Source organism: Inquilinus sp. NPDC058860, assembly GCF_042743185.1.
Classification (GTDB): Bacteria; Pseudomonadota; Alphaproteobacteria; order DSM-16000; family Inquilinaceae; genus Inquilinus.
In genome coordinates, this window is sequence record NZ_JBHYMS010000048.1 from 1 (window position 1) to 54,417 (window position 54,417).

Consider the following 54,417-nt stretch of genomic DNA (forward strand, 5'->3'; position numbering starts at 1 on the left):
CGGCCGGGGGCTCCGCGGCAGCTGGCACGGCAGCGGCGGTCCGCTCCGGCCGGGTGGCGGCAGGCGGCGGGGACGCCGAAGCCTGAGCGGCCGGTCCGGCCGTCTGCTCCGCCGTCTCGTTCGCGGCCGGCGCGGCCGGCGGCTCGGGGCGGCGGCCCGGCACCGGGGTGGCGGGAGCCGCCGCAGCCTCCGTTGCCGCCGTGGTGCCGGCCGGCTGGGCCGTGATCGGGGCGGGGGCCTCGGGCGCGGGCGCCGTATCGGCCCGGGTCGTCGGTGCCGCGGCCGGCTCGGTCGCTGGAGCGGCGTCGGCCGCGACCGTCGCCGGCTCCGCCGGCGGCGTCGGGCGCTGGCTGGGGATCGGGGGCTGGATCGGGGCCTTGGCGGCGGCCTCCGGCGGCTCCTCCGGCGGCGCGGCCGGGGCGGCCGGTTCCGGCGGTGTCAGCTGGGACGCCAGCGCCCCCAGGGCCTGCTCGGCGCTGGCATCGGCGGGAGAGGGGGGCGCCGGCGCGGCCGGGGCGGTCGCATCGGGGGCCAGGGTGACGAAGCCGCTGCGCGGGGTGTCGTCCTGCAACCGGGCCAGCGCCGTCTTGGCGTCGGGGTTGCCGGCATCGGCCGCGACGCGGTACCAGCCGGCGGCGGCCCGCGGATCGGGGGCGCCGACTGCGCCGGTCTCGTACAGCCGGCCCATGTTGAAGGCGCCGCGGGGGTTGCCGTTGGCGCTGGCCTGGCGGAACCATTTCAGCGCCTCGGCCGGGTCGCGGCCGATGCCGGCGCCGTTGAGATAGGCCAGGCCGAGCGCGTTCTGCGCGTCGGGATGGCCGGCCTCGGCCGCCTTGCGGAAATAGGTCGTCGCCGTCGCCGAATCCCGCGCCACGCCGAGGCCGCGCTCCAGCAGCACGCCGAGATTGTAGGCGGCGTTGGTGACGCCGTGGTCGGCGGCCTTGCGGTACCAGTGGGCGGCCCGCTCGAAGCTGCGCGGCACCTGCAGGCCGAGGGCATAGAAGGTGCCCAGATCGTGCTCGGCATCGGGCGCGCCGGCGATCGCGCGGCGGGCCAGGGTGCGCAGCTCGGCCGAGGCGTCCGCCGGCAGCGGCGCCTGCGCCGCCGGATCGTCCGAGGCGGCCGCCTGGTCGGAAGGGGGTGCCGCCGGAGCCTGAGCCGCCGGCTGATCGTCGGCGGGCGGCGTCGCAGCGGCTTCCGGTGCCGACACCGCCGGGGTCTCGGCGGTCGGTTCGGTGGCCGGCGGCGCCGCAGCGGCCTCCGCCGTCCGGACCGGGGCAGGCACGGCATCGGCGGAGGAGGGCGGTGCAGCTGGGGCGGCCGCGCTCCCGGGCACGGGCTGCGGGACCGGGGTGGCGGTGGCCTCGGGGGGCGCCACCGGCTGCGGGACAGCGGACGGCCGGACAGCGGGCGCCGGTGCTTCGGCCGGTGCGGCTGCGCGCGGCTCCGGCCGGCTCTCGGCGACCGCGGTCGTCGCGGCAGCCGGTATGACGGCGGGGGCCGGCTCGGCCGATGGCGGAACCGGGATGGCGGTCGCCGCCGCCGGCGTCTCCGTCGGGGCTGCGGGCGGCGCGGACCCCCGCTCGCGCGAGCCGAAGCCGACCAGGGCGATCCCGCCGATGCCGAGGATGGCGATCAGCGCCGCCGCGATCCACCCGACCAGCCCGCCGCGGCGCGGCGTCGTCGTCGCCGTCTCCGCCAGGCGGTCGTTGAGTGCGTCGATCTCGCCGCGGGCGCTGCGCAGTTCCTGCTGCAGCTGCAGCACGCTGTCGTTCAGCGATTTGAGCCGCGCTTCCTCCGTCGTCTCGGGCGCGTTCTGCGCCGGGAAGTGCAGGGAATCCTCAAGGGGCTGCTCGCCGCTCATACCGTGACCTGCCTCGACCGTTGCCTGACCCGCGCTGCCCGCATACGCGCCTAATCTTCTATTATGCCGGAACCGGGCCGGCAACGCGCGGTTGCGATGCGGCACCGGCTGGGCTATCTATCCCGCCCGGCCGATTGGGGCGTAGCCAAGCGGTAAGGCAGCGGGTTTTGGTCCCGCCATTCCTAGGTTCGAATCCTAGCGCCCCAGCCATTTCCCGGTATCGCGCGGGACTGCCGGGTTGGCCTCTCCGTCCCGGGACGGTATAGCTGGTCGACCCCCAGGACGATCCGGCGAGGCCGAGCATGCGAACGGCAGTGGTTATCTTCGCGGCGGCGATTGCGGCCCGCATGGCCCTGACCCCCGTCTACTATCTCACGGTCGACGCAGACGGCGACGCGACCGCGCAGACGCCCGTCCTGGCGGGCAGCCGGGAGAACTGCGAAGCGGCGCTCGCGGCCTCTTCGCCCAGCACCCGTTGCGAGGCTGTCCTGGGGATCTGGCATCTGCTGGGCGCGGCCGGCACGGCGGTCTGGTCGCTGGAGAGATCCGTCGGCGACGTCCTGCGCCCCGTGGAGGACGCGCAGGATGCCGCCATGGAAGCGGTGCAGGACGCCGTGCAGGATGCGGCGATCGATGCGGTCCAGGATGCCGTCGGCGGCGATGGCGACGGTCCGCTGGACCAGATCGCGAACTGATCCGTCGCCGCGGCCGGAGGGGGCGGCGGGAACCTGCGGGGCAGCTCCGTCGTTTCCTGGGACAGGAGGTACGGATGATGCTCGTGGCTCTCATCGCTCTCATCGGCGGTTTCGCGCTCGCCCTCATCTACGGCCTCGCCCTGTGCCGCGCCGCCCGGCAGGATGACGATCTGGAGCGGCCGAGGCAGATCTCGTATCGCTGGGTCGCCCGGCCGCCGCGCTGGACGGTGTGGGCGCCGACCCGCCAGACGGTCGCGATCCGCCTGCCGCGCCGTCGCTGATCCCTCAATCGATCGCGATCAGGTCGTCCGTCGCGCCGTCGGCCAGGCGTCGGGCGTGCAGCCGCGCCAGCGGGTCTTCCGGGTGCTCGATCGTCAGCGCTGCGAAGGGCATGGCCGCCCCGGCCCCGCCCCGGCGCAGCGCCGCGTACGCCGCGGCATAGGCCTCGGCGGGGGCGGGGCAGAGCTCGTCGGGCATCATCGCCTCGACCGGGGCGCCGATGCCGCGCAGCAGCAGCCGCCCGACCGGCCGGAACCTCCGGCCCGGGCAGGCCCTGGCCGCGGCGGCGGAGACGCAGATCGCCGTTCCCAGCGCCTTGTTGGCGTGCTCCAGCCTCGCCGCCAGGTTCACCGCCTCGCTGTAGGCGGTGTAGTCGAAATGATGCCGGCTGCCGAAATTCCCGACCACAGCGCTGCCGGTCGTGACCCCGATCCGGGTCTCGCCGAAGGGCATGCCCTCGGCCCGCCGGGCGGCGGCGAAGCCGGTGGCGAAGCGGTGGATCGCCAGGGCGCAGGCGACGGCGCGCTCGGCATGGTCGGGCTGGTCCACCGGCGCGCCGAACATCGCGTGCAGCGCGTCGCCCACCATCTTGTCGATGGTGCCGCCGGCATCCAGGACGCAGCCGCAGATGCCGTCGAAATAGGCGTTCAGCGTGGCCACCAGCCGGTCGGGCGGCACCGTCTCGCTCAGGCTGGTGAAACCGGCGATGTCGGTGAAGACGAAGGACATCTCGCGCCACTCGCCGCCCAGCCGCAGCCGCTCCGGATGCTCCGCCAGCCGGGCCACCAGGGCGGGGGCCAGATAGCGGGCGAAGGCGGCGCGGATGGTCCGGCGGTCGCGCTCGACCCGCCATTGCGCCGTCGCCGCCACGACGCCATGGGTCAGCAGCAGGCCGAGCGCCGGCAGCGTCGGGTCGAGCAGCAGCCCGGCCTGCCGATAGGCCAGGAAGGCGCCGGCGGCGATGGCTGCGGCGGCCAGCACCGCCAGGCCGCCCGAGATGATCGCCGGCAGTCTGCGCCATGATGCGACGAGGGCGAGGCCGAGCACCAGCAACAGCCCGATCTCCGCGGCCATGGCCCAGGCCGGCCGGGTGAGCTGGCGGCCGAGCAGGATCTGCTCCAGCGCTTCGGCATGGGCGGTCACGCCGGCGATGCGGTCGTGCAGCGGCGTCAGCACGGTGTCGCCGAAGCCGGCGGCGGTGACGCCGATCAGCGCGATCCGCCCGCGCAGCGCGGTCGCGAGCTCGGCATCCGGCACGGCGGGGTCGAGCACCCGCCAGGCCGGGACCCGGCGGGCCGGCGCGTCCGGCGTGAACTGCAGCCAGAACTGGCCATCGGGCGCCACCGGCAGGACCACCTCGCCGACCCGGACCGCATCCAGCCCCGATCCGTCTGCAGCGGCCCGCAGCGTCACCGTGCCGGCGCCCTGGGCGACCCGCAGCGCCTCGACCGCGAGCGACGGGATCGGGATGTCGCCGAGCAGGGCGACCGCTGGAAGCCGCCGCAGCACCTCGTCCCGCCCGGCGGCGGCGCCGATGCTGCCGTTGCCCGCCGCCGCGGCCTCGAATTCCGGCAGGCTCGGCACCGCCCCGGCGAAGCGGTCCAGCCGCTGCCGCGCCGGCCCGATCTCGGCGAAGCTGGCGGCGATGCGCGGCATCCGGCCCGGCTCCTCGGCCAGGGCGAAGGCGACGACGCTCGGGGCTCGGCCGAGCGCCGCAGCGAGGTCGCGGTCGGGATCCGGCAGCTCCTTGGTCAGCGCCGCCAGCATGGCCGGGTCGGCGCGGCCGGCCAGCAGCTCCGCGATCCGGGCCGGGGCGGTGCGGTCCGGCTCGGCGAGGATGAGGTCGAGCACGACCGCCGCGGCGCCGGCCCGGGCCAGCCGCTCGACCAGCCGGGCCAGACGGTCGCGCGGCCAGGGCCATTGTCCGACCCGGTGCAGCGACTCGTCGTCGATCGCGATCACGCGGACCGGCACGCCGGGGTCGTAGGCGGGCGGCGCCAGGCGCTGGAACAGGTCGAAGCCCTGCAGCCGCAGCGCCGCCACCGGCGTCGGATCGGCCAGGCGCAGCGCCAGCAGCCCGGCCAGGATCAGAAGCCCGGGCAGAGTCGGGCCGAAGCGGCGCCACAGGCCGTGCATGGGGATCAGGGCACTCCGGCGTCGGCGATGTCGGCGAGCACGTCGGTGTCGCAGATCACCAGCGCCCCGTCCTGCCGCCGCAGCAGCCCCTCGGCGGACCAGCGGCCGAGCTGCAGGTTGACCTTCTCCCGGCTGGCCCCGATCAGCTGGCCGAGGTCGCGCTGCGACAGGTCCAGCGGTAGCAGAACCTCGCCCCCCGCGCCACGGGCCCCGCGGGCTTCGCTCAGCGTCAGCAGCAAACGCGCCAGCCGCGACGGCAGGGTCAGGAGGGCCACGCCCTCGAGCTGGTCGCTGGTGCGCCGCAGCCGGGTCGACAGCAGCTCCAGGAGCCGGATGCAGGCCTCGGGCGAGTCCTGCAGCACCGGCAGCACCTCGCGACGCTCCAGGCTCAGCAGCCGGCAGGGGCCGAAGGCGACGGCGTCGGCGCTGCGGCCGCGTCCGTCCAGCAGCGACATCTCGCCGAAGATCTCGCCCGGCTCAAGGATGGCGAGGAGGATCTCGCGTCCCTGCGGCGAGGTCAGGCGCAACGCCACCCGGCCGGAGGCCACGATCATCAGGCTGGTGCTCTCGTCGCCGCGCAGGAAGATGGTGTCGCCGTCCTCGTGCCCGCGCTCGGTCAGCCGGGCGGCCAGGGCGTCGCGCTGGGACGAAGGGAAGGCGGCGAAGAACGGGGTCTCGGACAGAAGATGGCGCTTCTCCGCCGGCGGAACGCTGGCCACTGACTCTCTCCTGTCTCGGTTGCGCTAGGATAGGGGCTGTCTTCCATGACGGGAAGGCCCGGTTGCGCTGCGCAATGACCCAGGTAACACCGGACGGCGCCGTTCCGAACCATGATCTCTCGGAAAGGGAGATTGCGATGTCACGACTTTCACGCTCCATCGGGTTCGCCCTCGCCTGCCTGCTGCTGCCGGCGGCCGCCCTGGCCGAGGACCGTCCGCAGATCGGCCAGGTCGACCGGCTCGAGCCGGCGGCCGGCGCCTACTATCAGGGCCAGGACCGGCTGCTCGACCCGGCCTCGCCGGTGTTCCTCGACGACACGCTGTGGACCGGTCCGCAGTCGCGGCTGCAGGTCAAGCTCGACGACGGCACCGAGTTGGCGCTCGGCTCGGCGGCGCGGCTGCTGGTCGACCGCTTCGCCTATGGCGGGGCCGATGGCGGCGCCACGCTGGCGCTGCGCCGGCTGCAGGGCGCCTTCATGTTCGTCGGCGGCGGCGTCGAGCAGGCGCCCGGCCACAGCGTCACCATCGAGACCGGCGTCGCCACGCTCGGGGTGCGCGGCACCCGCTTCTTCGCCGGCCCGATCGACGGCGCCTTCGGCGTCCTGGTCCTCGACGGCGCGGTCGATGTCGCGACCGATGCCGGTTCGGTCACGCTCGGCCCCGGCGAGGGCACGGCCGTCACCAGCCGCAGGGAACCGCCGGGCGAGGTCAGGCGCTGGCCGGCCGAGAAGGTCCAGCGGGCGCTGGCGATGGTCGGCTTCCGCTGAGGGAAGCCGCGGCCCCTACAGCCCCAGGTCGCGCTTGATCTCGGCCAGGACGGCGCAGGCCTTGTTCGGGTCCTGGGCGCTGATCGAGGGCAGCGACTGGATCTTCTTCGAGATCTCGGACAGCTTGTCCTCGGGCAGCGATCCGTCGCGCACCTTGGAGCCCCAGGCGGCGACCACGGCCGCGGATTCGGCGTTCACGTCGCAGGATTCGGCGGCCGAGGCGGGCCCGGCGACGAAGGCGAGAAGGCCGGCGGTCAGGACAAGGGCGCGCATTCCACTCTCTGGTCTCAGCGCAGCCGGCAGGGCTGCAGGCGGAGAATCGCGGGCAAGCATGGCGAGATCAAGGCCAGGCCTCCTCTTCCGGTGCCCGTCCGGTTGCGCTATGAAGCGCCAATTCCCCAGGGGTGTTGGAGAACCGACCATGGCCGATCACGCGACGTTCCGGAAGGACTTTCCGGTCTCCTGGGAGGAGCTGCACCGCAACGCCCGCGCCCTGGCCTGGCGCCTGGCCGAGCTGGGTCCGTGGAAGGGCATCGTCGCCATCACCCGCGGCGGGCTGGTGCCGGCGGCGATCCTGGCGCGCGAGCTCGACGTCCGGCTGATCGACACGGTCTGCGTCTCGACCTACGACCACCAGGACATGCGCGAGTCCAAGATCCTCAAGGCGCCGGTGGAGGGCGACGGCGAGGGTTGGCTGATCGTCGACGACCTGGTCGACACCGGGCGGACCGCCCGGGTGGTGCGCGACCTGCTGCCGAAGGCGCATTTCGCCACCGTCTACGCCAAGCCGGCCGGCCGGCCGCTGGTCGACACCTTCATCACCGAGGTCAGCCAGGACACCTGGATCTTCTTCCCCTGGGACATCGAATACCGCTACGCCGAGCCGATCGCCGAGATCCGCCAGAAGCGCTGAGGCCGCCATGCCGATCCATTTCGAAGCGTCGGAGCTGGCGGAGCGCCGCCGCCGCGTCTGCACCGAGATCGCCGCCCGCGGCCTCGATGGCCTCTTGGTGTTCCGCCAGGAGTCGCTGTACTGGCTGACCGGCTACGACACCTTCGGCTACGTCTATTTCCAGTGCCTGTGGCTCGGCGCCGACGGCCGGATGGCGCTGCTGACCCGCTCGGCCGACGAGCGCCAGGCGCGCTTCACCTCGGTGATCGAGGACGTCCGGGTCTGGGTCGACCGGGCGGGCTCCGAGCCGGCGGACGACCTGCTGGCGATCCTCGACGAGCACAAGGTCCGCGGCGGCAAGGTCGGGGTCGAATGGGACGCCTACGGCCTGACCGCGGCGCTCGGCTTCCGGCTCAAGGCCAAGCTCGACGGCTATGCGCAGCACGAGGACGCCTCCGACCTCGTCTCCCGCTTTCGGCTGATCAAGAGCCCGGCCGAGCTCGCCTATGTGCGCGAGGCGGCGAAGCTGGCCGACGCCGCCTATGACGAGGCGGTGAAGCTGACCGGGCCCGGCGCCTTCGAGGGCGACATCCTGGCGGCGATGCAGGGCGCGGTCTGGCGCGGCGGCGGCGACGACCCGGCCAACGAGTTCATCATCGGCTCCGGCCCCGGCGCCTTGATGTGCCGCTACTTCACCGGCCGGCGCCACCTCTCGGCCGAGGACCAGCTGACGCTGGAATTCGCCGGCACCTACCGCCACTACCACGCCTGCCTGATGCGCACGCTGCTGGTCGGCAAGGCCTCGCCGGAGCACCGGGCGATGCATCAGGCGGCGGTCGAGGCGCTCGAGGCGGCGAAGGCGGCGCTGAAGCCCGGCCGGCCGCTCGGCGACGTGTTCGACGCCCATGCCCGGGTGGCCGACGCCGCCGGGCTGCGCCACGCCCGGCTGAACGCCTGCGGCTACTCGCTCGGCACCACATTCGCGCCGAACTGGATGGACGCGCCCGGGCTGTCGATGTTCTTCCACGGCAACCCGACTCTGGCGGCGCCCGGGATGGTGTTCTTCATCCACATCATCCTCTACGACAGCGACCGCGGCCTGGCCATGACCTCGGGCCAGACCGTGCTGGTCACCGACACCGGCTGCGAACCGCTGACCCTGGCGCCGACCGACCTCGTCGTCGCTTCGTAGGTTGGGTTCGCGTCAGCGAACCCAACAATGGCTCAGGCGGTGCGATGTTGGGTTCGCAAGGGCGAACCCAACCTACGTCGTCAGTCGTGGGTCTCTCCTGACAGCGGCGTCGCCCGCATCGACGGGCGGCGGCTGAAGGCGTCGAACCAGGTGGAGAGGCGCGGCCGGCCGGGGCGGAACGACGGCAGGTCGCGGAACTCCAGCCAGCTCAGCGCCGTGGCCAGGGCGATCCGGCCGAGATCGACCGGGCCATGCAGGTCGACCTCGCGCTCGACAAAATCATAGGCCGCGACCAGCTTCGCCGCTTGGCCCTCGGCCAAAGGCGGATAGCGCAGCGTCTCCGGCCGGCGCGCAGTCTCCCAGCGCAGGGCGATGCCGGCATCGGCCAGCCCCTGGGCCAGGGCCTGCAGCCGCAGGGTCAGGGCCCGCGCCCGGCCGGCAGGCGGGATCAGCCTCGGCCCGTCATGCAGCTGGTCCAGGTGGTCGCAGATCGCGACGCTGTCGAACAGCGCCAGCCCGTCCTCGCAGATCAGCACCGGCACCTTGCCCAGCGGGTTGGCGGCGAACACCGCCTCGTTGCGCCGGGTCGGGCTGGTCTCGTGATGGATCACCTCGATCCGGCCGGCCAGCCCGGCCTCGTGCGCCATCACCAGCACCTTGCGGGCATAAGGGGAATGGGTCTGGTACAAGAGCTTCATGGTCTGTTCCGGCTTGGATAGGGTCTCATGACCCTATCCGCCGGCTCGCGGGAGGTGCGCGCGATGATTGTGGTCACGCGCAAGTTTTTTGCGCGAAGGACTACCCGATCCGCCCGACCTTCATCCTTGGATCCAGCAGGTCGCGCAGCCCGTCGCCGATCAGGTTGAGGCCCAGCACGGCGACGGCGATGGCCAGGCCCGGGAACACCGCCTGCAGCGGCGCCTGGGCCAGCAGGGTCTGGGCGTCCAGCAGCATCTTGCCCCAGCTCGCCTGCGGCGGCTGGGTGCCAAGGCCGAGATAGCCCAGCGCCGCCTCGGCCAGGATGGCGATGGCGAACTGGACCGTGGCCTGCACGATCAGGGCGTTGGCCATGTTCGGCAGCACGTGGCGCAGCGCGATGTCCAGCCGCGACCGGCCCAGCGACTGGGCGGCGCGGACGAAGTCGCGGCCATAGACCACCAGGGCGGCGCCGCGCGCCACCCGGGCGAAGACGGCGATGTTGAAGATGCCGATCGCCAGGATGGCGTTGACCGCGCCGGGGCCCATGAGGGCGGTGATCAGGATGGCGCTGAGGATCGCCGGGAAGGCGAAGGTCAGGTCGACGGCGCGGCCCAGGACCTCGTCGGTCCAGCCGCGACGGGCCGCCGCCCACAGGCCCAGCGGCACGCCGATGACCAGGCCGATCACGACCGCGACCACCCCGACCGCGACCGAGGTGCGGGCGCCGACCATGATGCGCGACAGCGTGTCCCGCCCCAGCTGGTCGGTGCCCAGCCAATGCAGCGCGCCCGGCGCCTGCAGCTTCTGGGGGATCGAAATGGCGTTCGGCGGAAAGGGCGTCCAGGCCAGGCTGACCAGCGCCATGCCGATGAAGACGACACAGAGCGCGAGGCCGAGGGCGAAGCCGCGATGGGCGAGCAGCCGGATCATCGTCACCCCGCCTGCTTCGGCCGCGGGTCGATCACGGCGTAGATCACGTCGACCAGGAAATTGACCGTGACGACGATGGCGGCCAGCAGCACCACCACGTCCTTGACCACGATCAGGTCGCGCTGGGCGATCGCCTGGAAGGCCAGGCGGCCCAGGCCGGGCAGGGTGAACACGTTCTCCACCACCACCGCCCCCGCCATCAGGAAGCCGAACTGCAGCCCGACGATGGTGGCGACCGGGATCAGGGCGTTGCGCAGCACGTGGCGGCGCAGCACCGCGCCCTTCGACAGCCCCTTGGCCCGGGCGGTGCGGACATAGTCCTCGCGCATCGTCTCCAGCATCGCGGAGCGGACGATGCGGGCCAGGATCGCCGCCTCGGTCAGGGCCAGGGCCGCGGCCGGCAGAACCAGCGCCTGCAGGGCCGGGCCCCAGCCGGCGGACCAGCCGGGAAAGCCGCCGGCGCCGAACCAGCCGAGCTGCAGCGCGAACAGCCAGATCAGCATGATGCCGACCCAGAAGCTGGGCACGGCGAGGCCGAGCTGGCTGAACCCCATCACCCCCCAGTCGCCGAACCGGTTGTGCTTCACCGCCGCCAGCATGCCGAGCGGGATGGCCAGCGCGGTCGACAGCAGCAGGGCGAACAGCGCCAGCGGCGCGGTCACCGCCAGCCGGTCGCCGATCAGCTTCGCCACCGGCATCTTGTAGGTGTAGCTGGTGCCGAAATCGCCGGTCAGGGCGCCGCCGACCCAGTCGAGGTAGCGGACCGGCGCCGGCCGGTCGAGGCCCATCTGCGTGCGCAGCGCCGCCAGCGTGTCCTCGCGCGCCTCGGTGCCCAGCATCAGGAGCGCCGGGTCGCCGGGCAGCACCTCGAGCACGGTGAACACCACGACCGAGGCGGCGAACAGCGTGAACAGCAGCGTCAGCACCCGCCGCCCCAGAAAGCCGAGCATCGGTCAGAGACGGACGTAGGTTGGGTTCGCCAATGGCGAACCCAACACCGTGAGGCCGTGACAATGTTGGGTTCGCGGACCGCGAACCCAACCTACGAGGGAATAGGCCCCCCTCATTCCGCCCAATGGGCCTTGGTCATGTCGTTGGCGGCGATCGGGCTGTTCTTCCACATTCCCAGCAGCTTGGCGTTGCGCACCCCGGTCTTGGCCAGCTGGAACAGGAACACCGCGGCCTCGTCGTCGGACAGGATCGCTTGAGCCTGCTGGTACAGCGCCTTCCGCTGTTCCGGATCGACCGTGCCGTTCAGCTGCTGGATCACCTGGTCGAAGGCCGGGTTGTCGTAGCCGAAATAGTACTTGTCCTTGCCGCGGGCGTAGATGTCGATGTCCAGCGCCTCGGTGTGCGCGACGATGGTCATGTCGTAGTCGAAGCCCTTGAACACCTGCTCCAGCCACTGCGCCCATTCCACCGGCACCAGCTCGACCTGGACGCCGATCTCGGCCAGCTGCGCCTGGATGATCTCGCCGCCGCGGCGGGCATAGCCGGGCGGCGGCAGCTTCAGGGTCGCCTTGAAGCCGTCCGGATAGCCGGCCTCGACGAGCAGCGCCTTGGCCTTGGCCGGATCGTAGGGGTAGGCGCCGGTCAGGTCCTTGTAGGCCGGGTCGTAGGGCGCGAAATGGCTGCCGATCGGGGTGCCGTAGCCGAACATGGCGCCGTCGACCAGCGCCTGGCGGTCGATCGCCATGGCCAGCGCCCGCCGCACCTTGACGTCGCCGAACGGCTTGCGGCGCTGGTTCACCGCCATCACGGTCTCGCCGGCGGTGGTGCCGATCTCGACCGCGAAGCGCGGATCGGCCTTGAACTGGTCCAGCGTCTCCGGCGCCGGCATGTTCGGGAAGGCGTCGATGTCGCCCGACATCACCGCGGCCGAGGCCGCCGCAGGGTCGGCGACGAAGCGGAAGACCAGCCGGTTCAGCTTCGGCTTCTCGCCGGCATAGGCGTCGGTGCGCTCGAGCGTGACATGGTCGCCCGGCGCCCATTCGACGAATTTGAACGGACCGGTGCCGATCGGGTGGGTGCCGTTGTCGGCGGCGGAGTTCGGCGCCACGATCAGCGCCGCCGCCTGGCCGAGATGGAACAGGAACAGCCCGTCCGGATGCGACAGGGTGATCACGACCTGGTCCGCGGCCGGGGTGTCGACCGACTGGATCGGCTCGAAGAAGACCTTCTGCGGGTTGGTCGAATCGGCGGCGCGGGCGCGGTCCAGCGAGAACTTCACCGCCTCGCTGTCGAACTTGGTGCCGTCGTGGAAGGTGGTGCCGCGGCGCAGGGTGAAGGTGTAGGTCAGCCCGTCGTCCGACACGGTCCATTCCGTGGCGAGGCCCGGCTGCACCTGGCCGTTCTCGTCGATCCGGGTCAGCCCCTCGAAGACATTGGCGTAGACCACCTCGGCGATGGCCGCGGCGGCGCCGCCGGTCGGGTCCAGATTCGGCGGCTCCAGCACCATGCCGATCACGGCCTGGTCCTTGGCGGCCAGTGCCGGCGTCGCGATCAGCCCGGCCGCCAGCACGGCGGCGGCGAGCATGCCCCTCATCCCCATCGTCGTCTCCCTGTGCCGGTGAGACCGAATCCCCCGGCCCTTCGCGTTCGCCGCGGATGATGGCAGCGCCGCCGGGGCGGGTTCAAGGCTTGCCGTATTTCTCCCGCCAGGCGGTGTGCGGCCCCAGCGTTTCGGCGTGCCAGACGCCGCAGGCGATGGCGCGGGCGACGCAGTCGGCGGCGATGGCGCCGATCCGGGCCAGCGCCACGGACCGCGGCTCCGGCAGCTTCACGGCGCCGGTGGCCAGGGCGAAGATCGTGTCGCCATCCATCGGCGTGTGCACCGGGCGGATGGCGCGGGCCAGCCCGTCCTGCGCCATGATCGCCAGCCGCTGCGCCTCGGCCTTGGTCAGCGCGGCGTCGACCGCGACGATGCCGATCGTGGTGTTGCCGCCGGGTTCCGGCTGGGGCGAAGCGGGGTGGCGGAACAGCACCGGCTCCGGCTCTGCCGGCCCGGTCGGGCGGTGCGGGCCGCCGAACTCGCGCTCTTGCTCCCAGGGCCAAGCCCAGAAGGTGCCGTCCGGCATGGTCACGGCGCCGACCGGGTTGGCCGCCACCAGCGCGCCGATGGTGACGCCGGTCTCGGGATCGAAGGCCGAGGCGGTGCCCAGCCCGCCCTTGCAGGTCGCGGTCTTGGCCCCGGTGCCGGCGCCGGCATTGCCCTGGCGCACCTCTGTGCCGGCGGCGTCGCAGGCGGCCAGGGCCAAAGCGCGGTAGGGCGGGGTGTCGCCCCAGCCCTTGTCGCCGCCATTGGTCAGGTCGAACAGGATCGCGGCCGGCACGATCGGCACCCGGACGCTGCCCACGGGATGGCCACGGCCGTGCGCGGCAAGCCAGGCGACGACGCCCGACGCCGCCTCCAGCCCGTGCACCGAGCCGCCGGACAGCACCACCGCATCGATCGCCTCGACCAGGCAGGTCGGGTCCAGCGCGTCGGTGTCGCGCGTGCCGGGGGCGCCGCCGCGGACATCCACGGCAGCGGCGCAGCGCATCTCCGGCAGCAGCACGGTGACGCCGCTGCGCACGGCCAGGTCTTCAGCCTGGCCGACCAGAATGCCGGCGATGTCGGTGATGGAATTGCGCGGGCCCGGGCGGATGGTCATGACGGTCTCTTCGGCGGCGTCATGGCCAGCAGACAGGACGCGGCGCCTCGCCGTCAATCGGGCGACGCAGACTGTTCGCAGGGCTGCCGACTGCCTATGCTCCGCCGCCATGACCGACCTGCCGCTCATCCGCCTGCAGCCCGGCCGCGACAAGCGCGTCGCCGCCGGCCACCCCTGGATCTTCTCGAACGAGATCGCCATGACGCCGGAGCTGCGCGAGGTGCCGCTCGGCGCCCCGGTGCGGGTCGAGGCGGCGAACGGCAAGTCCCTCGGGGTCGGCGGCTTCAACCGGCACGCGCTGATCGCCGTGCGCATGCTCGACCGCAGCCCGGATGCGGCGATCGACACCGCCTTCCTGCGCCGGCGCCTGGCCGCGGCGCTGGCGCTGCGCGACACACTGTTCGACCGGCCGTTCTACCGTTTGGTCCATGCCGAGGCCGACGGGCTGCCGGGGCTGATCATCGACCGCTACGGCGACGTGCTGGTGATGCAGAGCAACACCGCGCTGATGGACCGGCTGGAGGGCCCGCTCTGCGAGGCGCTGGAGGATCTGCTGCAGCCCCGCGCCATCGTGCTGCGCAACGACAGCGCTATGCGCGGCCTGGAAGGGCTGGCGGGGGAGGTGCGGGTCGCCCGCGGCGCCCTCGACGGCCCCGTCGCGGTGGAGGAGAACGGCGCCCGCTTCGAGGCCGACCCGCTCGGCGGCCAGAAGACCGGCTGGTTCTTCGACCAGCGCGACAACCGTGCCTTCGTGGCGAAGCTGGCCAGCGGCCGCCGGCTGCTCGACGTCTACACCCACACCGGCGGCTTCGGCATCCAGGCGGCGCTGGCCGGCGCCGAAGCGGTGACGCTGGTCGACCGCTCGGCCCCGTCGCTGGAGCTGGCGGCCAAGGCGGCGGCCGCCAACGGCGTCACCGACCGGGTGTCGACCGCCCGCGGCGAGGCCTTCGCCGAGCTGGAGCGCCGCGGGGCGGAGGGCGAGCGCTGGCCGGTGGTGGTGGTCGACCCGCCGGCCTTCGTCAAGTCGAAGAAGGACCTCGCCGCCGGCGCCCGCGGCTACGCCAAGCTGGCCCGGCTGGCGGCGCGGGTGACCGAGCGCGGCGGCTTCCTCTGCGCCTTCTCCTGCAGCCACCATGTCGACCCGGCGCTGTTCGCCGAGCAGGTGGCGCGCGGCCTGGTCGATGCCGGGCGGAGCGGCCGGATCCTGCGCCAGTCCGGCGCCGGGCCGGACCATCCGGTGCATCCGCTGCTGCCGGAGAGCGCCTATCTGAAAGGAATCGTGCTGCAGCTCGACTGACGCGCGGCGGGCTTGACAAGCCGGGCCGCTCCCGCTGGTCTAGACCAGCCAAAAGGGGAGGCCCGAGACAATGAACACCATCCTATCCCGCGTCCTGATGACGGGCGCGGCGCTCGCCGGCTTGGCCGGCGCCGCCCAGGCCGCGGACGTCACCCTGACGATCGAGAGCTGGCGCAACGACGACCTCAAGATCTGGCAGGACAAGATCATCCCGGCCTTCGAGTCGACGCATCCGGGGATCAAGCTGAACTTCGCGCCCTCGGCGCCGACCGAGTACAACGCCGCGCTGAACGCCAAGATGGAGGGCGGGGTCGCCGGCGACATCGTCGCCTGCCGTGCCTTCGACGCCTCGCTGGCGCTGTTCCAGAAGGGCCATCTGGCGTCGGTCAACGACCTCAAGGGCATCGACGCCTTCCCGGAGGCGTCGCGGACGGCCTGGAGCACCGATGACGGCAAGACCACCTATTGCGTGCCGGTCGGCTCGGTGATCGGCGGCTTCATCTACAACAAGAGCATCTTCGACAAGCTCGGCCTGACCCCGCCGCAGACCGAGGCCGAGTTCTTCGCCCTGCTCGACAAGATCAAGGCCGCTGGCGAAATCCCGCTCTCGATCGGCAGCGCCGACCAGTGGGAGGCCGCGACCATGGGCTTCCAGAACATCGGCCCGAACCACTGGCAGGGCGACCCCGGCCGCAAGGCGCTGATCGCCGGCACCGCCAAGTTCACCGACCCGCCCTATGTCGCCGCCTGGGCCGAGCTGGCCAAGTGGAAGCCCTATCTGGCCGACGGCTACGAGGCGCAATCCTACCCGGACAGCCAGAACCTGTTCACCCTCGGCCGCGCCGCGATCTACCCGGCCGGGTCGTGGGAGATCCCGCTGTTCGAGGCCCAGGCCGAGTTCCCGCTCGGCGCCTTCCCGCCGCCGGTGGCGAAGGCGGGCGACCCCTGCTTCATCTCGAACCACACCGATCTCGGCTTCGGCATGAACGCCCACAGCAAGCATCCGGAGGCGGCGCGCGCCTTCCTGGAATGGGTGGCCTCGGCCGAGTTCGCGACGCTCTACACCAACGCCCTGCCGGGCTTCTTCACACTGTCGACCCACAAGGTCGAGCTGAAGGATCCGCTGGCGGCGGAGTTCCAGAGCTGGAAGGACAAATGCGGCGGCAACATCCGCCTGGCGCACCAGATCCTGTCGCGCGGCAAGCCCAATGTCGACCAGGCGATCTGGAACGTCTCGGCCCAGGTGCTGAACGGCTCGATGACTGCCGAGCAGGCCGCTGCCAAAGTGCAGGAGACTCTCGACGCCTGGTACAAGCCGCTGGGGAAATAAGAGGAACACGGGGGCTGAGCACGATCAAGGCGATTGGCATAATATGCCAATCGCCTTATCTTATTCAGGTGCAGACGTGTTCAAGGACAGCCCGTGATGCCGACCCGCAACGTCGTCGTGACCGATCATCAGGCCGAGCTGATCGAGGGGCTGGTCAAATCCGGCCGCTATCAGAATGCCAGCGAGGTCCTGCGCGAAGGGCTCCGTCTGGTCGAGCAGCGCGAGCAGGAAGATGCCGCCAAGCTCGAGCGCCTGCGGGCCGCGGTCCAGGTCGGAATCGATGCGATAGAGCGCGGGGAGTATACGGAGTTCGATTCCGTGGAGGATCTGCGCCGGCATATGAGAGCGATAGCGGACTCGGCTCTGTCCGGCCTGCCGGATTGACGCGTGCCCGGGCGCCGCTGGCGGGTCAACCTGAGCGCCGCAGCTGAGCGCGACCTTTTCTCCATCCTACAATGGACCGGCCAGAGCTTCGGGACGAAACAGGCGCTCGTCTATGAGGAGACGATCGCGCATGCGGTCATGGCTCTCGCGGCAGGGCCGGAGCTTCCGGACAGCAGGAAGCGAGAGGACATCCTTCCGGGCATGCGGGTGTTGCACCTCGGACGGCACGTGCTGCGAGGCGATGAGCCGTAGGTCGGGTTCGCCCAAGCGAACCCGACACTCCGTCATCGCACCTTTCGCGACAGCGCCTATCCCGCCATGGCTGCCGCATCGGGCCGGTGGAGATAGCTGGTGAAGGTGTCGCGGAACACGCTCTCGCGCCGCAGCGCGATCGGCATCTGCGACAGGATCTGGCCCGCCTGGCCGCGATGATAACCGCCATGGGCGATGACATGGGCCAGCATCTCCTCGCGGGACATCCGGCCTGGCGCGCCGTCGGTGAAGGTGAAGGCGATCACCTCCGCGAGCTCGTCCGGGCTCAGCCGCGCGGCGTAGTCGATGTACCAGCGGTCAGTGTCCCGGACCGAGGCGGACAGCTCCTCCAGCGCCGGAGCATCGTCGGGTTCGTTCGTGGCGTACCCGTGTCCAATCTTCTGCAAGTTGGCGGCGAAGATGCGGTCGACGATGTGGGCGTGATTGAGGATCAGGAGGGCCGAGCGCCGTTCCGCCTGGAGGGCTTCTCCGTCCAGGGCGGCCATGGCGGCCAGCAGCCGGTCGTTCGCCCAGGCCTTGTATTGGAACAATGATGTCAGGAGCGATTGCGTCGTCATGAGTCCCGTCCGTGACTTGCGTGGAAGATCTGCAGCCATGCCGACTCGGTCGGACGCCACCCGTCGCCAGTCTCGCGCCGATCCCGCCGGAGGTCAAAGCGGGAGCGTTGGGTTGCCCTCGGCAATGACAGGGTAGGAGAGGGGCATGGCGCTCCTCACGGTCCCACCCGGGCCAGCAGCAGCAGGCGGCGGAAGGGGAACAGGGTGCTGCCGTCCGGCTGCGGCGGATAGGCCTGGGCCAGCCGCGCCGCGTAGCTGGCGATGAAGGCGTCGAGCTCCGGTCCCGACAGCGCCGCCATCACCGGCAAGAGCGCGGTGCCGCGCACCCAGTGCAGCACCGGGTTGTCGCCCTTCAGCACGTGCAGGTACTCGGTCTCCCAGATGTCGAGCGCTTCGGTGCGCGGCGCCAGCAGGTCGTAATAGGCGGCCGGGGTGCCGACCGGCGGGCGGCGCAGCGGGATCCGGCCGGCCCAGGGCGGCTCGGACGCCAGCGCCCGCATCAGCACATGGCTCGGCGCGTCGTGGTTGCGCGGCATCTGCACCGCCAGCACGCCGCCGGGGGCGAGGAAGGACAGCAGGCGCGGCACCAGCGCCTCGTGCCCCTCCAGCCATTGCAGCGCGGCGTTGGAGAAGATCAGATCCACCGGTTCCGCCGGTGTCCAGTCGGCGATGTCGCCCTCGACCCAGTCCAGGTCCGGATGGGTCGCCCGGGCCTCGCGCAGGGCGTTGCGGTCGCGGTCGAGGCCGGTGACCGCGGCGCGCGGCCAGCGTTCGGCCAGCTGGGCGGCCAGGGCGCCGGTGCCGCAGCCGAGATCGACGATCCGCCGCGCCTCGATGTCCGGCAGCCGGGTGATGAGGTCGAGCCCGGGCTGCAGCCGCGGGCCGGCGAATTTCAGCGTGTGGGTGGGATTCCATGCCATGGCGCCCAATCTACCGGAAGACCTGCCTCCGGCGCATCCCCGCACCGATCCGTGGGCGGATCGATTGACTCGGGCGCCGGTCGTGCCTATAACCCGCGACCGTTTTGCGTCCGGCGAGGGCGCGAGTAGAGCCATCCGGAGTTCCGACCGTGAAGAGAACCTTTCAGCCCAGCAAGCTGGTGCGCGCGCGCCGCCATGGCTTCCGCGCCCGCATGGCGACCGTCGGCGGCCGCCGCGTGCTGTCCAATCGTCGCGCCAAGGGTCGGAAGCGCCTCTCCGCGTAATCCGGCTCTCGCGGCCGGGGTGACCGGATGCGCGTCCGTCTTGACGATCCTGGATTGATCCGCCTCGGCCGGCTGAAGAAGCGCGCCGAGTTTCTGGCTGTGGCCGGAACCCGCCGCAAATGGGCGCAGCCGGGCGTGATCGTCCAGCTGCGCCGCTGGGACGGCGCCGAAGGCGGGGCGGAGGCCACGGCCGGCTGCGACCTGCGCGTCGGCTACACCGCCAGCCGCAAGGTGGGGAATTCGGTCGCCCGCAACCGGGCGCGCCGCCGTCTGCGCGCCGCCGCCGCCGAGGTGCTGGGCCGCCGGGCGGCGCCGGGCCTCGACCTGGTGCTGATCGCCCGCGGCGAGACCGTCCGCCGGCCCTTCGCCGACCTGGTCGCCGATCTCGACCGGGCGCTGGAGAAGCTGGGCGCCGTGCGTCCGGCGCCAGGAGTCGGAGGGGCGGAGGCCGGAGGGGCCGCGGCATGAGCCCGCTGGCCCATCTGATGCGCGCCCTGGTGATCGGCTACCGCTACAGCCTGTCGGCGCTGATCGGACGCCAGTGCCGGTTCGCGCCCACTTGCTCCGCATACGCGATCGAGGCTATTGAGCGGCACGGTGCGATCGCCGGGGGCTGGCTGGCCCTGCGGCGCATCGCGCGTTGCCACCCCTGGGGTGGGTCGGGGTATGACCCCGTGCCCGACACCCCGACTGCCGGTGGACGGGGCCATGACGCCTGCTGCGGCGCGGCCCGGCCCACCGACCATTGACCGTATTCGACTGACCGGCCGGCCAGATTACAGGGCAGGGGCCGGGACCGGAGCCCTGATGCGATGACCGACCAGAAGAACCTGATCCTGGCGATCGCCCTTTCGCTGGCCATCCTTCTCGGCTTCCAATTCCTGTTCCCGGCGCCGAAGCCGACTGCGCCGGCGCCGCAGCAGCAGGGCGCCACGACCTCGACCGCCTCGCCCCAGGCCCCGACCACGGTCGGCGGCGCGGCGCAGGCGCCGATGGATCGCGCCCAGGCGCTGGCCCAGAGCGGCCGGGTCAAGATCGAGGCGCCGCGCCTGCACGGGTCGATCAACCTGACCGGCGGCCGGATCGACGACGTCACCCTGCGCGACTACCGCGAGACGGTCGACCCCAACAGCCCCGAGATCGTGCTGCTGACGCCGCTGGGCGGGCCGTCCCCCTACTATGCCGACTACGGCTGGGCGCCGGCCGATCCCTCGGTCGTGGTGCCGGGCGCGAACACGGTCTGGACCGCCGACCGCCAGACGCTGACTGCGGACGCGCCGGTGGTGCTGCGCTGGGACAACGGCCAGGGGCTGGTGTTCGAACGCAGCATCTCGATCGACGCCAACTACATGTTCACGGTGGTCCAGCGCGTCGTGAACAACACCGACAAGCCGGTGCAACTGGCCCCCTATGGCCGGGTGCTGCGCTTCGGCACGCCGGTGACCCAGGGCTACTACGTGCTGCACGAAGGCCCCTACGGCGTGTTCAACGGCACGCTGGAGGAGAAGACCTACAAGGACATCCAGGACGACAAGGCGGTCAGGAACACCAGCACCGGCGGCTGGCTCGGCTTCACCGACAAGTACTGGCTGGCGGCGCTGATCCCGGACCAGGCGGTCAAGGTCGACACCCAGTTCCTGCACCAGTCGGACGGCGAAGGCCGCTATCTCGCCACCTACCAGGCCGACGCCGTGACCGTGGCCCCCGGCCAGACCGTGGACTCGACCGGCCGGCTGTTCGCCGGCGCCAAGGAGGTCGACCTGATCGGCAGCTATGCCGAGACGCTGAACATCACCAAGTTCGACTTCGCCATCGATTTCGGCTGGTTCTGGTTCCTGACCAAGCCGTTCTTCAAGATCCTGGCCTGGATCCACAGCGTCGTCGGCAATTTCGGCGTCGCCATCCTGATCTTCACCCTGGCGCTGAAGCTGCTGTTCTATCCGCTGGCGGACAAGTCGTACCACTCGATGGCGAAGATGAAGGCGCTGCAGCCGGAGATGGTGAAGCTGCGCGAGCGCTTCGCCGACGACAAGGCGAAGCAGCAGCAGGAGCTGATGGCGCTGTACAAGCGCGAGAAGGTCAACCCGGCTGCGGGCTGCCTGCCGATCATCATCCAGATCCCGGTGTTCTTCGCGCTGTACAAGGTGCTGCTGGTCACCATCGAGATGCGGCACGCGCCGTTCTTCGGCTGGATGCACGACCTGTCGGCGCCCGACCCGACCACGGTGTTCAACCTGTTCGGCCTGATCCCCTGGTCGCCGCCGGCGATGCTGATGATCGGCGCCGCGCCGATCATCATGGGCGTCACCATGTTCCTGCAGCAGAAGCTGAACCCGGCGCCGGCCGACCCGGTCCAGGCCAAGGTGTTCATGGCGCTGCCGATCGTGTTCACCTTCATGCTGGCGCATTTCCCCGTCGGCCTGGTGATCTACTGGGCGTGGAACAACACGCTGACGATCCTGCAGCAGTGGTCGATCATGAAGCGCATGCATGTGAAGATCTCGGGCGGGATGGAGGAAGGCGCCGAGGCGCCGGCCGCCCTGCCGCCCTCGGTCACCCGCAAGAAGAACGGGAACGCCGACAGCGCGCCGAAGGCGCCGGCCGCTCCGAAGGCGCCCGGCCCCCGCAAGCCGGCAGGCCGCAAGGGGTGACGGAGCCGCAGCCTGCCGAGCGGGAAGCATTCGGGCCGGAAGCGATCGAGGCGGGGCGGCTGCTGTTCGCGCAGGAGTGCCGCTTCACCTGGGGGTCGGCCGCGCTGTCCGACCTGCCGCCCGCGGGCCTGCCGGAGATCGCCTTCGCCGGCCGCTCCAATGTCGGCAAGTCCAGCTTGGTCAACGCCCTGACCGGGCGGAAGACCCTGGCCCGCACCAGCCACACCCCGGGCCGCACCCAGCAGCTCAACTTCTTCGACCTCGGCGGCCGGCTGTCGCTGGTCGACCTGCCGGGCTACGGCTACGCCAAGGTCTCGAAGTCGCTGTCCCATGGCTGGACCGAGACGCTGAAGGGCTATCTGCGCGGCCGCGCCACCCTGCGCCGGGCCCTGGTGCTGGTCGACGGCCGGCACGGCATCAAGGAGTCGGACGCGGAGATCCTGAAGCTGCTCGACGACACCGCCGTCGCCACCCAGGTGGTGCTGACCAAGATGGACAAGGTCGGCAAGGGCGAGCGCGAGCGCCGGGTCCCGGAGGTCGAGGCGGTGCTGAAGCGTCACCCGGCCGCCTTCCCGCGGGTGTTCCTGACCAGCAGCGACAGCGGCGAGGGCATTCCCGAGCTGCGCGCCTTCCTCACCGAGATCGCGAAGAACGGCTGACCGCGGTTGATCGCGGCCGCGCGGTCGGGCATGAGAGGGGCGCCGGCCCACCGCTCGCAGGAACGAGCCCGATGACCAAGCCTTACGCCGCCCCGCCCAAGCTGCCCGCCGCCTCGCTCGAAAAGGCCCAGACCCTGGTCGAGGCGCTGCCCTTCATGCGCCGCTACGCCGGCGCGACCTTCGTCATCAAATACGGCGGCAACGCCATGGGCGACGACTCTCTGACCGAGAGCTTCGCCCGCGACGTCGTGCTTCTGAAGCAGGTCGGCATCAACCCGGTGGTGGTGCATGGCGGCGGCCCGCAGATCGGCGCGATGCTGGAGCGGCTGCAGATCAAGTCCGAATTCGTCGACGGGCTGCGCGTCACCGACCGCAACACCGTCGACGTGGTCGAGATGGTGCTGTCCGGCAACATCAACAAGCAGATCGTCTCGGCCATCCAGTCGGTGGGCGGCAAGGCGGTCGGCGTGTCCGGCAAGGATGGCGGCCTGATCTCGGCCCGCAAGCTGCAGCGCACCAAGCGCGACCCCGACAGCAACATCGAGCGCATCCTCGACCTCGGCTTCGTCGGCGAGCCGGCGGCGGTGAACCCCGAGATCCTCGAGGCGTTCGAGGACAGCGACTTCATCCCGGTGATCGCGCCGATCGGCGTCGGCCCGCGCGGCGAGAGCTACAACATCAACGCGGACACCGCGGCCGGCGCCATCGCCGCGGCGCTGAACGCCACCCGCTTCTTCCTGCTGACCGACGTCGCCGGCGTCCTCGACAAGGAGAAGGCGCTGATCCAGGAGCTGCCGCTGGCCCGGGCGCGCGAGCTGATGACCGACGGCACCATCTCCGGCGGCATGATCCCGAAGCTCGAGACCTGCATCTCGGCGGTCGAGCAGGGGGTCGAGGGCGCGGTGATCATGGACGGCCGGGTGCCGCACGCCGTGCTGCTGGAGGTCTTCACCGAGGGCGGCATCGGGACGCTGATCCGGGCGTGACCCGTAGGTTGGGTTCGCGTCTGCGAACCCAACACTTCTGACTGCACACCCCGCGTTGGGTTCGCCACAGCGAACCCAACCTACGCCGGCAGGCCGATCAGCCCGGCCACCACATCCAGCAGCACATCGGCGCCGGCGGCCAACTGCTCCGGCGCGGTGAACTCCGCCGGGTTGTGGCTGATGCCGCCGCGGCTGGGCACGAAGATCATCGCCGAGGGCGCGATCCGGGCGATCATCTGGGCGTCGTGCCCGGCGCCGGAGGTGATGCGCCGCCAGCGATGGCCGCGCCGCTCCGCCGCCTCGGAAACCAGGCGGACGAGATCCGGGTCGAACCGCACCGGCTGGAACCGGGCCAGCCGCTCCGTCGCGACCTCCACCCCTTCGGCCGCCGCCAGCGTCTCGAGATAGCCGGCCAGCGCCGCCTCGGCCGCCTGTAGCCGCTCCTCCTCCGGGTCGCGCAGGTCGACCGTGAACACGGCGCGGGACGGGATCACGTTGATCGCGTCCGGCTCCAGCCGCAGCGACCCGACGGTGGCCAGCGTTCCGGCATTCGCCACGCGGTCGCGCAGATGGGCGATGACCCGGGCGGCGGCCAGACCGGCGTCGCAGCGGGCGGCGATCGGCGTGGTGCCGGCATGGTTGGCGGCGCCGGCGATGGTGACGCGCTGCCACGAGATGCCCTGCAGCGAGTCGACGGCGCCGATCGCCAGCCCCTCCGCCTCCAGCACCGGGCCCTGCTCGATGTGCAGCTCCAGGTAGCAGGCCGGGCGGATCGATCCGGGCTCCAGGTCACCGGCATAGCCGATCCGCGCCAGCTCCTCGCCCAGCACGGCGCCGTCGGTGCCGACCGCGGCCAGGGCGGCGTCGAGGTCCAGCCCGCCGGCATGGACCAGCGACCCCATCATGTCGGGCTGGAACCGCACGCCCTCCTCATTGGTGAAGGCGGCGACCGCGATCGGCCGGGCCGGCGCGGCGTCGGCGGCCCGCAGCGCCTCCACCACCGCCAGACCGGCCAGAACGCCATAGCAGCCGTCATAGATTCCGGCGTCGATCACCGTGTCGATATGCGACCCGACCATCACCGGGTCGGCGGCGCCGGCGGCAGGCCAGACGCCGAAGATGTTGCCGATACGGTCGACCCGCACCTCCAGCCCCGCCTCGAGCATCCAGCCCGCCAGCAGGTCGCGGCCTTCTCGGTCGGCGTCGGTCAGCGCCAGCCGGGTCGGCCCGCCCGAAGGCCCGCGGCCGATGGCGCCCAGGCGCTGCAGCCGGTCGATCAGGCGGGCATGGTCGAGGACGGGGCGGGCGGTCATGGCGGCTCCGGGATCGTTGCCGCGGCAGCATATCGCCGGCCCCGGTCGATCGGTTTGCGTATTGCGCCGGGCCGCGCAAAGGCTTTGCGCCGGCTTCCGATACCGGACGGCATCCTCTAGGGTTCCCTTCGACTCCCCAGAACGCCAAGACCGAGGACCGGAGCGATGGCCGACACCATCACCTATCTGACCACCACCCGCTTCGGGGCGGGCGCGGTCGAGCTGCTGCCGCAGGAGCTGGCGGAGCTCGGCATCCGCAAGCCGCTGCTGGTCACCGATCCCGGCATTGCCCGGCTGCCGCTGCTCGACCGGGTGCGGCGCCTGCTGCCCGCGGAGCATGCGCTGTTCGCTGAGACGCCGGGCAACCCGACCGAGGCGGCGGTCGACACGGCGTTCGAAGCCTTCCGGCATGCCGCCTGCGATGGGCTGGTCGCGCTCGGCGGCGGCTCGGCCATCGACCTGGCCAAGGCCGTGGCCCTGCGCGCCACTCATGCCGGCGCGCTGGCCGAATACGCGCTGATCGAGGGCGGCGCCGGCCGCATCGGCCCGGTGGCGCCGCTGATCGCGGTGCCGACCACGGCCGGCACCGGCAGCGAGGTCGGGCGCGCCGCCCTGATCACCCTGCGCGACGGCCGCAAGCTGGCGCTGATCAGCGGACACCTGATCCCGGCCCGTGCCGTCTGCGACCCCGAGCTGTCGCTGGGCCTGCCGCCGCTCCTGACCGCCGCGACCGGGATGGACGCGCTGACGCATTGCATCGAGACCTTCCTGTCGCCCCGGTACAACCCGCCGGCCGACGCCATCGCGCTGGACGGCGCCGGCCGCGCCATGCGCTTCCTGCCGCGGGCGGTGGCCGACGGCGACGACCGCGAGGCGCGGGCCGAGATGATGATGGCGGCGTTGCAGGGCGGGCTGACCTTCCAGAAGGGGCTGGGCGCGGTGCACGGCCTGTCGCATGCGCTGGGCGCGATCCCCGACCCGGTGCTGCATCACGGCACGCTCAACGCCGTGATCCTGCCGGCGGTGCTGCGCTTCAACGCCCCGGCGGCGGCCGCGAAATATCCCCGGCTGGCCCGCGCCATGGGGCTGGCGGAGGATGCCGACCTCGCCGCCGCGATCGAGGATCTGAACGCCCGGCTCGGCCTGCCGAAGAGCCTGCGGCAGATGGGCGTGACCGAGGCGCATCGCGACCGCACGGTCGCCGGCGCGGTGGCCGACCACTCCACCGCCAGCAACGCCCGGCCGGTGTCGCAGGCCGATTACGAGGCCCTGTTCGACGCCGCGCTGGGCTGACGCCGGGGCCCGTTCCGCCTACGCGATAGGCAAATTCCGGCGGCGCATGCATGGCGGGCAAAATTTTTCAAGGGGGTGGGAACCTCCCCCTTTGAGAAGGGTTCTAGGGGTGCACGTCCGCATCGTGCATGAACCTCCCTGTTCAACTCGGGCCGGCCATCGGGTCGGCCCTTTTCTTTGGGTCCCTGCCACACCCCCCATTCGGGGCGTAGATCGCACCCGCCCGGCCTGCTACCCAGGCATGGGGCGAAGCTCCGGCGTTCAAGCGAGGGTGGGATGGCGCGCGCGAGATTGCGGGATCTGGGATTGTCGATCGGCACGCTGCCGCCCGGCCCGAAGAACGGCATCACCGATGTCCCCGGCGTGCTGGTCGGCCAGGTCACCCTGATCGAGGAGGCGCCGCATGTCATCCGCACCGGCATCACCGCGATCGTGCCGCAGGACGGCGGGATCTGGCACCGCAACCTGTTCGCCGCCGGCCATGTGCTGAACGGCAACAGCGAGGTCACCGGCCTGACCTGGATCAACGAGTTCGGCCTGCTCTGCGGGCCGCTGGCCCTGACCGGCACCTTCTCGATCGGCGCGGTGCACGAGGGCATGGTCGAGGCGGAGATGACGCTGGCCACCGGCGCCGACTTCAAGATGCCGATGGTCGCCGAGACCTATGACGGCTGGCTGTCCGAGAGCGAGCATTTCGTGCTGCGGCCGCACCATGCGCTGGAGGCGCTGCGCCGCGCCACTGCCGACCCGGTGGCGGAGGGCTGCGCCGGCGGCGGCACCGGCACCAACGCGCATGAGTTCAAGGCCGGCACCGGCACCGCCTCCCGCGTCGTCGCCCAGGGCGGCGACAGCTGGACGGTCGGCATCCTGGTGCAGACCAATTGCGGCGACCGCGAGCGGCTGCTGCTGGATGGCGTGCCGGTCGGGCGCGAGATCCCGGTGACCGACGTGCCCAGCTGCTTCAGCCAGCGCCGGGTCGAAGGCTCGATCCTGGTCGTGGTCGCCACCGACGCGCCCTTGTTCCCGCACCAGCTGAAGCGGCTGGCGCAGCGCGCCGGGCTGGGCCTGGCCCGCTGCGGCGGCCTGGGCTGGCCGGGCAGCGGCGACGTGTTCATCGCCTTCTCCACCGGCAACGACCTCGGCCAGGCCACCGATGCCGGCCGTGTGCTGCCCTTCGAGGACCTGCGCATGCTGCCGGACTTCGCGTTGCAGCCGCTGATGGCGGCGGTGGTGGAGGCGACGGAAGAAGCGATCTGGAACTCGCTCTGCGCCGCCGAGACCACGACGGGCCGCCAGGGCCGGGTCAGCCATGCCCTGCCGGTCGAGCGGCTGCCCGGGATCATGCAGCGTTACGGACGCACTTGACGGCGCCGGTGCCGGGGATTCTTGTGTCGGCATCGACCGCCGCCAGACGGAGCCCCATGCGCCGCCTCCTCGCCGCTTTCCTCCTCGCCGCGGCCGTGCCGCTCGCCGCCCACGCCGCCGGCAGCGGCCAGCCGGTGCCGCGATTCGTGTCGCTGCGGTCGGACGAGGTGAACCTCCGCACCGGGCCGGGCGAGCGCTATCCGGTCGAATGGGTGGTCAGCAAGAAAGGCCTGCCGGTCGAGGTGATCGCGGAGTTCGACACCTGGCGCCGGGTGCGCGACTGGGAGGGGATCGAGGGCTGGGTCCACCAGGCCCTGCTGACCCGCCGGCGCAGCCTGGTGGTCACCGGCAAGGAGGACCAGCCGATCTACAACGAGCCCAGCGATGGCTCCGGCCTGATGGCGAAGGCGGAGCCGGGGGTGATCGGCTCGCTGCTGCGCTGCCCGGGCGACGGGGCGCAGGCCGACTGGTGCTATGTCGACCTCAAGGGCTATCGCGGCTGGATGCGCCGCGCCTCCTTCTGGGGCGCCTATCCGGGCGAGAAGGTGGAGTAGGGCGAGCCGACCGGCATCGCCCATGAAAAAGCCCCGCCGAAGCGGGGCTTTCCGTCAGGATCGTCGCGGGATCAGAGGTTGCTCTCGACCCAGTCCTGCAGGCTCTTCTTCGGCACGGCGCCGATCTTGGTGGCGGCGACCTGGCCGTCCTTGAACAGCATCAGGGTCGGGATGCCGCGCACGCCGTATTTCGGCGGCGTCATCGGGTTCTCGTCGATGTTCAGCTTGACCACGCTGACCTTGCCGCCCAGCTCGGCGGAGATCTCCTCCAGCGAGGGGCCGATCATCTTGCAGGGGCCGCACCATTCGGCCCAGAAATCCACCAGGACGGGACCCGGGGCCTTCAGGACGTCGGTTTCGAAGCTGGTATCCGAGACGGGCTTCGTGCTCATGGAAATTCCTTGCCTTAGGGGCGGGGACGCCACCTCACCACGTGGAGATAGGGTAGGGACGAGAACGGAACAAGGTCAAGCCGATGCGCCGGGGGCATGCCGGTCCAGCGTCTCCTGCGGCAGTTCCATCAGCCTCGGCCCCTCGGTCCACAACAGCCCGCAGCGCACTGTCCGGCCTGGATAAACCAGCCGCAGCGCGGCGCGGTAGGCGGCCATCTGCACCAGATAGGCGCGCGGCACCGCGGTGACGCTGGCCGGCGGCGGCCGGTTGGTCTTGTAGTCCACCACCAGCACCGAATCGGGCGTCACCACCAGCCGGTCGATCTGGCCCGACAGGGCGCGGCCCTCGACCAGGCCGACCACCGGCACCTCGGCCCGGCTGCCGGGGCCGAACAGGGGCTCGAAGCCGGGCTCGTCGAGGACGGCGAGAGTCGTGGCCACGATCTCGGCCTGCTCGGCCTCGTCGCGGCCGTGCTGCGGCCGGGCCAGGTAGCGCCGCGCCGCCGCCTCGCGCGCCTCGGGCGGCAGGTCGGGCAGCGCCTGCAGCAGGGCGTGGATCAGGGCGCCGCGGCGGAACCGGCCCTGGTCGCTGCCCTCCAGCGGCGACCGGGCCGGCGGCTCGGCCTCCGGCCGCGACGGGGTCAGCGGCCGGGTCGGGTCGGGCTCCGGCGGCGGCGGGCGGTGCAGCCAGTCCGGAGGCGGAGCCTCGGCCTCCGTGGAGGGCGCAACCGCATCGGGCCCGGCGGGCCGGTCGGCCTGCGGCCGGTGCAGGCGCAGCCCTTCGCCTTCGATCCCGTCGATCGCCACCGTCGCGGCCTCGGCCAGCGTCGCCAGCCCGTCGCGGACCAGATGGTACCAGCAGCCCTCGGCCGGCTTGCCGCGCTCTGTGGCGTAGTGGCCGCACAGATACAGGCGGTCCTCGGCCCGGGTCAGGGCTACATACAGCAGGCGGCGGTATTCCTGATCGCGGCGGCGGTCGGCACGCTCCATCGCCTCGCGATAGACCGGCGGCCGGCTGGCCGCGCGCGGCGCCCACAGCGGCACCGGCAAGGCCTCGTCCGGCCATAGGATCTTCTCGCCGGCCCGGGCGCCGCCGCGCGGCATGCCGACCAGGTCGGGCAGGATCACGATCGGCGCCTGCAGGCCCTTGGAGCCGTGCACGGTCATGATCCGCACCTGGCCGTCGCCCTGCTCCTGCTCGCGCTTGACCTCGGTCTCGCCGGTTTCCAGCCAGTGCAGGAAGCGCTGCAGCGACGGCGGCAGCTGCCGCTCGAAGCCCAGGGCCAGCGACAGGAGCTCGTCCAGCGGGTCCTCCGCCTCGGGTCCCAGCCGGCCCAGCATGGCCCGGCGGCCGGAGGCGGCATCGCCCGGGCAGGGCCGGGCCAGCACGCCCGAGAACAGCTCGAACGGCGCCTGGAAGTCGACCCGGTCCAGGATCTCCGACAGCCAGGCGCGCGCCGCCTTCACCGCCGGGTCGGGCGAGGCCGCCATCGCCGCCCACAGCGTGCCGCGCCGGCCATGGGCCAGGGCAAACAGCCGGTCGTCGTCGAAGCCGACCAGCGGGCCCTTCAGCAGCTCGGCCAGGGAGAGGTCGTCCTCCGGCAGCAGCAGGAAGCGGGCCAGCGCCATCAGGTCCATCACCGCCAACTGCTCGGTCAGCACCATGCGGTCCATGCCGCCGACCGGGACATTGGCCGCCTTCAGGGCCCGCATCAGCTCGACGAAGAAGCGGTTGCGGGTGCGCACCAGGATCAGCACGTCGCCGGGCCGGATCGGCCGGCCTTGCGATTCCAGGATCGTGCCATCGCGCAGCCAGCCGGCGATGCGGGCCGCGATCAGCCGGGCCAATCGCGCGCCGGGGTCGCTGATGCCGCGCTGCTCGGTCGGCGGCTCCCAGGCCGGGGGCTCGTCGCTCTCGCTGGGCCCCAGCAGCGGCCACAGCTCCACCAGCCCGCCATGCAGCCGCCGGCGCTCCGACACGAAATGGCGCGGCGGCTCCGGCGCCACCCCGTCCAGCGCCGGGTCGCGGGCGAAGACCGCGTCGACCAGCTCCAGCACGGCGGAGACCGACCGGAACGACGTCTCCAGCGGGATGGTGTGGAACGGCCGCTCGGCCTCGCGGCTGCGGCGGTCGAACAGGCCGTGCACGCGGCTGAACTCAGCCGGGTCGGCGCCCTGGAAGCTGAAGATCGACTGCTTCTCGTCGCCGACCACGAAGACGGTGCGATCGACATCCTCGCGGGCGCCCAGCCCGGCGAAGAACTCCGCCGTCAGCGCCTCGACCACGCGCCACTGCTCCGGGCTGGTGTCCTGCGCCTCGTCGATCAGCACATGGTCGATGCCGCCATCCAGCTTGAACAGCACCCAGGCCGACTTGCCCGGCCGCTCCAGCAGGTCGCCGGCCTGCAGGATCAGGTCGTCGTAGTCCAAAAGGGCGCGCCGCGCCTTCTCCGCCCGGTAGCGCTCGATCAGCGCCGCGCCCAGCGCCAGCAGCGCCCCGGTGGCGTCGGCGGTCTCGGCGGCGCGCAGCCGCTCGGTCAGCGCCAGGATGCGATCCGCCTCCGCCTGCAGCGCCTCCAGCACGCCGGGCACGGCGGCGACCGCCTTGGTCGCCAGTGCCTTGTATATCGTGCCTTCCTTGGTCAGGAAGGCGCGCAGATACTCGCCCCAGCGACCGACGCGGCCGTCCGCATCCTCCAGCCAGTTGGCGATGGCGGTGCCGCGGTCCTGGTCTTTCGTCGCGCTGCTGTCCAGCAGGGCGTAGGCCGCGGCGCGCACGGCATCGCAATCGAGGGCCGAATCGGCGCAGGCCTCCCGCAGCAGGCTGTCGGCCGTGGCGCCCTCGGGCAGGTCGAGCAGGCGGCGGATCTCCGCGACAACGGAGTCCAGCCCGCCATGCTCGTCCAGCAGGCGGGTCAGCTGGCCGCGCTCGGCCACCAGGGCGCGCACGATCTCGCCGAACTCGTCGGCCCCGACCGCGGCCGCCACCCGGTCGACGGCCCAGCCGAGCTCCGGATCCTCCAGCACCTGGCGGCGCACCCGCTCCAGCATCTCGGCGGCGCTGCGGTCGTCGATCAGCTCGAATTGCGGTGGCAGCCCGGCCTCGACCGGGAAGCGGCGCAGCAGCGACTGGCAGAAGCTGTGCACCGTCTGGATCCGCATCCCGCCGGGCACGTCCAGCACCCGGGCGAACAGCCGCCGCGCCTCGGTCTGCACCGCGGTGGCCGGCGGCGCGCCCATCAGGTCGGCCAGGGCCAGCTGCAGCGCGTCGTCCGGCATCGTCGCCCAGCGCGCCAGGGTGACGGCGATGCGGTTCGCCATCTCGGCCGCGGCGGCCCGGGTGAAGGTGATGCACAGGATGCGGTCGGGCGGCGTGCCCGCCAGCATCAGCCGCAGCACCCGGTCGGTCAGCACCTTGGTCTTGCCGGTGCCGGCCGAGGCGCCGACCCAGACCGAATGCTGGGGGTCGGAGGCGCGGCGCTGCGTCGCCGTCGGGTCGGGGCGGATCACGCTCATCCCTCGCCCCCTGCCGACCATTCCTTGACCCGCGCCAGATGGGCGTAGTCGGAGAAGCGCGGCGCCAGGCCGCGGGGCTGCGACAGGTAGGGCGTCTCCGGCAGGTCGAAGCGGGCGACGAGGCCCAGGAGGCCGGCCAGTGCCTGCTCGGCCAGGGCGGCGAGGTCGCCCTCGGCCGGCTTCACCGGCTTGATCTCGCCGGCGGTGGCGGCGCCGGACAGGCGCCAATGCTCCAGCCCGGCCACCAGCACACCTTCGGGCACGCCCTGGAAGCCGCCGTCGCGGATCATCATCGCCTCCAGCGGCAGTTGCGGCTGGTGGCCGGCCAGGATCTGCTCGTTCGACGGCACCACGCCGGTCTTGTAGTCGACCACCACCAGCCCCTCCGGCCCCTGGTCGATGCGGTCGGCGACGCCGGACAGGGCGAAGGGCCCGCCCGGGGCGGGCAGGGTGACCAGCCCCTTCTGCTCGGTCAGGATCGCCCGCCGCCCGGCCGCGCGCAGCCGCGCCTCGGTCGCGACGAACCAGGCGGCGATGCGGGCGAAGCGGGGCCACCAGAAGGTGCGGATGTCCGGCCCCGGCGGCAGCTTGGCGAACTCCGCCCGGCCCAGCGCCAGCAGCCGGTCCAGCGCGTCGGGCGGCAGCGTGTCGGGATAGGCCTGCAGGAAGGCGGCCAAAGCGGCATGGATCGCGGTGCCGCGCTCCGACGCGCCCGGCTCGGCCTCGATCGGGTCCAGCCGCTCCAGCCCCAGCACCATCCGGGCATAGATGGCGTAGGGGTCCTGCATCCAGACCGAGATCTGGGTGACCGACAGCCGCCGCGGCCGGGCCTCGACCGGCGGCTTCGGCCGGGGCGGCGCCACCGGCCGCACGGCATCCGGCTGGTCGATGTGGCGGGCCAGGGCGCGCCAGTCGCGCGCCGGCGGCGTCAGGGCCAGGCCGGCACCGTCCAGCACCGCCTGCAGCCGCAGCAGCCAGCGCGACGGCACGGTCGGGGTGCCCTCCACCTTCTCCGCCCGGGTGAGGTAGACCTCGGCCCCGGCGGCGGCCTGGGCGAAGTCGTTGGCGGCCAGGCCGATCCGCCGCTCCGGCGCCGGCAGGCCGAAGTCGCGCCGCATCGGCCGCGACAGCCAGGGATCGGCGGCGGGCGCGGCCGGCCAGGTGCCCTCGTTCAGCCCGCCCAGCACGATGCGGTCGAACCGCGCCATCCGGGCCTCGACCGGACCCAGGATCGCCAGCCGCGGATGCCGGCCCCAGCGCGGCCGCACCACCGCCCCGTCCATCATCGCCTCGAACAGGCCGGGCCAGTCCGGACCGGGGATCGCCGGGAAGCCGTCGAAGCCGGTCAGCAGCTCCTCGGCCAGGACCTGCGCCGCCTCGCCGTCCTCGGCGCGCCACAGCCGGGCGGGGCCGGGCTCGACATCCGTTGCTGCCAGCGCCTCGGCGCAGGCGATGTGCAGCCGCAGCAGCTCGGCCGGGGATTGGGCGTCGGCGCGCACCGCGTCGACGAAGGGGCCGAGGACGTCGCCGACCTTGTCGAGCCAAGCGGCGAGCGCCGGGCCGGCGCCGCTGGCCGCCAGCGCCGCCTTGAGGCCGGCGATCCCCGGCTCCGGCGCCGGGCCGCGCAGCACCTCGCGCTCCAGCCGCCGCAGCGCCTCGCGGAACAGGCCGATCGGCTCGCCGCCGGCGGCCAGCGGGTGCTTCAGCAGGGCCAGGACCGACAGCGGCGAGGCGTCGCGGAAGGCGATGTCGCCGACCAGCCGCAGATAGGCGCCGACCGGGGTGTCGGCCAGCGGCCGGCCGGCCGAATCGTCGACCGCCACCTGCCAGCGGGTGAGATGGGCCGCCACCCGGCGGGCCAGGTCCCGGTCCGGCGTCACCAGCGCGGCGGTGCGGCCCGGCGTCTCCAGCACCTCACGCAGCAGCAGGGCGATGACGCCCGCCTCCTCCTGCGCCGTGGCACAGTCGATCCGCGTCAGCCCGGCCAACGCCGCGGCGTCCAGCCCGGCCGGGCTGCGCCAGGCATCGGTGGTGGCGGCGGGGCGCATCACCTCGCGCAGCAGCACGGTGCGGTCCGGCCCGCCGGTGGCCGGGGCCGGCCAGTCCGCGACCGCCGTCCGATCGACGCCCAGCCCTTCCAGCATCCGCTTCAGCGGCTGCTGCGGGTGACCGTCGTCGAGCTGGTCCCAGCTCTCGCCGTCCATGAAGCGGTCCAGCCCGGGCAGCACCAGCGCGCCCTGCGGCAGCGACGCGACCACACGCAGCAGCGCGATCTCGGCCGGGTTGGTGCCCAGGAGGCCGGCGGCGATCACCGGCTCGGCCGGCGGCGCCGCCTTCCAGGCCTCGGCTTGGGCCAGGGTCAGCCGGGCGCGCCATTCGGCGGGATCGAGCGCGTCGAGGGCCTTCAGCATCTCGGGCCAATGCGTGGTGACGATGCCGAGGAACGTCAGCGTCTCCTGCCAGTGCTCGGCCAGCTCGGCCGGGACCAGCCCGTCCAGCCGGTCGAAGCCCAGCCCCTCGGCCTGCACCTCGTCCAGCAGCCGGGCCAGCGCCGCCGCCAGATGCATCGCCTGGTCGGCGCTGATCTGGTCCGGCCGGGCCAGGATCAGCCGGGCCAGCAGGATCTGGCGCTGCCGCGGCTGAATGGCCGGCGGCAGCGCCAGCGCCTCGGCCACGGCCGGGGTCTCGCCGGCCACCAGGCCCAGCGCGTCGGCGTCGATGTCGCCGACCGGCAGCAGCCGGGGCAACAGCAGGGGTTTGCCCTCCGCCGCGCGCAGAAAAGCGTCGCGCAGCGTGGTGCCGGCGCGCCGGCCCGGCAGCAGCACGGTCATGGCGCCCAGCGCCAGCGGGTCGCCCGCGGCCTGGGCCAGGAGACCGCGGGCCAGGGCGTCGGCGACGCCGCCGCTGGCCGGAATCGTATACACAAGCGGGGTCATGCGCCCTCGCGCAGGGTCCGCGCCAGGGCCGCGCCGCGGCCGCCCAGGCCGATGATCACCGCGGTCCGGCCATCGCCCCGGCCCTGGGCCAGCTCGATCTTCAGCCGGTCGGCCGGCAGCAGCGGGCCCAGCCGGTCCGGCCACTCCACCAGGCAGATGCCCAGCCGCGCCTCGTCCCAGCCCAGCTCCAGCACCTCGTCGGGCGCCGCCAGCCGGTACAGGTCGAAATGCCACAACGGGCCGGCCGGCAGGTCGTAGGACTGGACCAGGGTGAAGGTCGGGCTCGGCACCTCCAGCCCCGGCTCGCCCGAAGCGGCGCGGATCAGGGCCCGGGCCAGGAAGGACTTGCCGGCGCCGAGATCGCCGGCCAGGAGGACGATGTCGCCCGGCTGCAGCAGCGCCGCCAAGCGCGCCGCCAGGGCTGCGGTCGAGGCTTCGTCCGGCAGGTCGAGGGTGAATCGGAACATCGGCCGATTGTTCGCATAACCGGACCCATTGCGTCACGCCCGCGTCGCATCGCGATGGTGCGCGCCGGCGCGGAACCGGCTATCCCATCGGGGTATGGAGCTCCGGAGAACAGCCATGCCACATCGCACCGACGTCGCCATCATCGGGGCCGGCCCGGTCGGGCTGTTCGCGGTGTTCGAATGCGGCATGCTGAAGATGAAGTGCCATGTCGTCGACGTGCTGGACGTCCAGGGCGGGCAATGCGCCGCCCTGTATCCGGAAAAGCCGATCTACGACATCCCCGGCCAGCCGCGGATCGAGGCGACGGAGCTGATCGACCGGCTGGTGGCGCAGGCCGCGCCCTTCGCCCCGGTCTACCATCTCGGCCAGCGGGTCGAGACCCTGGCGCGGCAGCCGGACGGCCGCTGGCTGGTCGGCACCAGCGCCGGCACGCAGATCGACGCCGCGGCGGTGATCGTCGCCGCCGGGGTCGGCGCCTTCGGCCCGAACCGGCCGCCGCTGGCCGGGATCGAGGCCTATGAGAACCGCTCGGTCTTCTACATGGTGACGCGGAAGGAGGCGCTGCGCGGCAAGCGGGTGGTGGTGGCCGGGGGCGGCGACAGCGCGCTCGACTGGTCGATCCTCCTGGCCGACATCGCCGCCAATGTCATGGTGGTGCACCGGCGCGACAAGTTCCGCGGCGCGCCGGACAGCGTCGCCAAGCTGCATGCCCTGGCCGAGGCCGGGACGATCGAGCTGGTCACGCCCTACCAGCTGCACGGGCTGGAGGGGGCGGGCGGCCAGCTCTCCGCCGTCACCGTGGCGACGCTGGACGGCGAGGTGCGGCGGCTCGACGCCGACGTGCTGCTGCCCTTCTTCGGCCTGTCGATGAATCTCGGGCCGATCGCCGATTGGGGGCTGGCGCTGGACAGGAGCCACATCGCCATCGACCAGGCGACGGCGGCGACCAGCGCGCCCGGCATCTTCGCCGTCGGCGACATCGCCACCTATCCGCACAAGCTGAAGCTGATCCTGACCGGCTTCGCCGAGGCCGCCTCGGCCGCCCATGCCATCCATCCGCTCGCCCATCCGGGCGAGGTGCTGCATTTCGAGTATTCGACCACCTCGGGCGTGCCGTCAGCCTAATAGCTCCGCCGCGATCGGGTACAGCGAGGCGACCAGCAGCAGGGCCATGCCGAGGTTGAAGGCGCGGACCGCGGCGGGGGCGTGCAGCACCCGGCGCAGCGCCGTGCCGAACAGGGCCCAGAAGCCGACGCTGGGCAGGTTCACCAGCCCGAACACAACGGTGACGATCGCCAGGTTGCCCAGGAACCCGGCCTGCGGCGTGTAGGTGGCGATGGCGCCCACCGCCATCACCCAGGCCTTGGGGTTGACCCATTGGAACGCCGCGGCCTCGAGGAAGGTCATCGGCCGCCCGGCCTCGCCGCCGGCGGCGATCGGCCCGGACCGCGCGATCTTCCAGGCCAGATACAGCAGATAGGCGGCGCCGCCGTATTTCAGCAGCTCGTACAGCAGCGGCCAGGCGGCGAAGGCGGCGCCCAGCCCCAGCCCGACCGCCGCCACCATCACCGTGAAGCCGGCGGCGATGCCGACCATGTGCGGCACCGTGCGGCGGAAGCCGAAGCTGAGGCCGGAGGCGGTCAGCATGATGTTGTTCGGCCCCGGCGTGATCGAGGTGACGAAGGCGAACAGGATGAAGGAGGAGAGCAGCTCGGGCGTCATGGCCGCAGAGTGGAGCGGCCACGCGATCGAGACAATCGGAACATTGTCCCGGACAATTTCGCCGTAGAGAAGGGTCAATCTCCATGTCACCTTCCATGCCCGACCGAGCCGAGGAACCTCCGATGTCCCTGCCCGAATTCGCGCTCGAAGCCTATTTCGCGCGCTGGGAGTTCACCGCCCGCCACAATCTCTGCGCCTCCGACATGCAGTCGCTGACGCTGGCCGACCTCCTGGCCCTCGGCACGCCGGCGCAGCGCGAGGCCTGGGACCGGCTGTGGCTCGGCTACACCGAGACCGCCGGGGCGCCGTCGCTGCGGGCCGCGATCGCCGGCACGTATTCCGGGCTGGAGGCCGAGGACGTCGCGGTCACGGTCGGGGCGGGGGAGGCGATCTTCCAGTCGGTGCGGGCGCTCCTGGGTCCGGACGACCATGCGGTGACGCTGATCCCGAACTACCAGTCGCTCGAGGCGGTGGCCGCCGGCATCTGCGCCGTCACCGGCGTGCCGCTCGAGTCTACGCCCGACTCCGAACATGGCTGGTCGCTCGACCCGGACCGGATCGCGGAGGCGCTGCGGCCGAACACCCGGGTCATCATCCTGAACGTGCCGCACAACCCGACCGGCTGGCTGCCGCCGCGCCCGGTGTTCGACGCGATCGTCGAGCTCGCCCGGTCACGCGGCCTCTGGATCCTGTCGGACGAGGTCTATCGCGGGCTGGAGCGGCGCGAGGAGGACCGCCTGCCGTCGGCGGTGGAGCTCTATGAGCGCGCCCTGTCGGTCGGGGTGCTGTCCAAGACCTATGGCCTGCCGGGGCTGCGCCTCGGCTGGGTCGCCTGCCGCGACCGCGAGCTCCTGCGCCGGATCGTGCGGCAGAAGGACTACACCACGCTCTGCGCCCCGGCGCCGAGCGAGGCGCTGGCCGAGATCGCGATCGGCGCGCGCGACCATCTGGTGGCGCGCAGCCGCGCCCTGGTCGCCGAGAACCTGCCGCTGCTCGACGCCTTCTTCGCCCGCCACGCCAACCGGTTCGAATGGCAGGTGCCGGCGGCCGGCTGCATCGCCTATCCGCGCTATCTCGGCGGCGAGGGGGTGGACGCCTTCGCCGACGACCTGGTCGAGCGCTCGGGCGTGCTGCTGCTGCCGGCGCGGGTGTACCACTCCGCCCTCGGCCCGGTGCCGTCCGACCGGTTCCGCATCGGCTTCGGCCGGGCCGACCTGCCGCAAGCGCTCGAGGCCCTGGAGGCGCATCTCTCGGAATAGCCCTGCGACGCGATGGCGGAGAGGCGCGGCGGGGCCGCAGCGTGTAGGGTGCGGCCGGACCACCGGGAAGAGATCATGCTGCGCCGTCTCGTCTTCGCCCTTCTGCTGCTGCCGGCCCTGCCCGCGGCGGCGGCCGACCAGACCCTCGGCACCTTCCGCGGCACGGTCGCGGGCACCGGCGGCGAGACCGAGGCCATCGAGGGCTTCGCGCTGGCGGTGAAGGACGACCGCGGCCGCTTCGTGGTCGGCATGACCGCGACCGGGGAGGGGGTGATCCGCGCCCGTCAGATCCAGCTGCTGCTGCCGGCCGATGTCGCGCCGGGCGATCTCCCGGTCGGCAGCTACGATTCGGCCCGGCACGACAAGGACGGCAAGACGGCCGGCGCGCTCTACCTCGCCATCGGCGCGGACGGGTCGCGGGTGCGCGACTGCCGCCTGGTGCCGCAGGGCACGGTCGAGATCTCGGCCGTCTCGCCTTTCGCCGGCACGCTGAATTTCACCTGCCGCGATTCGGCGGAGGCGACGCTGTCGCTGACCTTCGACGCGGTGCCGGTGGATCCCAATCAGGTGGTCCCGTCCGAGCCGGCCGCGGCCTCGGCCGGTCCGGGCCGGGTCAGCACCAAGGTCGGCGCACCGGTCAACGCCACCATCACCGGCTCCGGCTCGGCCAAGCGCCAGGCCGCCGGCAGCCGCCTCCTGATGCTGTATCTGGAGCAGGAGCGCGACGTCCACGGCACCAAGCAGATGATGCCGGTCGGGGCCGTGGTGGTCGCGCTGCCGAAGGATGTGGCCCTCGGCGCGCACGATCTGAAGCCATTCTCCCAGGCGGTCGCGGCCGACAAGTCGGCGACCGACTATGGCGTGTCCTTCAGCCTGGAGGCGGGAGACGGCTCGATCGACGGCTGCGACCAGGCGGCGAGCGGCACGCTGACCCTGACCGGCCTCGATCCCCTCGCCGGCTCGGCCCGCTTCACCTGCGCCGACCAGAAGGACCTGTCGGTCGAGAGCGACTTCGACGGCATCGCGACCGAATAGCCCAAAGAAAAGCCCCCGCCGGAGGGCGGGGGCTGGTCTCGATCGGACCCCGGAGGGCGTGATCAGTAGCGGTAGTGGTCCGGCTTGTACGGGCCCTGGCTCGGCACGCCGATGTATTCGGCCTGCTTCGGGGTCAGCTGGGTCAGCTTGGCGCCGATCTTGTCCAGATGCAGCGCCGCGACCTTCTCGTCGAGGTGCTTCGGCAGGACGTAGACCTTGCGCTCGTAATTGGCGTGGTTCTGCCACAGCTCGATCTGCGCCAGCACCTGGTTGGTGAAGCTGGCCGACATCACGAAGCTGGGGTGGCCGGTGCCGCAGCCCAGGTTCACCAGGCGGCCCTGGGCCAGGACGATCAGGCGCTTGCCATCGGGGAACACCACCTCGTCGACCTGCGGCTTGACCTCCTCCCACTTGTAGTTGCGGAGGGAGTCGATCTGGATCTCGCTGTCGAAATGGCCGATGTTGCAGACGATGGCGCGGTCCTTCATCGCCCGCATGTGGTCGAGCGTGATGACGTCGACATTGCCGGTCGCGGTGACGAAGATGTCGCCGAGCGAGGCGGCCTCGTCCATGGTCACGACCTGGTAGCCTTCCATCGCCGCCTGCAGGGCGTTGATCGGGTCGATCTCGGTGACCATGACCCGGGCGCCCTGGCTGCGCAGCGAGGCGGCCGAGCCCTTGCCCACGTCGCCGTAGCCGGCGACGACCGCGACCTTGCCGGCCATCATCACGTCGGTGGCGCGCTTGATGCCGTCGACCAGGCTCTCGCGGCAGCCATAGAGATTGTCGAACTTCGACTTGGTGACGCTGTCGTTGACGTTGATGGCGGGGACCTTGAGGGTGCCCTTCTTCATCATCTCATACAGGCGGTGCACGCCCGTGGTCGTCTCCTCGGACAGGCCGCGGACCTCGGCCAGCAGCTCCGGATACTTGTCGTGCAGGATCTGGGTGACGTCGCCGCCATCGTCCAGAATCATGTTCGGGGTCCAGCCGCCCGGGCCGCGCAGCGTCTGCTCGATGCACCACCAGAACTCCTCCTCAGTCTCGCCTTTCCAGGCGAAGACGGGGACGCCGGCGGCGGCGACCGCCGCGGCGGCCTGGTCCTGGGTCGAGAAGATGTTGCAGGACGACCAGCGCACCGTGGCGCCCAGCGCCGTCAGCGTCTCGATCAGCACCGCGGTCTGGATGGTCATGTGCAGGCAGCCGACGATGCGGGCGTCCTTCAGCGGCTGCGACGGGCCGAACTCCTGCCGCAGCGCCATCAGGCCGGGCATCTCGGTCTCGGCGATCGCGATCTCCTTGCGGCCCCAGTCGGCGAGGCTGATGTCCTTGACCTTGTAATCGGTGAAGGTGGCGGCGTCGGGCATCGGGTGCTCCTCGAGGCAATGCGGAATTGCCGCAGGGTGTAGCAGCCGGGCCCGTCCGTCACAAGCATAAAGACATCTTTATATGTTTGATTTCGCCCGCCTGCACCCGACGCGCGCCGGTTGCGGTTGCGCCCGATGTTGCGTGTTCGTGCATGATCGTGCATGATTGCTCGAAACGAGGCAACGCCCATGACCGAGATCCTGCTGCCGGAGGAGCGCCGCCGCCGCCTCCTCGACCTGCTCGCCCTCGACGGCAAGATCCTGGCCACGGCGGCCAGCACGGTGCTGGGCGTGTCCGAGGACACGATCCGGCGCGACCTCAACGATCTCGCCCGCGCCGGGGCGGTGCGCCGCGTCCATGGCGGGGCGTTGCCGCTGACCCCCGCCACCGGGACTTTCGCCACCCGCGCGGGCGAACGGCCGGAAGCCAAGGCCGCACTCGGCCGGGTGGCGGCCGGGCTGATCCGGCCGGGCGAGGTGGTGCTGCTCGACGGCGGCACCACCATGCTGGCGGTGGCCGAGGCGCTGCCGCCCGGCCTGCATGCTACCATCGTCACCCCGAACCTGCCCGCGGCGCTGGCCCTGACGCGGCATCCCTCGGTCGAGGTGGTGCTGCTCGGCGGCCGGGTCGACAAGGCCGACCAGGCGACTGTCGGCACCTCGGTGCTGGCAGCGCTCGACGGTCTGCGCGCCGATCTCTGCCTGCTCGGGGTCTGCAGCCTGGATGTCGAGGCCGGGCTCGGCGGCATGGATCATGAGGAGGCGCTGGTGAAGCGGCGCATGGCCGGCTGCGCCGGCCGGGTCGCTGCCGCGGTGACCGCCGACAAGCTGGGCACCGCCGCCCCCTTCCCGATCCTGCCGATCACGCGGCTGAACGCGTTGATCACCGAGAAGGCGGCCGATGTTGCCCTTCTGGCCGCCTACCGCCAGGCCGGCCTCACCCTGATCCTCGCCTGACCGGAGCCCGTCATGACCAGTTTCGTCCAGACCGGGGAGACGACCGCCGATCTGCGCGGCGCGCGCCTCGCCACCCGCGCCATGTTCCTGATCTGCGGCACCGTCACCGCCAGCTGGGCGCCGCAGGTGCCGCTGGCCAAGGCCCGGCTCGGGATCGACGACGGCGTGCTCGGCCTCGCCCTGCTCGGCATGGGCGCCGGGGCGATGGTGGCGATGCCGCTGGCGGGGTTCCTCGCCGCCCGCTTCAGCAGCCGTCTGATCACGGCGCTCGGCGGGCTGGTGATCTGCCTGTCGCTGCCGCTGATCATCCTGGCGCCCGACGCCCTGCTGCTCGGCCTCGCCTTGTTCCTGTTCGGCGCCGCCACCGGGTCGATGGACGTCGCCATGAACGTCCAGGCCGCGGCGGTGGAGGCGCGCGGCGGCCGGCCGCTGATGTCCTCCTTCCACGGCATGTTCAGCGTCGGCGGGCTCCTGGGCGCGGGCGGTGCCAGCCTGCTGCTCGGCCTCGGCCTGTCGCCCCTGGCCGTGGCCCTGGTCGTCAGCGGCCTGATGCTGGCGCTGCTGGCGGTCCAGGCCGGATCGATGCTGCCGCCGGAGCGCGGCCCGGCCCAGGCCGGGATGCGCTTCGCCCTGCCGCGCGGCATCGTGCTGGTGCTCGGCCTCCTGACCTTCGTGCTGTTCCAGGCCGAGGGCGCGGTGCTGGACTGGAGCGCCGTGTTCCTGCATGAGGCCCGAGGCCAGGATCCGGCGGTGGCCGGGCTCGGCTACGCCATGTTCGCGGTGGCGATGGCGGTGATGCGGCTGGCCGGCGACGGCATCACCAGCCGCTTCGGCGGCGAGACCGTGGTCCGGCTCGGCTCCGCCCTGGCGGCGGCCGGCTTCCTGCTGGCGATCCTGGCGCCCTGGCCGGTGGCCGGGCTGATCGGCTTCGCCCTGGTCGGGGTCGGCGCCGCCAATGTCGTGCCGGTGCTGTTCAGCGCCGCCGGCCGGGTCCCGGGCATGGCCCCGGGGCTGGCGATCTCGACCATCGCCACGCTCGGCTATTGCGGCATCCTGGTCGGCCCGGCGGCCATCGGCTTCATCGCCGATCATCTCGGCCTGCCGGCCTCGCTGGGGATCGTGGCGGCGCTGCTGGTCGCGACCGCGGCCTCGGCGCGGGCGGTTCGGATCTAGGGCAGATGGACCTGGATCACATCCGGCCGATTCTCGGTCCAGCGGCGCGCTCGACGAAATCGAGATGGGGATAGGCTGCTGCCGGCCGGTTCCGGTTCGCCATGGACCAGGCCGACACGCCGTTCAGTCCGGAAACGGTGGCGATCGTGTCTCCGTGAAGGTCGGGCGGCAGGCGGCTTTCGCCGGCATCGATCGCTGCCTCGACCCGGGCCAGCAGCCCCTCCAGCTCCAGGATCCGGCGATCGTCGATAGCCAGGGTCTGCATCAGCGAGGTGCAGGTCCGGCCCAGCCAATCGGCCAGGTCATCGGCGTCGCCCAGGCGGATCGGCGACCGGTCCCCATCGCGGACCCAGATCGCCGGCGTGACTTGAACGATCCCCTCCATTGCCTCTCTATCCCCGCGACGAGTCGGCATCGTTCAGTTTTGTATAAAATATTATGCATAGCAATATAGAGAATGCGTGTTGTTCGCGATTGCCGGTCAGCCCACCGGGCCGGGGCCTTCAGCAAAGGCGTCGGCGTGGCAACCCTCATCGGCCGCTCAGCCACCCTCGTTGAAATCGTCGAGAAGCGCCGCGATCCGGCCGGAATCGGTCTGGTCCAGCATCATCCGGGCGCGGCGGGCGGCGGCGACGCTGTCCAGCGTCAGGATCCGGCGCTTGACCTCGAGCAGCCGCAGCGGCGCCATCGACAGGTCGCGGATGCCGAGACCGATCAGGAGCGCGGTGAAGCGGGGGTCGCCCGCGATCTCGCCGCAGGCGCTGACCGGGATGCGGGCGCGCAGCGCCGCCTCGACCGTGAACTGCACCAGCCGCAGCACCGAGGTGTGCAGCGGGTCGTAAAGATGGGACACGGTCTCGTCGCCGCGGTCGGCGGCCAGCGTGTACATCACCAGGTCGTTGGTGCCGATGGCGAAGAAATCGACCTCGCGCGCCAGGGCGTCGGCGATCAGCGCCGCCCCCGGCACCTCGATCATCGCGCCCAGCGGCGGCATCGCCGCCGGCACCGGCACCCGGCGCCGTTTCAGCCGCCGCATCGTCCGGTCCAGCGCCGCCCTGACCGCGCGGATCTCGCCGATGGTGGTGATCATCGGCAGCAGCACCCGGATCGGCCCGTGCGCCCCGGCCCGCAGGATCGCCGCCAGCTGCGTCTCCAGCAGCTTCGGTTCCTTCAGCGACAGCCGGATGGCGCGCAGGCCGAGCGACGGGTTGGCGGTCTCGGCGAAGCGGCCGCCGAGGGCCGAGGCGATCTTGTCGCCGCCGAGGTCGAGGGTGCGGATCGTCACCGTCTTGCCGGCCATGCCCTCGACCACGCCGCGCAGGATCGAATACTGCTGCTCCTCGCCCGGCAGGTCGTCCCGGTTCATGAACATGAACTCGGTGCGCAGCAGGCCGACCCCGGCGGCGTTGAACTCGGTCGCCGCCTGCACGTCGCGCGGCAGCTCGACATTGGCCGACAGGGTGACGGCGACGCCGTCCCGGCTGTTGGACGGCAGGCCGATCAGGGCCTCGAGCTGCTTGCGGTCGGCCCGCGCCAGGTCGCGCCGGATGCGATAGGCGGACAGCGTCTCCGGCGTCGGGTCGATGATCACCTGGCCGGCGGTGCCGTCGACGATCACGGTCTGGCCGGGGCGGACCCCGGCCAGGAGGCCCGGCACCCCCAGCACCGCCGGCAGGCCCAGCGACCGCGCCATCACCGCGGTGTGGCTCTGGGCGCCGCCGAGAGCCGAGGCGAAGCCCGCCACCCGGCGCGGATCCATCAGCGCGGTGTCGGCCGGGGTGATCTCCTCGGCCAGCACGATGCTGCCCTCGGGCAGGTTGGCGAAGGCCTGGAACTGCCGCTTGGTCAGGTTGCGGATCAGCCGGGCCCCGACCTCGCGGATGTCGTCGATGCGGCTGGCGAGATAGCTGTCGTCCATCGCCGCGAACTGGGCGGCGATCGCCGCGATCTCCGACTGCACCGCGTATTCGGCGTTGACCCGTTCCTCGGCGATGCGGGCCTCGACCCCGCGCAGGAGGCGCGAGCCGGACAGGATCGCGGCATGGGCGTCCAGCAGGTAGCCGACATCCTCGGCCGCCTGCTCCGGCAGCGCCTGGGCCTTGGCCTTCAGCTTCCTGATCTGGCGCCGGGACTTGGCCAGCGCCTCGGCGAAGCGCTCGCGCTCGCCGGCCAGGTCGGCCTCCTCCAGCCGGTATTCCGGCACCTGCTCGAAGCCGCTCTCGATCAGATGGGCCGGGCCGATGGCGACGCCGCCGGACACGGCGAGGCCGCTGAGCACGATCTCCCGGCTCGGCGCCGGCGTGGGCAGGTCGGCGATCCGCGTCGCCATGATCCTAGTCCTCGTCGAAGCCGCGCTCGACCAGGGAGACGAGCGCGGCCAGGGCTTCCGCCGCCTGCGGCCCGGCCGCGGCGATGGCGATGTCCGTGCCGGGCCCGGCCGCCAGCATCATCAGCCCCATGATCGACTGGCCGCCGACCTCGGTGCCGTTGCGCTCGACCCAGATCTCGGCGTCGAACTCGGCCACCAGCTTGACGAACTTCGCCGCCGCCCGGGCGTGCAGGCCGCGCTGGTTGCAGATCGTGACGCTGCGCGTCAGCCTTTCCTCGGCCATGTCCGGGGACGCCGGGCCGCTCATTTTCGCTTCTCCGGCTTCAGCAGGGCCGAGGCCACGCTGATGTATTTCTGGCCGGCCTCGCGGGCCGCGGTCACGGCATCGGTCAGGGTGTCGGTCTTCCGCACCGAGGCAAGCTTGATCAGCATCGGCAGGTTGATGCCGGCGATCACCTCGACATTGGCGCGGTCGAGGATCGAGATCGCCAGGTTCGACGGCGTGCCGCCGAACATGTCGGTCAGCAGCACCACGCCGCGCCCGCCATCGACCGCGGAGACCTTGTCCATGATCTCGGCCCGGCGCTGTTCCATGTCGTCCTCGGGCCCGATGCAGACCGTGGCGACCTGGGGCTGGGCGCCCACCACATGCTCCATCGCCGCGACGAACTCGTCGGCAAGACGACCATGGGTCACGAGGACCATGCCGATCATCGGGTGGGTGGTCATGTCGTTCCGGTTGCCTTCCTGTCAGCCCTTACGTCGGCATGTCGCGATGGACCAGCCCGCGGCGGGTGCCCTGGCCGTCCAGCCAGGCCGCCAGCGTCTCCGCCACGAACACCGATCGATGTTTGCCGCCGGTGCAGCCGACGGCGATGGTGAGATAGCTCTTGCCCTCGCGGTTGTAGCGCGGCAGCAGCGGTTCGAGCAGGCCGAACAGCGAGGCCATGAACGGGTCGAACTGGGCGTCGCGCCGGATCATCGCCTGCACCGCCGGATCCTGCCCGGTCTGCGGCCGCAGGTCCGGCACCCAGTGCGGGTTGTCCAGGAAGCGCACGTCGAACACCAGGTCGGCCTCGCGCGGCAGGCCGCGCTTGAACGAGAACGACATCACCGTGACATAGAGGCCGGGCGTGGTGTCGAGGCCGAAATGCCCCTCGATCAGCCGCCGCAGGTCCTGCGGGCTGGTCAGCGAGGTGTCGACGACCACGTCGGCCAGCAGGCGCAGCGGGTACAGCTCCAGCCGCTCGCGCCGGATGCCGTCCGCCACCGGCCGGTCGATCGCCAGCGGATGGCGCCGCCGGGTCTCGGTGTAGCGGCGCTGCAGCACCTCGTCGTCGGCGTCGACGAACAGCAGCCGGACATCGACGTCGCCGCGGGCGCGCAGGGCCGCGATCTCGGCGTCCAGCGCCTCGACCGAGAAGCCGCGGGTGCGGGTGTCGATGGTCACGGCCATCGGCCGGCCCTCGGCATGGTCGACCAAGGGGCCGAGCAGCGCGATCGGCAGGTTGTCGATCGCCTCGTGGCCGAGATCCTCGAGGGTCTTGAGCGAGGTGGAATGGCCGGCGCCGGACAGGCCGGTCACCAGCACCAGACGATGGCGGGCGCCGGGATGCGCCGCGGTTTGGGGGATGTCGCTCATCGTGCGAGACGGTGTTCGGGCAGGGCCAGCGCGGCCAGGGCCAGGCGCAGCTTGACCGGCGCCGAGGCCTCGAAGGGCGCCACCGAGACCAGCGGCAGGCGGATGCCGAGATAGGCGCACACCGCCGGCTCCGGCAGCCGCTCGATCGCCTCGGCCGGCTTGAGGTCGGCGACCAGCAGCACCGGGGCGGCCGGCACGAAGGGGGCCGGGATCGGGCCGAAGCCGCGGGCCTCGATCAGCCCGGCCAGGGCGGCGGGCGGGCGTGCCACCACGACGCCGCCCTCGAGCGAGAGCTGCACCCGGTCGTCGGCGACCAGGCGCCCCCCGGCATCGATCAGCCGGAGGGCCAGGTCGGATTTGCCGCTGCCGGACGGCCCGCGCAGCAGCACGCCGCGGCCGTCGACTGCGACGCAGGTCGCATGGATCGTCGCCATCGCGGGTGGGAAGGTGGACGGCACCCCCGGCCCCTGTCAATCGCAACGGCAAATCATCGGACAAGAAGACGCGTTATTTCGCCGGCACCGCCTTGGTCTCCAGCGTGTACGGCGTGTCGCCCTGGTAGGAGTAGACCCGCAGCAGATAGGTGCCGGGGTCCAGCCGCAGCTGCAGCTCCTCCGGATCGGTGCCGGACTCGGCGCCGCTGATCAGGCTCTCCTGGTCCGAGGCGCGTAGGAGGTCGATGTCGGCGTCGCCCTGCTCCATGGTCATGCGGATGGTGACGTCGGCGCGGTTGACCAGGGTGAAGCGCCAGTAGTCGTCGCGGTCGGTGAAGCCGACCCAGTCCTTGACGGTGACCGGCTGCGGCCCGACGCGCTCGATCGTGCCGGCCTCCTCCGGGGTGTTGCCGGCATGGTCCGGCGGCGGCGGGGCGGCGGGCGCGCCGGCGACGGTGACCCGGTACTCGGTGGCCTCGCTGCCGGCCGGATAGACGTTCAGGTAGTAGGTGCCGGGATCGAGCGTCGCGGTCAGCGTCTCCGCCTCGGTGTCGGTGTTGGTGCCGCTCAGCAGATAGGCGCCGTCGGTTCCTTCCAGATTGATGTCGGCGTCGGCCGACAGACCGTCCAGGCCGATGGTGACGGCCTGCCGCTCGCGGATCGTGAAGGCGTAGTAGTCGCTGGAATCGGCCGGGCCGACCCAGTCGCCGGCTTCGGCGCTGCTGCCGGTGACGTCGCCCAGGTCGCGGGCGTCGGACTGGCTCGACCCCGCCGAATCCGGCGGCGGCTCCTCGCCCGGGGTGCCGGAGACGGACAGGCGGTATGGCGTGTCGTCGCCATAGCTGGTGATCACCAGAAAATAGCTGCCGGGCCCGACCACCGTGGTGATGCGCTCGTCGTCGGAGCCGCCATTGGCCGAGGAGCCGATGGTGCTGCCGTCCTTGTCCTTGAGCTCGATATCGGCATCGCCGGTCATGCCGGTGAGGTCGACCGACAGGTTGGTCCAGCCCTCGGTCGTGATGCCGTAGACGTCGGTCTGGTCGCTGGTCGAGACCCGGCCCTCGGCGGCGAGCGGGGAGGAGCCGACGGCGCCGAGCGGCGTCGCGGTCCCGATGGTGTCGTCGGCGGATTCGTCGGCCGGGGCCAGGCCGGGAGCGCCGGTGCCGGCGCCGGGCATGGCGATGCGCATCGGCGCCAGGGTCTGCGCCCACATGTAGCCGACCGGCGTCTTCGGCGTCTGCACCCGCACCCAGCCGCCTGCGGCCAGCCGGCCGGTGACGATGACCTGCGACCCGAAGGGCAGCGTCTCCTTCAGCTCGGCGGTGCCGTTCGGGGCGCCGCGGACCGAGGCGCTGGCCCAGGTGACGAAGGACAGCGCGTCCATCTCCTCGAGGACCGCGGGCGCCGCCGGGGCGGCGGCCGGCTCCGGCGTATCGGCCGGACCCTGGACGGCCACCGGCGGCGGCGGCACCGCGGTCTGGGCCAGGACCGGGCCGGCGGCCAGGGCGAAGACGCTGCCGAGCAGCAGCCGGCGCAGGCACGATGTCATGAAGTTCCCCCTTGGATGCGGAATGTGTCGTCGCTCGTCGCCGGTCACTTGGCGGGGATCTTCACCGTGAAACGGGCACCGGGGCGCCCCTCCCGGTTCTCGGCGAAGATCTGGCCACGATGGGCGGTGATGATCTGTTTGGAGATGCTGAGGCCCAGCCCGGAATGGGTGCCGAACTTCTCCCCGGCCGGGCGCTCGGTATAGAACCGGTCGAAGATCGCCTCCAGCTTGGCGGGCGGAATGCCGGGGCCGTCATCCTCGATGGTGGCGATCACCCAGCCGCCCTCGCGCCGGGCGCGCAGGGTGATGGCGCCGTCGGGGGGCGAGAACGAGATCGCGTTGGTGATCAGGTTGCGGAACACCTGCACCAGCCGGTCCTCGATGCCGGGCACGGTCAGGGCCGATCCGGGCGGCAGGCTCAGGCTGACCTTGATCCCGGTGTCCTCCAGCGTGGTCCTGTACAGCTCGGTCAGCATGCCCAGCATGCGGGCGATGTCGACCGTCCCGGTCTCGGCCCGCGACAGCTCGGCGTCCAGGCGCGAGGCGTCGGAGATGTCGGTGATCAGCCGGTCCAGCCGCTGCACGTCTTCGAGGATGATGGCCATCAGCCGGCGCTGCTGTGCCGGGTCGGTGATCCGGGCGGTGGTCTCGACCGCGCTGCGCAGCGAGGTCAGAGGGTTCTTGATCTCGTGCGAGACGTCGGCGGCGAAGCGCTCGATCGCATCGATCCGGGTCCACAGCGCCGCGGTCATGGCCCTGAGCGCCGAAGCCAGCTCGCCGATCTCGTCACGCCGGCCGCTCATGTCCGGGATCTCGATCTTGCGGCCGCGGCCCTGCTGCACCCGCTCCGCCGCCCGGGCCAGCCGGCGGATCGGCCGGGTGATGGTGCCGGCGAGATACAGCGACAGGATGATGGTCACGCCCAGCGCGATGGCGAAGACCTTCAGGATCTCCTCGCGCACCGTCTGCAGATTGCCCTCGATGTTGACGCCCTCGCGGGTCATCAGCACCGCGCCCAGCACCAGCCGCACGCGCTGCACCGGCACGGCGACGCCCAGCATCAGCCTGCCGTCCTCGCGGGTCCAGATCTGGCGGCCGACGCCGCCGCTCAGCGCGGCGCGGACGCTGGCATAGTCGTTGGCCTGCTGGTCCTGGCGCTCGACATAGCTCGGCCAGCGTTTGCGCGGCCCGGCGAACTCGGTCGACCAGTCGTAGATCGCGTCCCAGATGCTGCGCAGCCAGCCCTTGGACTGCGGCGGCAGCAGCGGCCGCACCTCGATGATGCCGCCGGGCTGGCCCAGCATCCGGCTGTCGGCCACCAGCTTGCCGTCGGCGCCGAACAGCCGGGCCCTCGTGTCGTTGGTCTGGTACACCCGGCGCACGATCTGGCGGGCGTTGTCCGGGTCCAGCGACTGCTGTGTGTCGACGCCGCCGACCACCGCCGCCTCGGCCAGGTTGGCGGCCAGGATCGTGGCCTCGGCGTCGAGCGAGGACAGCTCGTTCTCGATCAGCCGTTCCTGGTAGGACGACAGGTACAGCATGCCGCCGACCAGCATCATCAGCGCCATCATGTTGACGGCCAGGACGCGGGCGGTGAGCTTGGAGAAGAAGCGGCGGCGCAGGCGCGCGACCGGCGCGTCGACGGCGCGGCCGCCGACCGGGGTCGCGGTGATCGGCTCGGCAGCCGGCTCCGGCGCGGCGGCCGGGACGGCGGCGCCGGTCTGGGGCGGCGGGCTGGCCTCGGCCGGCTCGCCGAGGCGCGGCGCCGGGCCGCGGGAAGCTCGTAACGGGGCCGTCATGGCGTCATGCGGCGGTCAGCTCCGCACCGCGGCCGGGGAGGGGGCGGCCGCCGGTACGTTCAGGCCTCCTTGTAGCGGTAGCCGACGCCGTACAGCGTCTCGATGTGGCCGAACTCCGTGTCGATCGCCTTGAACTTCTTGCGGATGCGCTTGATGTGGCTGTCGATGGTGCGGTCGTCGACATAGATGTGCTCGCCATAGGCCGCGTCCATCAGCTGGTCGCGGCTCTTGACGTGGCCGGGGCGGATCGCCAGCGCCTTGACCAGCAGGAACTCGGTGACCGTCAGGTCGATGGTCTCGCCGCGCCACAGGCAGGCGTGGCGGTTGCCGTCGAGCGTCAGGTCGCCGCGGGTGACCACGGCGGCGGGATCGGCGGGGGTGGTGTCGGCCGCCAGCTGCTCGCGCCGCAGCAGGGCGCGGATGCGCTCGATCAGCAGGCGCTGCGAGAACGGCTTCTTGATGTAGTCGTCGGCGCCCATGCGCAGGCCGAGCAGCTCGTCGACCTCGTCGTCCTTCGAGGTCAGGAAGATGACCGGCATGTTGGTGGTCTTGCGCAGCCGGCCCAGGAGCTCCATCCCGTCCATGCGCGGCATCTTGATGTCGAGCACGGCGAGGTCGACCGGCTTCTGCGCCAGCCCGCGCAGCGCCTCGTCGCCGTCGGAGAAGGTGCGGACCTCATAGCCTTCCGACTCCAGCGACATCGCGACCGATGTCAGGATGTTGCGATCGTCGTCGACCAGCGCGATGGTCTGGGCCATGGCCCCCTCCACTCTCACCACCCGCCCCCGGCAGGCACACACACATTGCCGGGGACGCTGAACGCCCAATATGGCGTATCTGCGGCCAAAATGTCACTCGGACGAGGTCATCCACGAAAACGAGCGAGGGAACGGCGCGATGACGATATCAGAGCTCGCCCCGGCCGAACGGGCCCGGATCCTGCTGCGCAGCCTGGACCGCGCCGCCCTGGCGACGCTGGACGGCGACGGCGGCCCCTACGCCTCGCTGGTGCTGGTCGCGACCGACCCGGCCGGGCAGCCGCTGCTGCTGATCTCGCGGCTGGCGGAGCACACCGGCAACCTCGAGGGCGACTCCCGCGCGTCGCTGCTGTTCGACGGCACGGGGGGCTTCGACCAGCCGCTGACCGGGCCGCGCCTGACCGTTTCCGGCCGGGCCGAGCCGGCGGACGACCCGGCGCTGCGCGCCCGCTACCTGGCGCGGCACCCGGATGCGGCCACCTATGCCGGCTTCCCGGATTTCAGCCTGTGGCGGGTGCGGGTCGAGCGCGGCCACATGGTCGCCGGCTTCGGCGCCATCCACCGCTTCGACGCCGGGGACCTGCTGATCCAACCGCCGCCAGCGCTGACCGCGGCCGAGCCCGGCATCATCGGCCATATGAACGACGACCATGCCGACGCCGTCGATCTCTACGCCCAGGCGCTGCTCGGCCGCAGCGGCAGCGGCTGGCGGATGACCGGGATCGACGCCGCCGGCGCCGATCTGCGCCTCGGCGCCGCCGTCGCCCGGCTGGCCTTCGCCGCGCCGGTGACCGATGCCGAGACGGCACGGAAGGAGCTGGTGCGCCTGGTCCGCCACGCCCGCGGCGGCGGGCTGGCCGATTGAGGGATGATCGATCGGGAGAGGGCGGGTCCCGGCCTCGACAAAATCCCCTCACCCGGAGGCGCAAGCGCCTCCGGCCTCTCCCGTGATCCCCGGGTCGAGCCCGGGGAGGAGAGGCAAAAACAATCCGAATCTCGTAGGTTGGGTTCGCGGCACGCGAACCCAACAGATCGGGGGCCGCGACGGCGGTGAGATGTTGGGTTCGAAGGCGAACCCAACCTACGCGGTCGCGCCACGCCGGCCCTCAACTGCTGTCCGGCTTCGGGAAAGGCGGCATGGGCCGGCCGGTGTCGGACTCGTCGGACGGACGAGGCCAGCCGTGCTCGGGGCGAGCGGCCGCGGCTTCGGCAGGGGTGTTGGGCAGACGATCGGAGGCCTCGGCGGCGGCGGCGCCGTCCCAGTCCCGCGGCAGCAGGGCGGCGTCGCGCCGCTCCTCCGCCGCCTCGCCCGGTTCGAGCCCGTCCTCCAGGCACTCGCTCTCGGTCAGGGACTCACGCGGCTCCGTCCGGGGCTCGCCGTCCTCGGGATCGGCAGCCGGCGCGGCTTCGGCCGCCGCCTCCGCCGGCGTGGGCTCCGGCGCCGCCTTCCCGGCCTTGCGGTCCCGATAATTCTCGCGGACCCGCTGGCTCATCGCGATCGACAGCCGCACCGAACGGGCCAGGCGCACCTGCGCCAGCGCGAAATCCGGCCTGGTCGGCCCGATCGGCGTCGCCAACTGCTCCGTCGCCGTCATCCGGGCCGTGCGGAGGTGGATCTCGACCAGCTCGGCCAGCGAGCCCAGCGCCCATCGCGTCCAGGCCAGGTCCCTATCGACCGGCCGGTCTTCCGTCTCGCAATCGGGAGGCGCCATATTCATGGAACATATCATGAACGAGAACGGCCGATAATACCAGTGCGATTGAGCTTCGAGTGGCAAAACAACGGGTTGGCTCCGCCGAAGCCTCTACTGTGGCCTTCAGCCGCTGCTGGAGAGGTCGATTCCGAGAAATGATCCGGGCCCCAGCCAACAGCGAGATCTAACCAACCGCCTTCAGCCGCTCCATGGTCTCGACCAGGGCGGTGCGGATGCCGGGCTCCATCGCCGAATGGCCGGCGTCCGGCACCACCACATAGGTCGCCTCCGGCCAGGCGCGGTGCAGCTCGTCCGCCGTCGTGATCGGGCAGACCGTGTCGTAGCGGCCCTGCACGATCGTCGCCGGGATGTGACGGATCCGGTCGACCTGGCGCAGCAGCCGGTCCGGCGGGGCGAACAGGTTGTTCAGGAAGTAGTGCGCCTCGATCCGGGCCAGGCCCAGCGCATGCGCGTCCTCCCCCGCCGAGGCCACGATCTCGGGATTCGGCAGCAGGGTGGAGCAGGAGCCTTCATAGATGCTCCAGGCCCTCGCGGCCGGCAGGTGCACCGCCGGATCGGGGTCGGTCAGCCGGCGGTGATAGGCGTGGGTCAGGTCGCCGCGCTCGGCCGGCGGCAGGAACTCGACGAAGCTGCGATGCGCCTCCGGGAAGAAGGTGCCCATGCCGTGGAAGAACCAGTCGATCTCCGCCGGCCGCATCAGGAAGATGCCGCGCAGGGTCAGCGACCGGCAGCGCTGCGGATGCGCCTGGGCATAGGCCAGCGCCAGGGTCGAGCCCCAGGAGCCGCCGAAGACGTGCCAGCGCTCGATGCCCAGCATCCGGCGCAGCTGCTCCATGTCCCCGACCAGGTGCTCGGTGGTGTTCTGGCGGGTCTCGCCCAGCGGCCGCGACCGGCCGGCGCCGCGCTGGTCGAAGATGATGATGCGGTAGAAGCCGGGGTCGAAGAAGCGGCGGTGGGTGGGCGAGGCGCCGGCGCCGGGACCGCCATGCAGGAACACCACAGGCACGCCGTCCGGCTTGCCGCATTGTTCCCAGTAGATGCTGTGCAGGTCGTCGACCGGCAGCAGGCCGGTGGCGAAGGGCTCGATGGTCGGGAAGATCAGGTCGCGCGGCATGGATCTCGCTGTCGGGCTGAGTCTCGATCCTTACTGTACGGTCTCGGCGGCGCATTGCAAAAAGCCGATCGAAGCGAGGCTCTGCGATGCGAGAGCGCAGCCGAATCCGCGTCGCCTGCCCTATGCTGCGGCGATGCGCTGCGCCCTGCTGCTTCTGATCCTGCTCTGCGCCGCCGGCGGGGCCGGTGCCGATCCGGCGGACGGGCTCGATTACGGCCCGCCGGTCGCGGTCGCCGCGGTGCCCGACGGCCGCACCGTGAGACTCGCCGACGGCACGGCGGTGCGGCTGAGCGCGCTCGACATCCCGGCCGGCCGCTGGCGCGACTTCGCCCGGTCGGCATTGGCCGAGTTGCTGCGGGACGGCTCGGTCCGCCCCGCCCGGCTGGCGCCGCCCGACCGCTACGGCCGGGTGCCGGCCCAACTGCGGCGCGAGGACGGCGCCTGGATCCAGGCGGCGCTGCTCGGCCGCGGCCTGGCGCGGGTCGATGCCGGCGGCGCCGATCCCGCCGCGGCGCTGGCCGCGCTGCTGGCGGTAGAGGCCGAGGCCCGCGCCGCCGGCC

The 54,417-nt window shown here is 72.0% G+C and carries 54 protein-coding genes and 1 tRNA gene (1 of these 55 only partly in view); 26 read left to right on the forward strand and 29 right to left on the reverse strand.

From position 1 onward, the window contains the following. Positions 1-1,864 (reverse strand): tetratricopeptide repeat protein (locus ACFW16_RS26550; protein WP_380310770.1); only part of this gene is annotated, 1,864 nt, incomplete at its 3' end. Between the two features lie 135 nt (positions 1,865-1,999). On the opposite strand from ACFW16_RS26550, the gene ACFW16_RS26555 reads away from it, so the two are divergent. From ACFW16_RS26555 to ACFW16_RS26565, 3 genes are all read left to right on the forward strand, one after another. After that, positions 2,000-2,074, forward strand: a tRNA-Gln gene (locus ACFW16_RS26555). A 92-nt stretch (positions 2,075-2,166) separates the two neighbouring features. Further along, complete coding sequence (locus tag ACFW16_RS26560) at positions 2,167-2,559, forward strand: hypothetical protein (RefSeq protein ID WP_380310772.1); 393 nt, start codon at positions 2,167-2,169, stop codon at positions 2,557-2,559. A 74-nt stretch (positions 2,560-2,633) separates the two neighbouring features. After that, positions 2,634-2,840, forward strand: a complete 207-nt coding sequence (locus ACFW16_RS26565) for a hypothetical protein (RefSeq protein ID WP_380310773.1) — start codon at positions 2,634-2,636, stop codon at positions 2,838-2,840. A gap of 4 nt (positions 2,841-2,844) precedes the next feature. Here the strand turns inward: ACFW16_RS26565 and ACFW16_RS26570 are convergent, their stop codons facing one another. Together ACFW16_RS26570 and ACFW16_RS26575 are read right to left on the reverse strand one after the other, a co-directional pair. Beyond that, positions 2,845-4,974 (reverse strand): CHASE2 domain-containing protein, encoded by a 2,130-nt coding sequence (locus ACFW16_RS26570; protein ID WP_380310775.1) that lies wholly within the window; start codon positions 4,972-4,974, stop codon positions 2,845-2,847. Positions 4,975-4,979: 5 nt separating this feature from the next. Beyond that, positions 4,980-5,693, reverse strand: a complete 714-nt coding sequence (locus ACFW16_RS26575) for a Crp/Fnr family transcriptional regulator (RefSeq protein WP_380310777.1) — start codon at positions 5,691-5,693, stop codon at positions 4,980-4,982. A 137-nt stretch (positions 5,694-5,830) separates the two neighbouring features. Here ACFW16_RS26575 and ACFW16_RS26580 point away from each other — a divergent pair, with 137 nt between their 5' ends. Further along, positions 5,831-6,460 (forward strand): FecR domain-containing protein, encoded by a 630-nt coding sequence (locus ACFW16_RS26580; RefSeq protein ID WP_380310779.1) that lies wholly within the window; start codon positions 5,831-5,833, stop codon positions 6,458-6,460. A 15-nt stretch (positions 6,461-6,475) separates the two neighbouring features. Here the strand turns inward: ACFW16_RS26580 and ACFW16_RS26585 are convergent, their stop codons facing one another. Then, positions 6,476-6,733, reverse strand: a complete 258-nt coding sequence (locus ACFW16_RS26585) for a hypothetical protein (protein ID WP_380310781.1) — start codon at positions 6,731-6,733, stop codon at positions 6,476-6,478. Positions 6,734-6,881: 148 nt separating this feature from the next. Here ACFW16_RS26585 and gpt point away from each other — a divergent pair, with 148 nt between their 5' ends. Both gpt and ACFW16_RS26595 read left to right on the forward strand, forming a co-directional pair. Continuing rightward, positions 6,882-7,373, forward strand: a complete 492-nt coding sequence (gpt, locus tag ACFW16_RS26590; protein ID WP_380310783.1) for a xanthine phosphoribosyltransferase — start codon at positions 6,882-6,884, stop codon at positions 7,371-7,373. A 7-nt stretch (positions 7,374-7,380) separates the two neighbouring features. Next, complete coding sequence (locus tag ACFW16_RS26595) at positions 7,381-8,544, forward strand: M24 family metallopeptidase (protein ID WP_380310785.1); 1,164 nt, start codon at positions 7,381-7,383, stop codon at positions 8,542-8,544. An 80-nt stretch (positions 8,545-8,624) separates the two neighbouring features. On the opposite strand, the gene ACFW16_RS26600 is transcribed toward ACFW16_RS26595, so the two are convergent. The 5 genes from ACFW16_RS26600 to ACFW16_RS26620 form a co-directional block, all read right to left on the reverse strand. After that, positions 8,625-9,242, reverse strand: coding sequence for a glutathione S-transferase family protein (locus ACFW16_RS26600; RefSeq protein ID WP_380310787.1), 618 nt, complete (start codon positions 9,240-9,242; stop codon positions 8,625-8,627). 100 nt (positions 9,243-9,342) lie between these two features. After that, on the reverse strand, positions 9,343-10,173 hold the full coding sequence (locus ACFW16_RS26605; RefSeq protein ID WP_380310789.1) for an ABC transporter permease: 831 nt from the start codon (positions 10,171-10,173) through the stop codon (positions 9,343-9,345). Positions 10,174-10,175: 2 nt separating this feature from the next. Further along, entirely contained in the window at positions 10,176-11,123 is a 948-nt protein-coding gene (locus ACFW16_RS26610; protein ID WP_380310792.1) for an ABC transporter permease, read from the reverse strand. Positions 11,124-11,236: 113 nt separating this feature from the next. Next, a complete protein-coding gene (locus tag ACFW16_RS26615) occupies positions 11,237-12,709 on the reverse strand; it encodes an ABC transporter substrate-binding protein (RefSeq protein WP_380310794.1) in 1,473 nt (490 codons plus the stop codon). 97 nt (positions 12,710-12,806) lie between these two features. Continuing rightward, a complete protein-coding gene (locus ACFW16_RS26620) occupies positions 12,807-13,826 on the reverse strand; it encodes a P1 family peptidase (RefSeq protein WP_380310796.1) in 1,020 nt (339 codons plus the stop codon). 109 nt (positions 13,827-13,935) lie between these two features. Between ACFW16_RS26620 and ACFW16_RS26625 the strand changes: the two genes are divergently transcribed. From ACFW16_RS26625 to ACFW16_RS26640, 4 genes are all read left to right on the forward strand, one after another. Continuing rightward, positions 13,936-15,123, forward strand: a complete 1,188-nt coding sequence (locus tag ACFW16_RS26625; protein WP_380310798.1) for a class I SAM-dependent rRNA methyltransferase — start codon at positions 13,936-13,938, stop codon at positions 15,121-15,123. Positions 15,124-15,193: 70 nt separating this feature from the next. Beyond that, a complete protein-coding gene (locus tag ACFW16_RS26630) occupies positions 15,194-16,453 on the forward strand; it encodes an extracellular solute-binding protein (RefSeq protein ID WP_380310800.1) in 1,260 nt (419 codons plus the stop codon). 96 nt (positions 16,454-16,549) lie between these two features. Then, positions 16,550-16,837 (forward strand): type II toxin-antitoxin system ParD family antitoxin, encoded by a 288-nt coding sequence (locus ACFW16_RS26635; protein ID WP_380310802.1) that lies wholly within the window; start codon positions 16,550-16,552, stop codon positions 16,835-16,837. 3 nt (positions 16,838-16,840) lie between these two features. Then, entirely contained in the window at positions 16,841-17,089 is a 249-nt protein-coding gene (locus ACFW16_RS26640; protein WP_380310804.1) for a type II toxin-antitoxin system RelE/ParE family toxin, read from the forward strand. Positions 17,090-17,145: 56 nt separating this feature from the next. Here ACFW16_RS26640 and ACFW16_RS26645 read toward each other — a convergent pair whose 3' ends face one another. Together ACFW16_RS26645 and ACFW16_RS26650 are read right to left on the reverse strand one after the other, a co-directional pair. After that, the gene (locus ACFW16_RS26645; protein WP_380310806.1) at positions 17,146-17,667 is read right to left on the reverse strand and encodes a DinB family protein; all 522 of its coding nucleotides are present in this window, start codon (positions 17,665-17,667) and stop codon (positions 17,146-17,148) included. 155 nt (positions 17,668-17,822) lie between these two features. Beyond that, on the reverse strand, positions 17,823-18,587 hold the full coding sequence (locus ACFW16_RS26650) for a methyltransferase domain-containing protein (protein ID WP_380310808.1): 765 nt from the start codon (positions 18,585-18,587) through the stop codon (positions 17,823-17,825). A 149-nt stretch (positions 18,588-18,736) separates the two neighbouring features. Here ACFW16_RS26650 and rpmH point away from each other — a divergent pair, with 149 nt between their 5' ends. The 6 genes from rpmH to argB all read left to right on the forward strand — a co-directional run bounded on the left by rpmH (position 18,737) and on the right by argB (position 23,167). After that, on the forward strand, positions 18,737-18,871 hold the full coding sequence (rpmH, locus tag ACFW16_RS26655) for a 50S ribosomal protein L34 (protein WP_138887974.1): 135 nt from the start codon (positions 18,737-18,739) through the stop codon (positions 18,869-18,871). Positions 18,872-18,898: 27 nt separating this feature from the next. Beyond that, positions 18,899-19,339, forward strand: coding sequence for a ribonuclease P protein component (rnpA, locus tag ACFW16_RS26660; protein WP_380310811.1), 441 nt, complete (start codon positions 18,899-18,901; stop codon positions 19,337-19,339). Continuing rightward, positions 19,336-19,620 (forward strand): membrane protein insertion efficiency factor YidD, encoded by a 285-nt coding sequence (yidD, locus tag ACFW16_RS26665; protein ID WP_380310813.1) that lies wholly within the window; start codon positions 19,336-19,338, stop codon positions 19,618-19,620. The genes rnpA and yidD overlap by 4 nt, the downstream gene beginning before the upstream one ends. 63 nt (positions 19,621-19,683) lie before the next feature. Continuing rightward, on the forward strand, positions 19,684-21,522 hold the full coding sequence (gene yidC, locus ACFW16_RS26670) for a membrane protein insertase YidC (protein ID WP_380310815.1): 1,839 nt from the start codon (positions 19,684-19,686) through the stop codon (positions 21,520-21,522). Continuing rightward, positions 21,519-22,181 (forward strand): ribosome biogenesis GTP-binding protein YihA/YsxC, encoded by a 663-nt coding sequence (yihA, locus tag ACFW16_RS26675; RefSeq protein ID WP_380310817.1) that lies wholly within the window; start codon positions 21,519-21,521, stop codon positions 22,179-22,181. The genes yidC and yihA overlap by 4 nt, the downstream gene beginning before the upstream one ends. 71 nt (positions 22,182-22,252) lie before the next feature. Then, positions 22,253-23,167: an acetylglutamate kinase gene (argB, locus tag ACFW16_RS26680; RefSeq protein ID WP_380310819.1), complete on the forward strand. Its 915-nt coding sequence runs from the start codon at positions 22,253-22,255 to the stop codon at positions 23,165-23,167. A gap of 80 nt (positions 23,168-23,247) precedes the next feature. Here the strand turns inward: argB and ACFW16_RS26685 are convergent, their stop codons facing one another. After that, the gene (locus ACFW16_RS26685; protein ID WP_380310821.1) at positions 23,248-24,480 is read right to left on the reverse strand and encodes a Zn-dependent hydrolase; all 1,233 of its coding nucleotides are present in this window, start codon (positions 24,478-24,480) and stop codon (positions 23,248-23,250) included. A gap of 165 nt (positions 24,481-24,645) precedes the next feature. Between ACFW16_RS26685 and ACFW16_RS26690 the strand changes: the two genes are divergently transcribed. The 3 genes from ACFW16_RS26690 (at position 24,646) to ACFW16_RS26700 (ending at position 27,692) form a co-directional block, all read left to right on the forward strand. Next, a complete protein-coding gene (locus tag ACFW16_RS26690; RefSeq protein ID WP_380310823.1) occupies positions 24,646-25,773 on the forward strand; it encodes an iron-containing alcohol dehydrogenase in 1,128 nt (375 codons plus the stop codon). A 276-nt stretch (positions 25,774-26,049) separates the two neighbouring features. Next, on the forward strand, positions 26,050-27,138 hold the full coding sequence (locus ACFW16_RS26695; RefSeq protein WP_380310825.1) for a P1 family peptidase: 1,089 nt from the start codon (positions 26,050-26,052) through the stop codon (positions 27,136-27,138). A 56-nt stretch (positions 27,139-27,194) separates the two neighbouring features. Further along, on the forward strand, positions 27,195-27,692 hold the full coding sequence (locus ACFW16_RS26700; RefSeq protein WP_380310826.1) for an SH3 domain-containing protein: 498 nt from the start codon (positions 27,195-27,197) through the stop codon (positions 27,690-27,692). Positions 27,693-27,763: 71 nt separating this feature from the next. Here the strand turns inward: ACFW16_RS26700 and trxA are convergent, their stop codons facing one another. The 4 genes from trxA to tsaE form a co-directional block, all read right to left on the reverse strand. After that, positions 27,764-28,084, reverse strand: coding sequence for a thioredoxin TrxA (gene trxA / locus ACFW16_RS26705; protein ID WP_380310828.1), 321 nt, complete (start codon positions 28,082-28,084; stop codon positions 27,764-27,766). 75 nt (positions 28,085-28,159) lie between these two features. Then, a complete protein-coding gene (gene addA / locus ACFW16_RS26710) occupies positions 28,160-31,600 on the reverse strand; it encodes a double-strand break repair helicase AddA (protein ID WP_380310830.1) in 3,441 nt (1,146 codons plus the stop codon). After that, complete coding sequence (gene addB / locus ACFW16_RS26715) at positions 31,597-34,536, reverse strand: double-strand break repair protein AddB (protein WP_380310832.1); 2,940 nt, start codon at positions 34,534-34,536, stop codon at positions 31,597-31,599. The genes addA and addB overlap by 4 nt, the downstream gene beginning before the upstream one ends. Beyond that, positions 34,533-35,003, reverse strand: coding sequence for a tRNA (adenosine(37)-N6)-threonylcarbamoyltransferase complex ATPase subunit type 1 TsaE (gene tsaE, locus ACFW16_RS26720; RefSeq protein ID WP_380310834.1), 471 nt, complete (start codon positions 35,001-35,003; stop codon positions 34,533-34,535). Before tsaE ends, addB begins: the two co-directional genes overlap by 4 nt. 115 nt (positions 35,004-35,118) lie before the next feature. Between tsaE and ACFW16_RS26725 the strand changes: the two genes are divergently transcribed. Then, positions 35,119-36,129 (forward strand): NAD(P)/FAD-dependent oxidoreductase, encoded by a 1,011-nt coding sequence (locus tag ACFW16_RS26725; RefSeq protein ID WP_380310836.1) that lies wholly within the window; start codon positions 35,119-35,121, stop codon positions 36,127-36,129. Here ACFW16_RS26725 and ACFW16_RS26730 read toward each other — a convergent pair. Continuing rightward, on the reverse strand, positions 36,121-36,726 hold the full coding sequence (locus tag ACFW16_RS26730; protein WP_380310838.1) for a LysE family translocator: 606 nt from the start codon (positions 36,724-36,726) through the stop codon (positions 36,121-36,123). The two genes, ACFW16_RS26725 and ACFW16_RS26730, sit on opposite strands and share 9 nt — an antisense overlap. 122 nt (positions 36,727-36,848) lie before the next feature. Here ACFW16_RS26730 and ACFW16_RS26735 point away from each other — a divergent pair, with 122 nt between their 5' ends. Next, positions 36,849-37,985, forward strand: coding sequence for an aminotransferase class I/II-fold pyridoxal phosphate-dependent enzyme (locus ACFW16_RS26735; protein ID WP_380310840.1), 1,137 nt, complete (start codon positions 36,849-36,851; stop codon positions 37,983-37,985). 75 nt (positions 37,986-38,060) lie between these two features. Beyond that, positions 38,061-39,020, forward strand: a complete 960-nt coding sequence (locus tag ACFW16_RS26740; protein WP_380310842.1) for a hypothetical protein — start codon at positions 38,061-38,063, stop codon at positions 39,018-39,020. Between the two features lie 62 nt (positions 39,021-39,082). Here the strand turns inward: ACFW16_RS26740 and ahcY are convergent, their stop codons facing one another. Further along, on the reverse strand, positions 39,083-40,387 hold the full coding sequence (ahcY, locus tag ACFW16_RS26745; RefSeq protein ID WP_380310843.1) for an adenosylhomocysteinase: 1,305 nt from the start codon (positions 40,385-40,387) through the stop codon (positions 39,083-39,085). A gap of 189 nt (positions 40,388-40,576) precedes the next feature. Here ahcY and ACFW16_RS26750 point away from each other — a divergent pair, with 189 nt between their 5' ends. Continuing rightward, on the forward strand, positions 40,577-41,344 hold the full coding sequence (locus ACFW16_RS26750) for a DeoR/GlpR family DNA-binding transcription regulator (protein WP_380310845.1): 768 nt from the start codon (positions 40,577-40,579) through the stop codon (positions 41,342-41,344). 12 nt (positions 41,345-41,356) lie between these two features. Next, positions 41,357-42,517, forward strand: coding sequence for an MFS transporter (locus ACFW16_RS26755; RefSeq protein WP_380310847.1), 1,161 nt, complete (start codon positions 41,357-41,359; stop codon positions 42,515-42,517). Positions 42,518-42,533: 16 nt separating this feature from the next. On the opposite strand, the gene ACFW16_RS26760 is transcribed toward ACFW16_RS26755, so the two are convergent. From ACFW16_RS26760 to ACFW16_RS26800, 9 genes are all read right to left on the reverse strand, one after another. Next, positions 42,534-42,902, reverse strand: a complete 369-nt coding sequence (locus ACFW16_RS26760; protein WP_380310849.1) for a hypothetical protein — start codon at positions 42,900-42,902, stop codon at positions 42,534-42,536. 156 nt (positions 42,903-43,058) lie between these two features. After that, a complete protein-coding gene (gene ptsP, locus ACFW16_RS26765) occupies positions 43,059-44,846 on the reverse strand; it encodes a phosphoenolpyruvate--protein phosphotransferase (RefSeq protein ID WP_380310851.1) in 1,788 nt (595 codons plus the stop codon). Positions 44,847-44,850: 4 nt separating this feature from the next. Further along, the gene (locus ACFW16_RS26770) at positions 44,851-45,153 is read right to left on the reverse strand and encodes an HPr family phosphocarrier protein (protein ID WP_380310853.1); all 303 of its coding nucleotides are present in this window, start codon (positions 45,151-45,153) and stop codon (positions 44,851-44,853) included. Next, positions 45,150-45,560 carry a PTS sugar transporter subunit IIA gene (locus ACFW16_RS26775; protein ID WP_026869137.1) on the reverse strand — a complete coding sequence of 137 codons (411 nt, stop codon included), beginning with the start codon at positions 45,558-45,560 and terminating at the stop codon, positions 45,150-45,152. Before ACFW16_RS26775 ends, ACFW16_RS26770 begins: the two co-directional genes overlap by 4 nt. 43 nt (positions 45,561-45,603) lie before the next feature. After that, on the reverse strand, positions 45,604-46,488 hold the full coding sequence (gene rapZ, locus ACFW16_RS26780; protein ID WP_380310855.1) for an RNase adapter RapZ: 885 nt from the start codon (positions 46,486-46,488) through the stop codon (positions 45,604-45,606). Continuing rightward, the gene (locus ACFW16_RS26785; RefSeq protein WP_380310857.1) at positions 46,485-46,946 is read right to left on the reverse strand and encodes an HPr kinase/phosphorylase; all 462 of its coding nucleotides are present in this window, start codon (positions 46,944-46,946) and stop codon (positions 46,485-46,487) included. Before ACFW16_RS26785 ends, rapZ begins: the two co-directional genes overlap by 4 nt. A gap of 49 nt (positions 46,947-46,995) precedes the next feature. Continuing rightward, positions 46,996-48,471, reverse strand: coding sequence for a pre-peptidase C-terminal domain-containing protein (locus ACFW16_RS26790; RefSeq protein ID WP_380310859.1), 1,476 nt, complete (start codon positions 48,469-48,471; stop codon positions 46,996-46,998). 44 nt (positions 48,472-48,515) lie between these two features. After that, positions 48,516-50,270, reverse strand: a complete 1,755-nt coding sequence (locus ACFW16_RS26795; protein ID WP_380310861.1) for a stimulus-sensing domain-containing protein — start codon at positions 50,268-50,270, stop codon at positions 48,516-48,518. 59 nt (positions 50,271-50,329) lie between these two features. Then, positions 50,330-51,028 carry a response regulator transcription factor gene (locus ACFW16_RS26800; protein WP_380310863.1) on the reverse strand — a complete coding sequence of 233 codons (699 nt, stop codon included), beginning with the start codon at positions 51,026-51,028 and terminating at the stop codon, positions 50,330-50,332. A gap of 139 nt (positions 51,029-51,167) precedes the next feature. Between ACFW16_RS26800 and ACFW16_RS26805 the strand changes: the two genes are divergently transcribed. After that, the gene (locus ACFW16_RS26805; protein WP_380310865.1) at positions 51,168-51,893 is read left to right on the forward strand and encodes a HugZ family protein; all 726 of its coding nucleotides are present in this window, start codon (positions 51,168-51,170) and stop codon (positions 51,891-51,893) included. A gap of 241 nt (positions 51,894-52,134) precedes the next feature. Here the strand turns inward: ACFW16_RS26805 and ACFW16_RS26810 are convergent, their stop codons facing one another. Further along, positions 52,135-52,746, reverse strand: a complete 612-nt coding sequence (locus ACFW16_RS26810) for a hypothetical protein (protein WP_380310867.1) — start codon at positions 52,744-52,746, stop codon at positions 52,135-52,137. 160 nt (positions 52,747-52,906) lie between these two features. Then, the gene (gene pip / locus ACFW16_RS26815) at positions 52,907-53,857 is read right to left on the reverse strand and encodes a prolyl aminopeptidase (protein ID WP_380310869.1); all 951 of its coding nucleotides are present in this window, start codon (positions 53,855-53,857) and stop codon (positions 52,907-52,909) included. A gap of 133 nt (positions 53,858-53,990) precedes the next feature. Between pip and ACFW16_RS26820 the strand changes: the two genes are divergently transcribed. After that, positions 53,991-54,417 carry the 5' portion of a thermonuclease family protein gene (locus ACFW16_RS26820; RefSeq protein ID WP_380310871.1) on the forward strand. Its footprint extends 323 nt past the window's final position, so the window shows 427 of its 750 coding nt (coding positions 1-427); the start codon lies at positions 53,991-53,993; its stop codon lies beyond the right edge, outside the window.

Excerpts from the sequence above, each read along its gene's own strand:
- ACFW16_RS26560 (WP_380310772.1), top strand. The coding sequence starts at position 2,167 with ATGCGAACGGCAGTGGTTATCTTCGCGGCGGCGATTGCGGCCCGCATG.
- ACFW16_RS26565 (WP_380310773.1), top strand. The coding sequence starts at position 2,634 with ATGATGCTCGTGGCTCTCATCGCTCTCATCGGCGGTTTCGCGCTCGCC.
- ACFW16_RS26570 (WP_380310775.1), bottom strand. The coding sequence starts at position 4,974 with ATGCACGGCCTGTGGCGCCGCTTCGGCCCGACTCTGCCCGGGCTTCTG.
- ACFW16_RS26580 (WP_380310779.1), top strand. The coding sequence starts at position 5,831 with ATGTCACGACTTTCACGCTCCATCGGGTTCGCCCTCGCCTGCCTGCTG.
- ACFW16_RS26585 (WP_380310781.1), bottom strand. The coding sequence starts at position 6,733 with ATGCGCGCCCTTGTCCTGACCGCCGGCCTTCTCGCCTTCGTCGCCGGG.
- gpt (WP_380310783.1), top strand. The coding sequence starts at position 6,882 with ATGGCCGATCACGCGACGTTCCGGAAGGACTTTCCGGTCTCCTGGGAG.
- ACFW16_RS26595 (WP_380310785.1), top strand. The coding sequence starts at position 7,381 with ATGCCGATCCATTTCGAAGCGTCGGAGCTGGCGGAGCGCCGCCGCCGC.
- ACFW16_RS26600 (WP_380310787.1), bottom strand. The coding sequence starts at position 9,242 with ATGAAGCTCTTGTACCAGACCCATTCCCCTTATGCCCGCAAGGTGCTG.
- ACFW16_RS26605 (WP_380310789.1), bottom strand. The coding sequence starts at position 10,173 with ATGATCCGGCTGCTCGCCCATCGCGGCTTCGCCCTCGGCCTCGCGCTC.
- ACFW16_RS26610 (WP_380310792.1), bottom strand. The coding sequence starts at position 11,123 with ATGCTCGGCTTTCTGGGGCGGCGGGTGCTGACGCTGCTGTTCACGCTG.
- ACFW16_RS26615 (WP_380310794.1), bottom strand. The coding sequence starts at position 12,709 with ATGCTCGCCGCCGCCGTGCTGGCGGCCGGGCTGATCGCGACGCCGGCA.
- ACFW16_RS26620 (WP_380310796.1), bottom strand. The coding sequence starts at position 13,826 with ATGACCATCCGCCCGGGCCCGCGCAATTCCATCACCGACATCGCCGGC.
- ACFW16_RS26625 (WP_380310798.1), top strand. The coding sequence starts at position 13,936 with ATGACCGACCTGCCGCTCATCCGCCTGCAGCCCGGCCGCGACAAGCGC.
- ACFW16_RS26630 (WP_380310800.1), top strand. The coding sequence starts at position 15,194 with ATGAACACCATCCTATCCCGCGTCCTGATGACGGGCGCGGCGCTCGCC.
- ACFW16_RS26635 (WP_380310802.1), top strand. The coding sequence starts at position 16,550 with ATGCCGACCCGCAACGTCGTCGTGACCGATCATCAGGCCGAGCTGATC.
- ACFW16_RS26645 (WP_380310806.1), bottom strand. The coding sequence starts at position 17,667 with ATGACGACGCAATCGCTCCTGACATCATTGTTCCAATACAAGGCCTGG.
- ACFW16_RS26650 (WP_380310808.1), bottom strand. The coding sequence starts at position 18,587 with ATGGCATGGAATCCCACCCACACGCTGAAATTCGCCGGCCCGCGGCTG.
- rnpA (WP_380310811.1), top strand. The coding sequence starts at position 18,899 with ATGCGCGTCCGTCTTGACGATCCTGGATTGATCCGCCTCGGCCGGCTG.
- yidD (WP_380310813.1), top strand. The coding sequence starts at position 19,336 with ATGAGCCCGCTGGCCCATCTGATGCGCGCCCTGGTGATCGGCTACCGC.
- yidC (WP_380310815.1), top strand. The coding sequence starts at position 19,684 with ATGACCGACCAGAAGAACCTGATCCTGGCGATCGCCCTTTCGCTGGCC.
- argB (WP_380310819.1), top strand. The coding sequence starts at position 22,253 with ATGACCAAGCCTTACGCCGCCCCGCCCAAGCTGCCCGCCGCCTCGCTC.
- ACFW16_RS26685 (WP_380310821.1), bottom strand. The coding sequence starts at position 24,480 with ATGACCGCCCGCCCCGTCCTCGACCATGCCCGCCTGATCGACCGGCTG.
- ACFW16_RS26690 (WP_380310823.1), top strand. The coding sequence starts at position 24,646 with ATGGCCGACACCATCACCTATCTGACCACCACCCGCTTCGGGGCGGGC.
- ACFW16_RS26695 (WP_380310825.1), top strand. The coding sequence starts at position 26,050 with ATGGCGCGCGCGAGATTGCGGGATCTGGGATTGTCGATCGGCACGCTG.
- ACFW16_RS26700 (WP_380310826.1), top strand. The coding sequence starts at position 27,195 with ATGCGCCGCCTCCTCGCCGCTTTCCTCCTCGCCGCGGCCGTGCCGCTC.
- trxA (WP_380310828.1), bottom strand. The coding sequence starts at position 28,084 with ATGAGCACGAAGCCCGTCTCGGATACCAGCTTCGAAACCGACGTCCTG.
- addA (WP_380310830.1), bottom strand. The coding sequence starts at position 31,600 with ATGAGCGTGATCCGCCCCGACCCGACGGCGACGCAGCGCCGCGCCTCC.
- addB (WP_380310832.1), bottom strand. The coding sequence starts at position 34,536 with ATGACCCCGCTTGTGTATACGATTCCGGCCAGCGGCGGCGTCGCCGAC.
- tsaE (WP_380310834.1), bottom strand. The coding sequence starts at position 35,003 with ATGTTCCGATTCACCCTCGACCTGCCGGACGAAGCCTCGACCGCAGCC.
- ACFW16_RS26725 (WP_380310836.1), top strand. The coding sequence starts at position 35,119 with ATGCCACATCGCACCGACGTCGCCATCATCGGGGCCGGCCCGGTCGGG.
- ACFW16_RS26730 (WP_380310838.1), bottom strand. The coding sequence starts at position 36,726 with ATGACGCCCGAGCTGCTCTCCTCCTTCATCCTGTTCGCCTTCGTCACC.
- ACFW16_RS26735 (WP_380310840.1), top strand. The coding sequence starts at position 36,849 with ATGTCCCTGCCCGAATTCGCGCTCGAAGCCTATTTCGCGCGCTGGGAG.
- ACFW16_RS26740 (WP_380310842.1), top strand. The coding sequence starts at position 38,061 with ATGCTGCGCCGTCTCGTCTTCGCCCTTCTGCTGCTGCCGGCCCTGCCC.
- ahcY (WP_380310843.1), bottom strand. The coding sequence starts at position 40,387 with ATGCCCGACGCCGCCACCTTCACCGATTACAAGGTCAAGGACATCAGC.
- ACFW16_RS26750 (WP_380310845.1), top strand. The coding sequence starts at position 40,577 with ATGACCGAGATCCTGCTGCCGGAGGAGCGCCGCCGCCGCCTCCTCGAC.
- ACFW16_RS26755 (WP_380310847.1), top strand. The coding sequence starts at position 41,357 with ATGACCAGTTTCGTCCAGACCGGGGAGACGACCGCCGATCTGCGCGGC.
- ACFW16_RS26760 (WP_380310849.1), bottom strand. The coding sequence starts at position 42,902 with ATGGAGGGGATCGTTCAAGTCACGCCGGCGATCTGGGTCCGCGATGGG.
- ptsP (WP_380310851.1), bottom strand. The coding sequence starts at position 44,846 with ATGGCGACGCGGATCGCCGACCTGCCCACGCCGGCGCCGAGCCGGGAG.
- ACFW16_RS26770 (WP_380310853.1), bottom strand. The coding sequence starts at position 45,153 with ATGAGCGGCCCGGCGTCCCCGGACATGGCCGAGGAAAGGCTGACGCGC.
- ACFW16_RS26775 (WP_026869137.1), bottom strand. The coding sequence starts at position 45,560 with ATGATCGGCATGGTCCTCGTGACCCATGGTCGTCTTGCCGACGAGTTC.
- rapZ (WP_380310855.1), bottom strand. The coding sequence starts at position 46,488 with ATGAGCGACATCCCCCAAACCGCGGCGCATCCCGGCGCCCGCCATCGT.
- ACFW16_RS26790 (WP_380310859.1), bottom strand. The coding sequence starts at position 48,471 with ATGACATCGTGCCTGCGCCGGCTGCTGCTCGGCAGCGTCTTCGCCCTG.
- ACFW16_RS26795 (WP_380310861.1), bottom strand. The coding sequence starts at position 50,270 with ATGACGGCCCCGTTACGAGCTTCCCGCGGCCCGGCGCCGCGCCTCGGC.
- ACFW16_RS26800 (WP_380310863.1), bottom strand. The coding sequence starts at position 51,028 with ATGGCCCAGACCATCGCGCTGGTCGACGACGATCGCAACATCCTGACA.
- ACFW16_RS26805 (WP_380310865.1), top strand. The coding sequence starts at position 51,168 with ATGACGATATCAGAGCTCGCCCCGGCCGAACGGGCCCGGATCCTGCTG.
- ACFW16_RS26810 (WP_380310867.1), bottom strand. The coding sequence starts at position 52,746 with ATGAATATGGCGCCTCCCGATTGCGAGACGGAAGACCGGCCGGTCGAT.
- pip (WP_380310869.1), bottom strand. The coding sequence starts at position 53,857 with ATGCCGCGCGACCTGATCTTCCCGACCATCGAGCCCTTCGCCACCGGC.